At 68.0% G+C, this 57,333-nt stretch carries 53 protein-coding genes and 1 riboswitch (2 of these 54 cut by a window edge); of the genes, 19 read left to right on the top strand and 34 right to left on the bottom strand.

The window, feature by feature from the left end; genetic code table 11:
- Positions 1-1,614, bottom strand: the 5' portion of a protein-coding gene (locus tag ACX80U_RS10425; RefSeq protein ID WP_459268340.1) for a M13 family metallopeptidase. The gene continues 345 nt to the left of window position 1, outside the view; the window shows 1,614 of its 1,959 coding nt (coding positions 1-1,614); the start codon lies at positions 1,612-1,614; its stop codon lies off the left edge, out of view.
- Positions 1,615-1,842: 228 nt separating this feature from the next.
- Between ACX80U_RS10425 and leuA the strand changes: the two genes are divergently transcribed.
- From leuA to ACX80U_RS10410, 3 genes are all read left to right on the top strand, one after another.
- Positions 1,843-3,585: a 2-isopropylmalate synthase gene (gene leuA / locus ACX80U_RS10420; RefSeq protein WP_459268339.1), complete on the top strand. Its 1,743-nt coding sequence runs from the start codon at positions 1,843-1,845 to the stop codon at positions 3,583-3,585.
- Positions 3,586-3,657: 72 nt separating this feature from the next.
- Positions 3,658-4,404 carry a DNA repair protein RecO gene (gene recO, locus ACX80U_RS10415; RefSeq protein ID WP_133080549.1) on the top strand — a complete coding sequence of 249 codons (747 nt, stop codon included), beginning with the start codon at positions 3,658-3,660 and terminating at the stop codon, positions 4,402-4,404.
- Positions 4,401-5,201 carry an isoprenyl transferase gene (locus ACX80U_RS10410; RefSeq protein ID WP_459268338.1) on the top strand — a complete coding sequence of 267 codons (801 nt, stop codon included), beginning with the start codon at positions 4,401-4,403 and terminating at the stop codon, positions 5,199-5,201. Before recO ends, ACX80U_RS10410 begins: the two co-directional genes overlap by 4 nt.
- Here the strand turns inward: ACX80U_RS10410 and ACX80U_RS10405 are convergent.
- Positions 5,198-6,199, bottom strand: a complete 1,002-nt coding sequence (locus ACX80U_RS10405) for an alpha/beta hydrolase (protein WP_459268337.1) — start codon at positions 6,197-6,199, stop codon at positions 5,198-5,200. The genes ACX80U_RS10410 and ACX80U_RS10405 overlap by 4 nt on opposite strands.
- Before the next feature lie 81 nt (positions 6,200-6,280).
- Here ACX80U_RS10405 and ACX80U_RS10400 point away from each other — a divergent pair, with 81 nt between their 5' ends.
- Positions 6,281-7,366: a quinone-dependent dihydroorotate dehydrogenase gene (locus ACX80U_RS10400; RefSeq protein ID WP_459268336.1), complete on the top strand. Its 1,086-nt coding sequence runs from the start codon at positions 6,281-6,283 to the stop codon at positions 7,364-7,366.
- 92 nt (positions 7,367-7,458) lie between these two features.
- Here ACX80U_RS10400 and ACX80U_RS10395 read toward each other — a convergent pair whose 3' ends face one another.
- Positions 7,459-8,049, bottom strand: coding sequence for a DUF3043 domain-containing protein (locus tag ACX80U_RS10395; protein ID WP_133080545.1), 591 nt, complete (start codon positions 8,047-8,049; stop codon positions 7,459-7,461).
- A 116-nt stretch (positions 8,050-8,165) separates the two neighbouring features.
- Here ACX80U_RS10395 and ACX80U_RS10390 point away from each other — a divergent pair, with 116 nt between their 5' ends.
- From ACX80U_RS10390 to ACX80U_RS10365, 6 genes are all read left to right on the top strand, one after another.
- Complete coding sequence (locus tag ACX80U_RS10390) at positions 8,166-9,590, top strand: dipeptidase (protein WP_208741180.1); 1,425 nt, start codon at positions 8,166-8,168, stop codon at positions 9,588-9,590.
- Positions 9,591-9,745: 155 nt separating this feature from the next.
- Positions 9,746-10,126 carry a HesB/IscA family protein gene (locus tag ACX80U_RS10385; RefSeq protein ID WP_133080543.1) on the top strand — a complete coding sequence of 127 codons (381 nt, stop codon included), beginning with the start codon at positions 9,746-9,748 and terminating at the stop codon, positions 10,124-10,126.
- A 171-nt stretch (positions 10,127-10,297) separates the two neighbouring features.
- Positions 10,298-11,170 (top strand): aa3-type cytochrome oxidase subunit II, encoded by an 873-nt coding sequence (gene ctaC, locus ACX80U_RS10380; RefSeq protein ID WP_133080542.1) that lies wholly within the window; start codon positions 10,298-10,300, stop codon positions 11,168-11,170.
- Positions 11,170-12,900, top strand: coding sequence for an aa3-type cytochrome oxidase subunit I (ctaD, locus tag ACX80U_RS10375; RefSeq protein ID WP_133080541.1), 1,731 nt, complete (start codon positions 11,170-11,172; stop codon positions 12,898-12,900). The genes ctaC and ctaD overlap by 1 nt, the downstream gene beginning before the upstream one ends.
- Complete coding sequence (locus ACX80U_RS10370) at positions 12,897-13,298, top strand: cytochrome c oxidase subunit 4 (protein ID WP_133080540.1); 402 nt, start codon at positions 12,897-12,899, stop codon at positions 13,296-13,298. Before ctaD ends, ACX80U_RS10370 begins: the two co-directional genes overlap by 4 nt.
- 119 nt (positions 13,299-13,417) lie before the next feature.
- A complete protein-coding gene (locus ACX80U_RS10365; RefSeq protein WP_459268335.1) occupies positions 13,418-14,209 on the top strand; it encodes a GntR family transcriptional regulator in 792 nt (263 codons plus the stop codon).
- 85 nt (positions 14,210-14,294) lie between these two features.
- Here ACX80U_RS10365 and ACX80U_RS10360 read toward each other — a convergent pair whose 3' ends face one another.
- The 5 genes from ACX80U_RS10360 to ctaE form a co-directional block, all read right to left on the bottom strand.
- Entirely contained in the window at positions 14,295-16,259 is a 1,965-nt protein-coding gene (locus tag ACX80U_RS10360; protein ID WP_459268334.1) for a PKD domain-containing protein, read from the bottom strand.
- A gap of 298 nt (positions 16,260-16,557) precedes the next feature.
- A complete protein-coding gene (qcrB, locus tag ACX80U_RS10355; RefSeq protein WP_133080538.1) occupies positions 16,558-18,243 on the bottom strand; it encodes a cytochrome bc1 complex cytochrome b subunit in 1,686 nt (561 codons plus the stop codon).
- Between the two features lies 1 nt (position 18,244).
- Positions 18,245-19,267 (bottom strand): cytochrome bc1 complex Rieske iron-sulfur subunit, encoded by a 1,023-nt coding sequence (qcrA, locus tag ACX80U_RS10350; RefSeq protein ID WP_133080537.1) that lies wholly within the window; start codon positions 19,265-19,267, stop codon positions 18,245-18,247.
- A gap of 75 nt (positions 19,268-19,342) precedes the next feature.
- The gene (gene qcrC / locus ACX80U_RS10345) at positions 19,343-20,134 is read right to left on the bottom strand and encodes a cytochrome bc1 complex diheme cytochrome c subunit (RefSeq protein ID WP_133080536.1); all 792 of its coding nucleotides are present in this window, start codon (positions 20,132-20,134) and stop codon (positions 19,343-19,345) included.
- Between the two features lie 86 nt (positions 20,135-20,220).
- Positions 20,221-20,859 carry an aa3-type cytochrome oxidase subunit III gene (gene ctaE / locus ACX80U_RS10340; RefSeq protein WP_133080535.1) on the bottom strand — a complete coding sequence of 213 codons (639 nt, stop codon included), beginning with the start codon at positions 20,857-20,859 and terminating at the stop codon, positions 20,221-20,223.
- A gap of 148 nt (positions 20,860-21,007) precedes the next feature.
- Between ctaE and trpD the strand changes: the two genes are divergently transcribed.
- On the top strand, positions 21,008-22,069 hold the full coding sequence (gene trpD, locus ACX80U_RS10335) for an anthranilate phosphoribosyltransferase (protein ID WP_459268333.1): 1,062 nt from the start codon (positions 21,008-21,010) through the stop codon (positions 22,067-22,069).
- A 59-nt stretch (positions 22,070-22,128) separates the two neighbouring features.
- On the opposite strand, the gene ACX80U_RS10330 is transcribed toward trpD, so the two are convergent.
- Both ACX80U_RS10330 and ACX80U_RS10325 read right to left on the bottom strand, forming a co-directional pair.
- A complete protein-coding gene (locus ACX80U_RS10330) occupies positions 22,129-22,410 on the bottom strand; it encodes an Lrp/AsnC family transcriptional regulator (protein ID WP_055771154.1) in 282 nt (93 codons plus the stop codon).
- Positions 22,411-22,444: 34 nt separating this feature from the next.
- Entirely contained in the window at positions 22,445-22,876 is a 432-nt protein-coding gene (locus ACX80U_RS10325) for a DUF3054 domain-containing protein (RefSeq protein WP_459268332.1), read from the bottom strand.
- Positions 22,877-22,968: 92 nt separating this feature from the next.
- Between ACX80U_RS10325 and ACX80U_RS10320 the strand changes: the two genes are divergently transcribed.
- The 3 genes from ACX80U_RS10320 to ACX80U_RS10310 all read left to right on the top strand — a co-directional run bounded on the left by ACX80U_RS10320 (position 22,969) and on the right by ACX80U_RS10310 (position 25,139).
- Positions 22,969-23,433, top strand: a complete 465-nt coding sequence (locus tag ACX80U_RS10320) for a VOC family protein (protein ID WP_459268331.1) — start codon at positions 22,969-22,971, stop codon at positions 23,431-23,433.
- A gap of 388 nt (positions 23,434-23,821) precedes the next feature.
- On the top strand, positions 23,822-24,346 hold the full coding sequence (locus ACX80U_RS10315; protein WP_459268330.1) for a hypothetical protein: 525 nt from the start codon (positions 23,822-23,824) through the stop codon (positions 24,344-24,346).
- 220 nt (positions 24,347-24,566) lie between these two features.
- Entirely contained in the window at positions 24,567-25,139 is a 573-nt protein-coding gene (locus tag ACX80U_RS10310) for an isochorismatase family protein (protein ID WP_133080530.1), read from the top strand.
- A 4-nt stretch (positions 25,140-25,143) separates the two neighbouring features.
- On the opposite strand, the gene ACX80U_RS10305 is transcribed toward ACX80U_RS10310, so the two are convergent.
- From ACX80U_RS10305 to ACX80U_RS10260, 10 genes are all read right to left on the bottom strand, one after another.
- Entirely contained in the window at positions 25,144-25,716 is a 573-nt protein-coding gene (locus ACX80U_RS10305; RefSeq protein WP_133080529.1) for an MOSC domain-containing protein, read from the bottom strand.
- A 60-nt stretch (positions 25,717-25,776) separates the two neighbouring features.
- Positions 25,777-27,081 carry an acyl-CoA dehydrogenase family protein gene (locus ACX80U_RS10300; RefSeq protein WP_459268329.1) on the bottom strand — a complete coding sequence of 435 codons (1,305 nt, stop codon included), beginning with the start codon at positions 27,079-27,081 and terminating at the stop codon, positions 25,777-25,779.
- Positions 27,082-27,089: 8 nt separating this feature from the next.
- Positions 27,090-28,529 carry an LLM class flavin-dependent oxidoreductase gene (locus tag ACX80U_RS10295; RefSeq protein ID WP_459268328.1) on the bottom strand — a complete coding sequence of 480 codons (1,440 nt, stop codon included), beginning with the start codon at positions 28,527-28,529 and terminating at the stop codon, positions 27,090-27,092.
- Positions 28,526-30,265 (bottom strand): dipeptide ABC transporter ATP-binding protein, encoded by a 1,740-nt coding sequence (locus ACX80U_RS10290; protein ID WP_459268327.1) that lies wholly within the window; start codon positions 30,263-30,265, stop codon positions 28,526-28,528. Before ACX80U_RS10290 ends, ACX80U_RS10295 begins: the two co-directional genes overlap by 4 nt.
- Complete coding sequence (locus ACX80U_RS10285; protein WP_459268326.1) at positions 30,262-31,194, bottom strand: ABC transporter permease; 933 nt, start codon at positions 31,192-31,194, stop codon at positions 30,262-30,264. Before ACX80U_RS10285 ends, ACX80U_RS10290 begins: the two co-directional genes overlap by 4 nt.
- Positions 31,191-32,123, bottom strand: a complete 933-nt coding sequence (locus ACX80U_RS10280; RefSeq protein WP_208739420.1) for an ABC transporter permease — start codon at positions 32,121-32,123, stop codon at positions 31,191-31,193. Before ACX80U_RS10280 ends, ACX80U_RS10285 begins: the two co-directional genes overlap by 4 nt.
- Positions 32,124-33,785, bottom strand: a complete 1,662-nt coding sequence (locus tag ACX80U_RS10275) for an ABC transporter substrate-binding protein (protein WP_459268325.1) — start codon at positions 33,783-33,785, stop codon at positions 32,124-32,126.
- Between the two features lie 139 nt (positions 33,786-33,924).
- A riboswitch (SAM riboswitch) is annotated at positions 33,925-34,053 on the bottom strand.
- Positions 34,054-34,202: 149 nt separating this feature from the next.
- Positions 34,203-34,628, bottom strand: a complete 426-nt coding sequence (locus ACX80U_RS10270) for a VOC family protein (protein ID WP_459268324.1) — start codon at positions 34,626-34,628, stop codon at positions 34,203-34,205.
- Between the two features lie 196 nt (positions 34,629-34,824).
- On the bottom strand, positions 34,825-35,706 hold the full coding sequence (locus ACX80U_RS10265; RefSeq protein ID WP_459268323.1) for a DUF427 domain-containing protein: 882 nt from the start codon (positions 35,704-35,706) through the stop codon (positions 34,825-34,827).
- Positions 35,707-35,831: 125 nt separating this feature from the next.
- A complete protein-coding gene (locus ACX80U_RS10260) occupies positions 35,832-36,233 on the bottom strand; it encodes a pyridoxamine 5'-phosphate oxidase family protein (RefSeq protein ID WP_459268322.1) in 402 nt (133 codons plus the stop codon).
- A 238-nt stretch (positions 36,234-36,471) separates the two neighbouring features.
- On the opposite strand from ACX80U_RS10260, the gene ACX80U_RS10255 reads away from it, so the two are divergent.
- On the top strand, positions 36,472-38,154 hold the full coding sequence (locus ACX80U_RS10255; protein ID WP_459268321.1) for a GAF domain-containing sensor histidine kinase: 1,683 nt from the start codon (positions 36,472-36,474) through the stop codon (positions 38,152-38,154).
- On the opposite strand, the gene ACX80U_RS10250 is transcribed toward ACX80U_RS10255, so the two are convergent.
- On the bottom strand, positions 38,120-38,791 hold the full coding sequence (locus ACX80U_RS10250) for a response regulator (protein WP_459268320.1): 672 nt from the start codon (positions 38,789-38,791) through the stop codon (positions 38,120-38,122). The two genes, ACX80U_RS10255 and ACX80U_RS10250, sit on opposite strands and share 35 nt — an antisense overlap.
- 276 nt (positions 38,792-39,067) lie before the next feature.
- Between ACX80U_RS10250 and ACX80U_RS10245 the strand changes: the two genes are divergently transcribed.
- Complete coding sequence (locus ACX80U_RS10245; protein WP_459268319.1) at positions 39,068-39,937, top strand: universal stress protein; 870 nt, start codon at positions 39,068-39,070, stop codon at positions 39,935-39,937.
- A gap of 65 nt (positions 39,938-40,002) precedes the next feature.
- Here ACX80U_RS10245 and ACX80U_RS10240 read toward each other — a convergent pair whose 3' ends face one another.
- Positions 40,003-40,458 (bottom strand): universal stress protein, encoded by a 456-nt coding sequence (locus ACX80U_RS10240; protein ID WP_133080517.1) that lies wholly within the window; start codon positions 40,456-40,458, stop codon positions 40,003-40,005.
- A gap of 427 nt (positions 40,459-40,885) precedes the next feature.
- Between ACX80U_RS10240 and ACX80U_RS10235 the strand changes: the two genes are divergently transcribed.
- The gene (locus ACX80U_RS10235) at positions 40,886-41,251 is read left to right on the top strand and encodes a transposase (RefSeq protein WP_459268318.1); all 366 of its coding nucleotides are present in this window, start codon (positions 40,886-40,888) and stop codon (positions 41,249-41,251) included.
- Between the two features lie 193 nt (positions 41,252-41,444).
- Here the strand turns inward: ACX80U_RS10235 and ACX80U_RS10230 are convergent, their stop codons facing one another.
- Positions 41,445-42,176: a hypothetical protein gene (locus ACX80U_RS10230; RefSeq protein ID WP_459268317.1), complete on the bottom strand. Its 732-nt coding sequence runs from the start codon at positions 42,174-42,176 to the stop codon at positions 41,445-41,447.
- 440 nt (positions 42,177-42,616) lie between these two features.
- Positions 42,617-42,895: a hypothetical protein gene (locus tag ACX80U_RS10225; RefSeq protein ID WP_459268316.1), complete on the bottom strand. Its 279-nt coding sequence runs from the start codon at positions 42,893-42,895 to the stop codon at positions 42,617-42,619.
- 19 nt (positions 42,896-42,914) lie between these two features.
- On the opposite strand from ACX80U_RS10225, the gene ACX80U_RS10220 reads away from it, so the two are divergent.
- Positions 42,915-43,349, top strand: a complete 435-nt coding sequence (locus ACX80U_RS10220; RefSeq protein WP_459268315.1) for a hypothetical protein — start codon at positions 42,915-42,917, stop codon at positions 43,347-43,349.
- Positions 43,350-44,099: 750 nt separating this feature from the next.
- On the opposite strand, the gene ACX80U_RS10215 is transcribed toward ACX80U_RS10220, so the two are convergent.
- The 7 genes from ACX80U_RS10215 to ACX80U_RS10185 form a co-directional block, all read right to left on the bottom strand.
- Entirely contained in the window at positions 44,100-44,669 is a 570-nt protein-coding gene (locus ACX80U_RS10215) for a DapH/DapD/GlmU-related protein (protein ID WP_133080514.1), read from the bottom strand.
- 247 nt (positions 44,670-44,916) lie between these two features.
- Positions 44,917-45,492 (bottom strand): signal peptidase I, encoded by a 576-nt coding sequence (gene lepB, locus ACX80U_RS10210; protein ID WP_459268314.1) that lies wholly within the window; start codon positions 45,490-45,492, stop codon positions 44,917-44,919.
- Positions 45,479-47,089, bottom strand: coding sequence for a multicopper oxidase domain-containing protein (locus ACX80U_RS10205; protein ID WP_133080513.1), 1,611 nt, complete (start codon positions 47,087-47,089; stop codon positions 45,479-45,481). Before ACX80U_RS10205 ends, lepB begins: the two co-directional genes overlap by 14 nt.
- Before the next feature lie 129 nt (positions 47,090-47,218).
- Entirely contained in the window at positions 47,219-47,611 is a 393-nt protein-coding gene (locus ACX80U_RS10200) for a hypothetical protein (protein WP_459268313.1), read from the bottom strand.
- A gap of 92 nt (positions 47,612-47,703) precedes the next feature.
- Complete coding sequence (locus ACX80U_RS10195) at positions 47,704-48,138, bottom strand: cupredoxin domain-containing protein (RefSeq protein ID WP_459268312.1); 435 nt, start codon at positions 48,136-48,138, stop codon at positions 47,704-47,706.
- 191 nt (positions 48,139-48,329) lie between these two features.
- Entirely contained in the window at positions 48,330-48,701 is a 372-nt protein-coding gene (locus tag ACX80U_RS10190) for a hypothetical protein (protein WP_459268311.1), read from the bottom strand.
- Between the two features lie 310 nt (positions 48,702-49,011).
- On the bottom strand, positions 49,012-49,431 hold the full coding sequence (locus tag ACX80U_RS10185; RefSeq protein ID WP_459268310.1) for a hypothetical protein: 420 nt from the start codon (positions 49,429-49,431) through the stop codon (positions 49,012-49,014).
- A 347-nt stretch (positions 49,432-49,778) separates the two neighbouring features.
- Here ACX80U_RS10185 and ACX80U_RS10180 point away from each other — a divergent pair, with 347 nt between their 5' ends.
- A complete protein-coding gene (locus ACX80U_RS10180) occupies positions 49,779-52,067 on the top strand; it encodes a fibronectin type III domain-containing protein (RefSeq protein ID WP_459268309.1) in 2,289 nt (762 codons plus the stop codon).
- 349 nt (positions 52,068-52,416) lie between these two features.
- Here the strand turns inward: ACX80U_RS10180 and ACX80U_RS10175 are convergent, their stop codons facing one another.
- The 3 genes from ACX80U_RS10175 to ACX80U_RS10165 form a co-directional block, all read right to left on the bottom strand.
- Positions 52,417-53,823: a sensor histidine kinase gene (locus ACX80U_RS10175; RefSeq protein ID WP_459268308.1), complete on the bottom strand. Its 1,407-nt coding sequence runs from the start codon at positions 53,821-53,823 to the stop codon at positions 52,417-52,419.
- A 22-nt stretch (positions 53,824-53,845) separates the two neighbouring features.
- Positions 53,846-55,195, bottom strand: coding sequence for a response regulator (locus tag ACX80U_RS10170; RefSeq protein WP_459268307.1), 1,350 nt, complete (start codon positions 55,193-55,195; stop codon positions 53,846-53,848).
- A 207-nt stretch (positions 55,196-55,402) separates the two neighbouring features.
- Positions 55,403-57,333, bottom strand: the 3' portion of a protein-coding gene (locus ACX80U_RS10165; protein WP_133080506.1) for an ATP-binding cassette domain-containing protein. Its footprint extends 466 nt past the window's final position; only the last 1,931 of its 2,397 coding nucleotides appear in the window; its start codon lies off the right edge, out of view; it ends in the stop codon at positions 55,403-55,405.

Below are 57,333 nucleotides of genomic sequence, written 5' to 3'. Positions count from 1 at the left end.
GGGGACCTCGGACGGCTCGAGTGCGGCGTACTGCGCCACCAGGCGGCCGGTCAGGGCGTCGAAGGCCTCCCGGTCCTCCTCGCTCCACCAGTTGTGCAGGCGCCCGGTCCCGTCGAACTGGGATCCCTTGTCGTCGAAGCCGTGGCCGATCTCGTGGCCGATCACGGCTCCGATCGCTCCGTAGTTGACGGCGTCGTCGGCGTCGATGTCGAAGAACGGCGGCTGCAGGATCGCCGCAGGGAAGACGATCTCGTTCATGGTGGGCATGTAGTAGGCGTTGACCGTCTGCGGCGTCATGAGCCATGCGCCGCGGTCGATCGGCCGGCCGAGCTTGCCCAGCTGCCTGCGGTGCTCGAACTCCGACGCGCGCAGGACATTGCCGTAGAGGTCGGAGGGCCGGACGTCGAGCGGGCCGTAGTCGATCCACTCCTCCGGGTAACCGATCTTCGTGGTGAACTGCGAGAGCTTCTCCAGTGCCCTGGCGCGGGTCTCGTCGGTCATCCAGGTGAGCGCCGAGATGCTCGACTCGTAGGCCGCGATGAGGTTGCCGACGAGATCGAGCATCGCCGCCTTGTGCGTGGCGGGGAAGTGCCGCTCCACGTACCGCTGCCCGATGGCCTCGCCCATCGCTCCTTCCACCAGGGCCACGCCGCGCTTCCACCGGTCCTTCAGGCGCGGCGTACCCGCGAGGTGGGTGCCGTAGAAGGCGAAGGACGCGTCGACGAACCGCTCGTCCAGGTAGTCGGACGCGTGCAGCAGGACGCGGCTCACGAGCCACTCGCGCCATGTCCCGAGCTCCACCGAGCCGAGGGCGTCGTCGAGCCCTCGCACGAAATCGGGCTGGTTGACGACGAGCTCCGAGGACTGGTGCGGTTCGTCGACGACGACGCGCAGCCACGGTGCCAGGTGACCGGAGAGCGCGGCGGCGTCGTCGTGCCGGACGAGGTTGTAGGTCTTCTGCGGGTCGCGCCGCTCGACGCTGCCCATCGACGACGCCGCGAGGCGCGTCTCGAGTGCGAGCACGCGATCGGCCGCCCCGGCTGGATCGTCGCCGCCGACGAGCCCGAACAGCGTCGACAGGAGGTTTCGGTACTCGTCCCTCGTCTCCGCGAAGCCCTCCTCACGGTAGTACGACTCGTCGGGGAGCCCCAGGGCGGACTGGTACAGGTGGAGCAGGTACCGCTCGGGATTGCCGGCGTCGTTGCTGACATAGGGTGCGACGAGGCCTTGGATACCCGACCGCGTCAGCTCCGCACTGAGGTCCACCAGCTCCGCGACCGACGACACGGCGGCGACCCGGGCCAGCACCGGCTCGATCGGCTCCGCCCGCCGGGCCTCGACCCGGGCCGTGTCCATGAAGTCCGCGTACAGGGTGCCCAGTTTCGCGTCGATGCCGTCCGCCGGTCCGGTCCCCGCCCGCGAGGCGGCGTCCTCGATGATCGCGCGGACGGCGAGCTCGGACGCGTCCCGGAGGGCGGTGAAGGACCCGGTGAGCGGACGGTCGTCGGGGATCACCGCGTCCTTGAGCCACACTCCGTTGGCATGCCGGAAGAGGTCGTCCTGGGGTCGGACCGTTCCGTCGAGATTGTCCGGATCGAGAGTGCTGATCGTCATTGTCGCTTCCTGTTTCCTCGTGCTGCGGTACCTGGTATCCCGAGGCGAGGCGCCCCGCAAGCCATCCTATGTGCCGTGCTATCGTGGCAACGTGCGCGCACACAGAACTCTTCTTCGGTGCCGCGGCGAGGCCATCTAGGACCTACGAGCTACTGGCCATCCCTCGCCGCGGAGTCCGCGTTGCCCGGCCGCCAGCACCCTCAGTCCCGACAGATAAGGCCGATCCCCATGCGAAACGCACAGAAGTCATCAGGTATGCCGTTCGGCAAGTACCGCCCGTTCCAGGAACAAATCTCCGTGGAGCTCCCCGACCGGACCTGGCCGGACCGCGTCATCACGAAGGCGCCCCGCTGGTGCGCCGTGGACCTGCGCGACGGCAACCAGGCACTCATCGATCCGATGAACGCCGAGCGCAAGCACAAGATGTTCGACCTGCTCGTGGGCATGGGCTACAAGGAGATCGAGGTCGGTTTCCCATCGGCGTCGCAGACGGACTTCGACTTCGTCCGCCAGTTGATCGAGGGCGACCGCATCCCCGACGACGTCACCATCCAGGTGCTGACGCAGTCGCGTGAGCACCTGATCGAACGCACCTACGCATCCCTCGAGGGCGCGGACCGCGCCATCGTCCACCTGTACAACTCGACGTCCGTGCTGCAGCGCCGCGTGGTGTTCAACCAGAACCAGGACGGCATCATCGACATCGCCCTCCAGGGCGCCCGCCTGTGCCGCAAGTTCGAGGAGAACATGGGCGACACCGCGATCACCTACGAGTACTCCCCGGAGTCCTTCACCGGCACCGAACTCGAGTTCGCGGCGCGCATCAGCAACGAGGTCTCGGCCGTGTTCGAGGCCTCCGCGGACCGGCAGATGATCCTGAACCTGCCTGCCACCGTCGAGATGGCCACGCCCAACGTCTACGCGGACTCGATCGAGTGGATGAACCGGAATCTCGCCGACCGCAGCAGCATCATCCTGTCACTGCATCCGCACAACGACCGCGGCACCGGTGTGGCCGCCGCAGAGCTCGGCTACCTCGCCGGTGCCGACCGCATCGAGGGCTGCCTGTTCGGCAACGGTGAGCGGACCGGGAACGTGGACCTGGTGACGCTCGGCATGAACCTCTTCAGCCAGGGGATCGATCCGGAGATCGACTTCTCCGACATGGACTCGATCCGCCGCACGGCCGAGTACTGCAACCAGCTCAGCGTCCCGGAGCGGTCGCCCTACGGCGGCGACCTCGTCTTCACGGCGTTCTCCGGATCGCATCAGGATGCGATCAAGAAGGGCTTCGAGAGCATGGAGCGCGATGCCGCAGAGGCCGGGGTCGGCGTCGACGACCTCCCGTGGGCGGTGCCGTACCTGCCGATCGACCCCAAGGACATCGGCCGTTCCTACGAAGCCGTCATCCGCGTCAACTCCCAGTCGGGCAAGGGCGGCGTGGCCTACCTGCTCAAGAGCGAGCACAGCCTCGACCTGCCGCGCCGCGCCCAGATCGAGTTCTCCGGCGTCGTCCAGCGCCGCACGGAGACGCAGGGCGGCGAGGTCAGTGGTGCCCAGCTGTGGTCGGCGTTCCAGGACGAGTACCTGCCCATGCGTGCCGAGGGCGGCGCGGGGGCCTGGGGCCACTACGAGCTGACCTCGGTGAACACGGACACGGCGGAGGACGGCTCCTTCAAGCTCGTCGCGACCCTCCTCGTCGACGGTGTCCAGCAGCGCAAGACCTCGCAGGGCAACGGACCGATCGATGCCCTGCTGGCCATCCTCAGCCAGGACGGGGTCGACGTCCGCGTCCTCGACTACACCGAGCACGCCCTGTCCTCGGGCGGCAACGCGCGCGCCGCCGCCTACGTGGAGTGCGCCGTGGGCGAGCGGGTGCTGTGGGGCGTCGGGATCGATGCGAACACCACGATGGCAGCCCTCAAGGCGGTCGTCTCGGCCGTGAACCGCGCCATCCGCGACGCCGCCTGACCGAGCCCTCTCCGCCCTGCGACCCCCGCGCGGAACGATTGCCGCGGGGGTGGCAGGTGGAAGAATGAGACTGTGGCCTCCTCCTCAGCATCGCGCACCTACCGCACCGAAGGCGTGGTCCTGCGTACCTACAAGCTCGGTGAGGCCGACCGCATCATCGTGCTCCTGACGAGGGACCACGGCCAGGTCCGTGCCGTCGCCAAGGGCGTACGCCGGACCACCAGCAAGTTCGGCTCCCGCCTGGAACCGTTCATGTCCGTCGACCTCCAGCTCGCACACGGGCGGAATCTCGACGTCGTCACGCAGGCCCAGACGAAGGGCGCCTACGGGCACGGGATCGCCTCCGACTACGGCCGGTACACCGCGGCGACGGCCATCGCCGAGACGGCGGAACGGCTGACCGACATCGGAGAGGCCGGGGGAGCGCAGTACGCCCTCGTCGCGGGTGCCTTCTCCGCCCTCAGCCGCGACCTGCACCCGTCGGAACTCATCCTCGACTCCTACCTGCTCCGGTCACTGGCGACGGCGGGATGGGCCCCGAGTTTCACGGACTGCGCCCGGTGCGCCGCGCCCGGGCCGCACACCGCGTTCTCCGCCCCGCTCGGCGGAGCGGTCTGTCCCGTGTGCCGGCCCCCCGGAGCCGCATCACCCTCGGCCGCGACCATGGACCTGCTCGCGGCGCTGCTGACCGGGGACTGGACCATCGCGGACGCCTCGGAGGGCGGCGCACGCCGTGAGGCCGCCGGACTGGTCGCCGCCTATCTGCAATGGCACCTCGAACGCGGGGTCGCCTCCCTCAAACACGTGGAGCGCATATGAAGAACCCTGTTCGACCCGTGGCGCCGTGGCCCCACCCGAGCGGTGAGCAGGTTCCCCCGATCCCGCGCCAGTTCGTTCCCGAGCACGTGGCGATCGTCATGGACGGCAACGGCCGCTGGGCCAACGAGCGGGGACTGCCCCGGACGGAAGGGCACAGGGCCGGTGAGGCGGCGCTGCTCGACGTCATGGCCGGCGCGATCGAGATCGGCGTCAAGCACGTCTCCGTCTACGCGTTCAGCACCGAGAACTGGAAACGCTCACCCGAGGAGGTCCGCTTCCTCATGGGGTTCAACAAGGACGTGCTCCGGCGCCAGCGCGACCAGCTCGACGAATGGGGCGTCCGCATCCGCTGGTCCGGGCGTCGGCCGAAGCTGTGGCAGTCGGTCATCCGCGAGTTGGAGGACGCGGAGCGCCACACCGCTCTCAACACGACCTGCACCCTCACGATGTGCGTCAACTACGGGGGTCGTGCCGAGATCGCCGACGCCGCCAGGGCCATCGCCGAGGACGTCGCCGCCGGCACCCTGAAGGCCTCGTCGGTCAGCGAGAAGACCATCCAGCGGTACCTCGACGAACCCGACCTGCCCGACGTCGACCTGTTCCTCCGCACGTCGGGCGAGCAGCGGCTGTCGAACTTCATGCTCTGGCAGTCCGCCTACGCGGAGATGGTGTTCATGAACACCCTGTGGCCCGACGTCGACCGACGGACCCTGTGGCGTGCGATCGAGGAGTACGCCGCGCGCGACCGCAGGTACGGCGGCGCGGTGGACCGGGCGTCCGACGGGCCGTCCACCTAGGGCGGGCCCGCGGGTACACACGAGTCCAGCCACCACGCGGTGAAGCTCGCGGCCTGCCGGCGCACGTCCCGGTGGGAGAGGAAGACGTCGTGCAGCGCGCCGTGCAGCCGGCGGATGGTCACGGTGGTACCGAGTTCCGCGGCACGGCGCACCAGGGGCGTGACGTCGAGGATGCTGTCGGTCTCCAGCATCGAGCTGTTCCAGGTCCCACTGATCGTGGATGCCGTCGAACACAGCACGAGCACCGGCACATCGATGCACACCCCTCGGGCGAGGGCCGCATGCCCGGCCAGGACCGCTGCCAGCCAGCCTGCCCTGATCGGGAAGCCGGCCTCCGGACGCCACGCCGGATTGATGGTCCACTCGCCGTCGCGCGTGTCGCTGATGCTCCGGAAGTAGAAGCCCAGGGCAGGAAGCCGCAATCGTGTCTTCGGGCGGCGGCGGGACACCGTGTCGAGGATGCCCTGCGCGGCGGTCCGCAGCAGCGCGCTGCCCTGGGTGTCGAGCCACGGGCTGTTGAGGACCAGGGCCGCGAGGCGGCCGGGGTTGCGGGCGGCCCAGAGGGCGGCGGTGAGGCCGCCGGTCGAATGCGCCATCACCGCGATCTCCACCACCGTCCCCGGGCCGTGCCGTGCCGCGAGCCGGCTCCGGAGCGCGTCGATCGCGGCCTCGAAGTCGGCGTCGTAGTCGTCGAGGGAGGTGACGAACCCCGGGGTCTGGCCCGGCAGCAGGCTCCGGCCGTACTTGTGGAGGTCCAGGGCGAAGAAGTCCCACCCCCGGGCATGCAGGGTCTCCGCCAGCTCCGAGTGGAAGAAGTAGTCGCTGAAACCGTGCACGTAGAGCACGGCCCGCGCGGGCCCCGACCGGAGCCGTGGGACGTCCTCGGGCTCGTGGGCCACCAGGGTCGCGACGCGCGGGCCCTCGTCGTCGGGCGGCAGGGGCAGCGTGAGCGCGCGGAACGGCGCTCCTAGGATGTCCTCCGACCAGCGCCCGTCCATCCTCCGACACTACCTCCGGTGTCCCGAGCCGGGGGGCTTCCTGAGTTGGTGCGCACCCGCTCCGCGTGGAATTCTGGGTGCATGCGCATCTACCCGACCTTCTTCCGGATCGTCTTCTCCGGGATGGACGCCGAAAGGGCCCACAGGATCGGCTTCGCCCTCATCCGCGCCGTGGACCTCACCCCCGCCGGCTGGGCCCTGCGCCGTTTCTGCGCCCCGGACCCCCGCCTCGCCACGACCGCCTTCGGTGTGGACTTCCCGTCCCCGTTCGGCCTCGCGGCTGGTTTCGACAAGGCGGGCAAGGGAGTGCTGCCTCTCACCGCACTGGGCTTCGGACACATCGAGATCGGGACGATCACCGGCCGGGCCCAGCCCGGCAACCCCGCTCCGCGCCTGTTCCGGCTGGTGGAGGACAGGGCCGTCATCAACCGCATGGGCTTCAACAACGACGGCGCCGCCGCCGTCGCTCCACGCCTGCGATCGGCGCGGAACCGGCTTGCACGGCGGTACGGGACACGTCAGCGACCCGTGGTCGGTGTCAACATCGGCAAGACCAAGAAGGTGGACATCGCCGACGCGATCGCCGACTACCTCGTCAGCGCCGATCAGCTGGCACCCGTGGCGGACTACCTCGTGGTGAACGTGTCGTCGCCCAACACCCCGGGCCTCCGTCTGCTCCAGAGTGCGGAGTCCCTGCGGCCACTGCTCGAGGCGGTCCGCCGCACCTCGGACGAGGCGGCGGGCCGGCATGTGCCGCTCCTCGTCAAGATCGCGCCCGACCTGACGGACTCCGACATCGACGACGTCGGAGCCCTCGCGCTGGACCTGGGGCTGGACGGCATCGTGGCCACCAACACCACCATCACGCGCGAGAACCTCACCACCGACGCCGCCACGGTGATGGCCAAGGGGGTGGGCGGCCTGAGCGGCGCACCCCTGAAGGCCCGGTCCCTGGAGGTCCTGAAGCGCCTGCGGGCTGCCGTGGGGGACAAGCTCGCCATCGTCGCCGTCGGCGGGATCGAGACACCCGAGGACGTCGTCGAGCGGTTGGACGCCGGTGCGACACTCGTCCAGGGCTACACCGCGTTCCTCTACGAGGGCCCGTTCTGGGCCCGGCGCATCAACCGCGGCCTCCTGCGGTCACGGTCCTCCCGATCCGCGACCTGAGGTTCCGGGAGGACCACGTCGACGACCGGGAACGACGGAAGCCGGGCCCGAGGGCCCGGCTTCTGTCGTCGTGCTCCCGGTCGTTGGACCGGTCAGGAGGGGTACTGGCCCCGGCGCACCTGGGGCTTCGGCAGGCGCAGACGGCGCAACTGCAGTGCCCGCGTGACGCCGTACCAGAGGTCACCCTGGTTCGGGGCACCGAACTTCTCGGTCAGTTTCCTCTTCAGCTTCCGGCGCAGCAGCACGCAGTCGACGATCACGGCGACGATGAGCACCCAGAACGCCATCAGGACGGCGCTCTGCACGGCGAGGGACTGGAAGAAGCTCAGGATCACGAAGACCAGCGCAGCGATCATGAGGAACTCACCGATGTTCACGCGGGCATCGACGAACTGCCGGATGTAGCGACGGCTGGGGCCCTTGTCCCGCAGCGGGAGGTAACGCTCGTCATCGGTGTCGAGGGCCTGGCGCATCCTTGCGCGGTCGTCGCGGACGCCGGCGCGGCTCTGCTCACGGGCCGCCTTGCGGTCGTTCGGCACGAGGGGACGCTTGCGCGCGGCCTCCTGCACACTGCGCTTGGGCGTCGGGGCGCCCTTGCCCTGTGCGCGTTGCGCCTCAGGGGTACGTGAAGCGCCGTCGACGACTTCCTGGGCAGAGGGGGCTTCTTTATTTCGTCCGAACACCCCTTCAGGATAGCGGTTCGCGGCCGGGAGGCGTCGCTCCGCGCCGAGCGTCGCCGCTGCCGCTCCGGAGTGCGCTGCGACACCACCGGCGCCGTCCGCGTGTGTAGGGTTCTGGCATGACTTCCATGAACACCTCCACCGGGCAACCACAGGGATCCTCGCACGTCGGAGAGCAGCTCCGAGCGAGCATCGATGCCGCGTTCCCGCGCATCGTCGAGCAACTCTCGTCCCTCGTCGCCATCCAGGGCATCGCCTGGGAGGCCTTCGACGCGCACGAGCTCGACCGCAGCGCCGACGCCGTGGCCGAGCTGATCCGGGGCGTCGGCATCGACGACGTCCGCATCCTCCGCGTCGACAACGACGGCGCTCCCGGCGGTCCCGCCGTCGTGGCCCGTCGCGCTGCGGCCGAGGGCAGGCCGACCGTCCTGCTCTACGCCCACCACGACGTCCAGCCGCCGGGCGATCCGGCGCTCTGGGAGACCGAGCCCTTCGTCGCCACGGAGCGGAACGGCAGGCTCTACGGCCGTGGCGCGGCCGACGACAAGGCGGGCATCATGGCCCACGTCGGAGCCTTCGGAGCCCTGACGGAGGTGCTCGGGGACTCGTTCGGGGTCGGCGTCACGCTCTTCATCGAGGGGGAGGAGGAAGCGGGCTCGCCGACCTTCCGCTCGTTCCTCGAGACCTACCGGGACGACCTCGCGGCCGACGTGATCGTCGTCGCCGATTCAAGCAACTGGAAGGTCGGCGTGCCGGCGCTCACCACGAGCCTGCGCGGCCTCGTGGACGGCACCATCGAGGTGCAGGTGCTCGACCACGCGGTGCACTCCGGCATGTTCGGGGGACCGGTGCTCGACGCCCCGACGCTCCTCGCGCGCCTCATCGCGACCCTGCACGACGACGCCGGCGACGTCGCCGTCGCGGGCCTGGAAGGCGGGGACCACGCGTCCGTGGACTACGCCGAGCAGGACTACCGCGCGGACGCGTCGGTGCTCGACGGCGTCGAGCTCGCGGGCACGGGGTCGATCGCCTCGCGGCTGTGGCACAAGCCCGCCCTGTCCATCATCGGCATGGACATCCCGAGCGTTGCTCTGTCCTCCAACACGCTCCTCCCGCGGGCACGGGCGAAGTTCAGCCTCCGGCTCGCTCCCGGCCAGGATCCGCAGGCCGCGATGGAGGCGGTCCGGCGGCACGTCGAATCCCACGCGCCCTTCGGTGCGAAGGTCACGTTCACGCCGGGGGAGACCGGCAGCCCCTTCCGGACGGACACGAGCGAACCGGCATCGCGCCTCGCACTGGAGGCGCTCGAGGAGGCCTGGGGCGTGAAGCCCGTGGAAGCCGGCATGGGCGGATCCATCCCCTTCATCGCCGACCTCACCGAGCTCTTCCCCTCCGCCCAGATCCTCATCACCGGGGTCGAGGACCCGGACTCCCGGGCGCACAGCGCCAACGAATCGCTGCACCTCGACGAATTCAGGAAGGCCGTCCTCGCCGAGGCGATCCTGCTCGCCCGCATCAACGACGGCGGGCTCACCGCCGGCTAGTCACGGACGGGCCGGGAGGGCGGAAATGTTTCCGCCCTCCCGGCCGTTATCCCTGATGCGGGCCCGGCGTACGATTGACCAAAGCCGTGCGCGCTCCACCGCGGACGGCACTGAGAGCGGACACACCTGGTGGAGTCCGAGCTAGGAGAAACACTATGAGCACATCGACCACCGAAACAGGATCCCTGCAGGAGTCCACGGAACTCCCTGTGCACGAGGTCGCCCTGTCCGACGTCGCAGCCGGCAAGGTGCGCAGCCTCCTCGAGCAGGAAGGCCGTACCGACCTCCGCCTGCGCGTGGCGGTCCAGCCCGGCGGCTGCTCGGGCCTCATCTACCAGCTGTACTTCGACGAGCGCGTGCTCGACGGCGATGCCGTCCGCGACTTCGACGGCGTGGAGGTCATCGTGGACAAGATGAGCGTCCCCTACCTGTCGGGTGCCTCCATCGACTTCGAGGACACCATCTCGAAGCAGGGTTTCACCATCGACAACCCGAACGCAGGCGGCTCCTGCGCGTGTGGGGATTCCTTCCACTAACACGCGGAAAGGGCCCGGAACATCACCGCCGAGGTGTGTTCCGGGCCCTTTTGCATGTCACCAGATCGCAGGTCTTACGGGTAAGCTCTACAGTGAGTAGTAAAACTGGATGTGCACCCCGGGCAGCTTCATGGGCGGGTGGCAACGCACGTAGAAAAGGAAGGTCCGTCTGTGAGTTCGCAGGACCGAACCGGTAGCAAGCGCGTCAGGATCGCGAAGATCTCCAGCCTCTCGCTGGCTGGCGCCCTCCTACTGACCGGCTGTTCGGCAGAAGCCCAAAAGGGCTGGCTTCCGGCAGACCGGGACAACACCAATCACACCGGGATCATCACCGATCTCTGGGTCAACTCGTGGATCGCGGCCCTGGCCGTCGGCATCATCACCTGGGGCCTGATCATCTGGTGCATGGTCGCGTACCGCCGCCGGAAGAACGACACCGGCTACCCGCGGCAGATGAGCTACAACCTGCCGCTCGAGATCTTCTACCTGACGATCCCGCTGTTCATGGTGCTCGTCTTCTTCTACTTCACCGAGCGTGACATCGCCACGATCGACGCGCGAGTGGAGGACCCCGACGTGATCGTCGACGTCCGCGGCAAGCAGTGGTCGTGGGACTTCAACTACGTCAAGGAGGACAAGTACTCCACCGGCGTCCAGGGCAGCCTGAACGGCGAGGAGGGCGTTCCGGAGAACCTCCCGACGCTGTACCTGCCCGTGAACCGGTCCGTCGAGCTCCAGCTCAACGCCCGCGACGTGCAGCACTCGTTCTTCGTCCCGGCGTTCCTGCAGAAGCGCGACCTGTACCCGGGCCGTACCAACTACATCAACCTCACTCCTACCAAGGAGGGGACCTTCGCGGGCAAGTGCGCCGAGCTGTGCGGTCAGTACCACTCGGAGATGCTCTTCAACGTCAAGGTCGTCTCGCAGGAGGAATTCGACGCGCAGATGGCGCAGCTGGAAGACGGTCAGCTCGGCGACGAGTACGACCGCGACTCCTACCCCGAGGATGACCCCGATACCGACCCAGCCAGGAGCAGCAGCTGATGTCCACCTTCGAATACACCCTTGAGGAAGCCGGCACCGTAGCCGCTCCCCGCGTGGTCCCGAGGTCCAAGGGACGCATCGTCGTCAGCTGGATCACCTCGACCGACCACAAGACCATCGGGTACATGTACCTGATCGCCTCGTTCGTCTTCTTCTGCTTCGCCGGCGTGATGGCGCTGGTCATCCGCGCCGAGCTCTTCGAACCGGGCATGCAGGTCCTGCAGACCAAGGAGCAGTACAACCAGCTGTTCACGATGCACGGCACCGTGATGCTGCTGATGTTCGCGACTCCGCTGTTCGCAGGCTTCACGAACATCATCATGCCGCTGCAGATCGGCGCGCCCGACGTCGCCTTCCCGCGCCTGAACGCCCTGGCCTTCTGGTTCTTCCTGTTCGGCAGCACCATCGCCGTCTCCGGGTTCATCACCCCGCAGGGTGCCGCCTCGTTCGGCTGGTTCGCCTACGCGCCGCTCTCCAGTACGACGTTCTCGCCGGGCGTCGGCGGTGACCTCTGGGTCTTCGGACTCGCCCTGTCGGGCTTCGGTACCATCCTCGGCGGCGTCAACTTCATCACGACGATCATCTGCATGCGCGCCCCGGGCATGACGATGTGGCGCATGCCCATCTTCACGTGGAACGCGCTGATCACCTCGATCCTCGTCCTGATGGCCTTCCCGCCGCTGGCCGCCGCCCTGTTCGCCCTCGGCGCCGACCGCCGCTTCGGCGCCCACATCTTCGACCCGGAGGCCGGCGGTGCCATCCTGTGGCAGCACCTCTTCTGGTTCTTCGGCCACCCCGAGGTCTACATCATCGCTCTGCCGTTCTTCGGCATCGTCTCGGAGATCTTCCCGGTGTTCAGCCGCAAGCCGATCTTCGGCTACAAGGGCCTGGTGTACGCGACGATCGCCATCGCCGCGCTCTCCGTGACGGTCTGGGCGCACCACATGTACGTCACCGGCGCGGTCCTGCTGCCGTTCTTCGCCTTCATGACGATGCTCATCGCCGTTCCGACGGGCGTGAAGTTCTTCAATTGGATCGGTACGCTCTGGCGCGGGTCGCTGACGTTCGAGACGCCGATGCTCTGGAGCCTCGGCTTCCTCGTGACCTTCCTCTTCGGCGGTCTGACCGGCATCATCCTGGCCTCGCCGCCGCTGGACTTCCACGTCTCGGACACGTACTTCGTGGTCGCCCACTTCCACTACGTGGTCTTCGGCACCGTGGTCTTCGCGATGTTCGCCGGATTCTACTTCTGGTGGCCCAAGTTCACCGGCAAGATGCTCAACGAGCGCCTGGGCAAGATCCACTTCTGGATGCTGTTCCTCGGCTTCCACGCCACGTTCCTCATCCAGCACTGGCTCGGCGTCGAGGGCATGCCCCGCCGCTACGCGGACTACCTGCCGGAGGACGGCTACACCGCGATGAACCAGTTCTCCACGATCGGTTCGTTCGTCCTCGGGGCGTCGCTCATCCCGTTCTTCTGGAACGTGTACATCACCTGGCGGACCGGTAAGAAGGTCGAGGTCGACGATCCGTGGGGCTTCGGTGCCTCGCTGGAGTGGGCGACCTCCTGCCCGCCGCCGCGCCACAACTTCACCTCGCTGCCGCGCATCCGCTCGGAGCGCCCTGCGCTCGACCTGCACCACCCCGAGCTGCAGCAGACCCACACCCCCGATGACAGCGCCGTGGGCCAGGCCCTGGGCTCCGCGGACCGGAAGGACGCCAAAGCATGAGGATCGAAAAGAACCTGTTCCTTTTCGGTGTCCCGATCTTCGTGCCGGTCGCCATCATCTACGGGTGGTTGACGGAATGGTCCGAGTGGGTCGGCCTGCTCGGGATCCTCCTGGTCGGCGGCCTCGCCGGCATGATCGGTTTCTACCTCGCCTTCACCGGCAAGCGCGTCGGTGCACGCCCGGAGGACCGGCTCGACGCCGAGATCCACGAGGGTTCCGGCGAGCAGGGCCACTTCAGCCCGTGGAGCTGGTGGCCGCTGGTCCTCGGCATCTCGGCCGCAACCGGTTTCCTCGGTATCGCGATCGGATTCTGGATCCTGTACATCGGCCTCGGCCTGGCCGTGATCGCCCTGGTCGGCTGGGTCTTCGAGTACAGCCGCGGAGACCACGCGCACTAGGAGAAGTCCACCGGAAGGACCGCGAGGGAGCCCGCCACGTGCGGGCTCCCTTCCGTTTAAGTACAGTCGGTAGTGCCGCCGGACAGGCGGACCCGGGAACGAGGAGGGGGGACGGATCCATGGCGGTGCTGCCGCGGCCCTTCGACGCCGAGCTCCTCGATGAGGGGTCCGCCGTGCCGAAGCATGTCCAGCTCCGGGAGAGCCTGAGGCGATACGTGCTCGAGTCCGGGGACCCGGGAGCGGGCATCCCGTCGGAGCGAAGGCTGAGCGAGTACTACGGTGTGGCCCGCATGACGGTACGACAGGCCATCGACGCCCTTGTCGCGGAGGAGATCCTCGAGCGCATCGTGGGACTCGGTACCTTCGTGGCGCGCAGCAAGATGGACCTCCACATGAAGATGACCTCGTACACCGAGGAGATGATACGGCGCGGCATGGTGCCCGACGCACGGGTGCTGAGCTTCGAACAGCAGGGTGCCACGCCTCTGGTGGCACGGGAACTGCAGATCGAGATCGGCCAGCCCGTGGTCCGTTTCCGTCGACAGCTCCTCGCCGACGGAGAGCCGATGAGCGTCGACGAGAACTTCATCCCGGCACACCGGGTGAAGGGGATCCTGGACGACCCGCCACCGACGTCCCTGTACAACGTGCTCAGCGAGAAGTACGGCCTCGTGATGGAGTGGGGTGAGGACACCATCGAGGCCACGGCGGCGTCGCCGTCCATCGCACGGCTGCTCAACGTCGAGATGAACGCGCCCCTGCTGAAGATCCAGCGCCACGCCTACGTGGCGCGCGCGATGATCGACTACTCGGTGTCCTATTACCGAGCGGACCGCTACAAACTATGGGTTCCCCTGCAGCGGCCAGGCGTGCGGACGCCGCGCGCCTACACCTCGAAGAGACTGGGGTAGCGATGCGACCGATGAGGCCGTAGGACAGCGATCGTGTGCCCGGTTCCTTGCACCGGTTCCGCGCGACCAGGTCCGTGCAGATCGGCTACGGTGTGGGAGTCAGAGCGTTCAGGTCATCGAGAGCCAAGGTCACCGGCGCATTCGTCGCGGTGCTGGAGAGGTACATATTGATGCCGATCCCGCCGGCGGCCTGGAGCCCGGCCGTCGTGTCCGTCACTGATCGTTGCCACGCCGCCGGTTCAGCACTGCCCGACTTCCAGACCTTCGCTCGGAGTGTCGTGGGGTTGGTTCCGGAGGCCTGCACCCGCACCGCGAGGATATCGCCGGCGGCCAGGGTCAGCCCCGGTACGTCGATCGCGGGTTGGAGGACGACCTCGCTGCCACCCGTGGCATTGGCACGCGCCAGCGAGAGACCTACCGCGCCTGTCGAGCGGAGCACGATCTTCGCCTGATAGGAACCCGCCCCGAGGACTCGCCGTGCGATCGGCGATACGTAGATCCCATTGCCGGTGGCCCTCTTGTCGGCCGAGACCGTCATCCTCAAGTCAGTCGCGGTCGACGACACGCCTGCGAGGTAGGCGTTGTTCGTGACACCGGGCGTAGAGAACACGACCCGCCCCGTGTCCGAGACGGAGTACCGCGACGACGTGCCGGTCGTGGTCCACGAACCGCCGACCTCCGCCGTGCCGAAGCCGTTGGTGACTGTACGGGAGAAAGTATCGGTGGCCAGGCCGACGGGCTGGCCGGGAGTCGTCACCGTCAGGGACCGCGTCGTCGCAGCAGTTTGGCCGGCATTGTCGGTGACGGTGAGCCCGATCGTGTACGTGCCGGCCGTCGCATAGGAGTGGGACGCGACAGCACCGGTCGCCGTTGCGCCGTCTCCGAAGGTCCAGGCGTATCCGGCGATCGAACCATCAGGATCGCTGGAAGCCGAGCCGTCCACGGAGCAGGTCAGGTCCGTGCAGGAGGACGTGAAGAAGGCCGTCGGGGGTTCGTCGGTCGACGTACCCGCGGTGATCGTGAACGAGTCCGTGAAGGCGGCTGTATCCGCCGGGCGGAAGTCGGCAGCCAGGGACGTTGCCGTCGCGGATACTTCGAGGTTGCCGAAAGCCGGTTGGGCATTCAGGCCGGAGGAGGCGGCGAAGTACTGTCCCTCCGTGTCGCCCTGGTCGACGTCGCGAAGGGGAGTTCCCCCCGTTCCTACGATGGCGAACACCGTGCCGGCACCCTTGACCAGGCTGTTGTCAGCGTCCCTGACGCAGCCGGCGGTATAGGTGCCCGGCGTGACAGAGGAACAGGATGGTCCGTGTGCGAGCTGCTTGGACCGTGCGTAGAGGTGCTCGTGCCCGCTCAACACCAGATCGACCTTCTTGCTCACCAGGAGATTCATCAGGGCCGAGCCGGGCTCGCAGCTGTACTGGCCCACGGACAAGCACGGCTTGTGCATCCCCACCACAACCCAGGGAACCCCTGCAGCGCGTGCTCCGTCGATCGCGGCGGCAGTCCACTGATAGCGTGCTGAACCGGCACTGTAGGACCAGAGCCCGTCCGGGTAGGTGAGAGCCGGCGAGATCATGACATAACGCACGACCGGGTTCACCTCGGGCACGTCGACGTAGTACTGGCGGCCATAGGTTCCGACAAGGCCGGGCAGCTGATTCGGCAGGCAGGCCGAGAAATCGTTGATGTTGCCGTTGAGGGCGTCCGATTCGTGATTGCCCGACAGCAGCTCGAAGGGGAATCCGGCCCCCACCCGCGACGTGACGAAGTCACACCACGCCTGCTCGGCGCCGGTAGCCCCATAGGACAGGTCGCCGAGGGCGAGGTGCAGATCCGGGTCGATACTCCTGACCTGCGTGAGGACGGTTGCCGCCTGACTACTCGCGGAGATATCGCCGCTCGTGGTGAAGTGCACTGTGCCCGGAGTATCCAGGACGGCCTGAAGTGCCGCGGGCGCCACCACTCGTCCAGTAGCGCCGGAGCTGGCGAAGAAACCGGCGACGAGGAAAGCACAGGCCACACCGGCGACGAAAGACCTACGTGCGCCCATGATCGCGCTCCTTGCACCTTGAATTCTTCCTCCGGAACCCACGACGGGTGGCGCTTTCATCGTTGAGGATGAGGAATCGTCAGGCGTCTCAGGGAGAACGATAAACCCCGTCGCACTCTCGTAACAAGGATTTGCGGGAACCTACGGACAGCCAGCTCGTCCGCGCCTTCGGTGCCCGGCTGATCCACCGGAGCGGGGACCAGAGCTTCCCGCTGAGGGCGCGTTCCGTCCTGAGAACGAGGGAGGGCCCGGACGTCTCCGTCCGGGCCCTTCCTCGTACCCTCGGGGCTGGTGGCCCCTAGTGGCTGGCGATGGACTCCCGGTCCTTCGCGCCCGCGATCTCGTCGTGGTGGTCGCCGTGGGAGGCCGAGAGCTCCTTCGGCGTCACGGGGGCGACGCGGTCCTCGAAGAAGAACCGGGACACGCGTCCATGGACCTTGTCGAGCAGGCCGATCTTCCCGTCAGCGTCGGCCTTGGGAACCGTCACCTCCGGAGAGTCGAAGCTGACGAGCGTGTAGCGCTTGTAGTCGTCGACCGGCTCGTGGACCTCGATGAACTCGCCGTGCGGGAGGCGGACGATGCGTCCGGTCTCGCGACCGTGGAGGGCGATCTCGCGGTCCTTGCGCTGCAGCGCCAGGGCAATGCGGCGCGTCGCCATGAAGGCGAGGATCGGGCCGAAGATCACGAGGAAGCGCAGCCAGTACGTGACGTCGTTCAGCGACACCAGGAAGTGCGTGGCGATGAGGTCCGAGCTGGCAGCTGCCCACAGCACGCAGTAGAACACGATGCCGGCGACGCCGATAGCCGTACGGGTAGGAGCGTTCCGGGGACGGTTGAGCAGGTGGTGCTCACGCCGATCCTTCGTGACCCAGGCCTCGATCCACGGCCACGCGAACATCAGGGCGAAGACGATGGTGGCCGGTACGAGTGCCGGGATCAGGACGTTCAGCGAGAGCGCGTTGACGCCCCAGGGGAACGGGATCATGAACTCGAAGTCGAAGTTGCTGCCGATCGTGCCCGGCATCAGGCGGAGTGCGCCATCGACCCAACCGATGTACCAGTCGGGCTGGGTGCCTGCGGAAACGGGGGAGGGATCGTACGGGCCGTAGTTCCAGATCGGGTTGATGGTGAAGGCTGCGGCGATCGCTGCCAGCACACCGAACACGATGAAGAAGAATCCACCGGCCTTCGCCGCGTAGACGGGGCCGACCGGGTAGCCGACGACATTCGTGTTCGTGCGGCCCGGGCCGGCGAACTGCGTGTGCTTGTGGAGCACCACCATGAACAGGTGGATACCGATCAGCAGCAGGATCACGGCGGGGATCAGCAGGATGTGCAGGACGTACAGGCGACCGATGATCATGGTGCCCGGGAACTCACCACCGAAGAGGAAGAAGCTCAGGTACGTACCGACGACGGGGATGGCTTTCATGACGCCGTCGATGATGCGCAGGCCGTTGCCGGAGAGCAGGTCATCGGGGAGCGAGTAGCCGGTGAAGCCTGCGGCCAGGCTCAGGATGAGGAGGACGCAGCCGACGACCCAGTTGAACTCGCGGGGGCGGCGGAAGGCACCGGTGAAGAACACGCGGAGCATGTGCACGGCCACCGAAGCGGCGAACAGCAGGGCCGCCCAGTGGTGGATCTGCCGCATGAAGAGGCCGCCGCGGATGTCGAACGAGATGTCCAGCGAGGACGCGTAGGCGACCGACATCTCGACACCCCGCAGGGGCAGGTAGCTGCCCTCGTAGTGGGTCTCCGCCATCGACGGATCGTAGAAGAAGGTGAGGAAGGTACCGGAGATCAGCAGGATGACGAAGGTGTACAGCGCCACCTCACCGAACATGAACGTCCAGTGGTCGGGGAAGATCTTCCGCCCGAACTCCTTGACGATCCCGGAGCCGCCGACACGCGAGTCGACGTAGTCGGTGACCTTGCCGACGCGCGTCTTCGGCACGTAGGTTTGCGTCGCAGTTGAGCTGCTCATGTCAGCCTCGCTCCCAGAAACTAGGTCCTACGGGTTCTTGGAAATCGCTTGACGCGACGAGGTAGCCCTCGTCGTCGACTTCGATGGGTAGCTGTGGCAGCGGACGCGCAGCCGGACCGAAGATCACCTTGCACTCTTGTTCGAGGTCGAAGGTGGACTGGTGGCATGGGCACAGCAGGTGGTGGGTCTGCTGTTCGTAGAGCGCTACCGGGCAGCCGACGTGCGTGCAGATTTTGGAATACGCAACAATTCCGTCGTAGCCCCAGTTCTCCCGGCCGGGAGAGGGATTGAGTTCCTCGGGGTCGAGGCGCATCAGCAGGACGACTGCCTTGGCCTTCTCCTCGAGCTTGTTCTCGACCTCGTTGAGGCCTTCGGGGATGACATGGAACGCCGAGCCGACGGTGACGTCGGAGGCGCGGATGGGCGTGCCGCTCGGATCGCGCGTGAGGCGGACACCGGTGTCCCACATCGTCTGCTTCAGCGTGTTGCCCGGCAGGGGACCGAGGTCGCGGAAGATGGCGATGGCCGGCAGGGGAGCCAGGATGGCAGCTCCGAGGAGCGTGTTGCGGATCAACGGACGGCGCTTGATGCCGGACTCGTCGAGGATGTCGTTGACGATCTTCTCGGCGTCCTGGCGATCGCGCTCGGGGCGGATCTCGTGGCGGCTCTCCGTGACCTCGTGGTCCGGCATGAGCGTCTTCGCCCAGTGGACGATGCCGACGCCGATGCCGAGCATCGCGAAGGCCGTGCCGAGACCCAGCATCAGGTTCTGCAGGCGCAGGCGCTCGACGGTCTCGTTGAGCGGGATGGCGAAGTAGCCGACGAAGAAGAGCAGGGTGCCGAGCACCGAGATGAAGAACAGCAGGGCGACCTGGCGTTCGGCACGCTTCTCGGCGCGTCGGTCCCGGTCCGCGAGGCGCGGCCGGTGCGGCGGGAGGCCCGGGTTCTCGAACTCGTCCAGCTCCCGGCCTGGCGTAGCGACGGTCACCGAGGTTCCCGGAGCACCGTGACTAGAGTCGGCCATGATCCCTCTCATCCTTCTTTAGGTACTGCATGCGCAGGTATGTTGTTGATTCGTTGTCGAGGCGGGGGCGGATGGTCAGGACGACCTCGACGTGAGCCACACCGTGAAGGCGATGACGACGCCCAGACCGGCGACCCAGATGAACAGACCTTCGGAGACCGGACCCAGCGACCCGAGCTCTGCTCCGCCCGGTGAACCCTGTTCCTCGATGGTCTTGAGGAACGCGATGATGTCCTGCTTGTCCTCCGGAGCGATGTTCGCGTCGCTGAAGACGGGCATGTTCTGCGGGCCGGTGACCATGGCCTCGTAGATGTGCTGCTCACTGGTGCCGTCGATGGACGGGGCGAACTTCCCGCCGGTCAGGGCGCCGCCGGCGGCTGCCGCGTTGTGGCACATTGCGCAGTTCACGCGGAACAGCTCTCCACCCTTGGAGGCGTCACCGGCGGAAGCATCGAGGATCTCCTCGGAGGGGATGGCCGGGCCGGCACCGAGCGAGGCGACGTACGCCGCCATCTGCCGGATCTGCTCATCGGTGAACTGGACGGGCTTGGCCTGCGCCTGCGGGCCGTCCATCTGCATGGGCATCCGGCCCGTACCGACCTGGAAGTCGACGGAGGCGGCGCCGACCCCGACGAGCGACGGTGCGGCGTCCGAACCGGTCGCACCCATGCCGTGGCAGGATGCGCAGTTCGCCGAGAAGAGCTTGCTGCCCTCTTCGACGTCGTCCGCCGTGAACGTGGTGGTCTGTGCCTGCGCCTCGTTCGCGGTGCTGGCTGCGGCGTAGATCCCGCCGGTGACGAGGAGCGCCATCAGGAGCAGCGCGAATGCTGCTAGTGGGTGACGCCGCCTCTGGGAGAGTGCCTTCACGGAATGCTTCCTGCCTTTTGTGGTACCAGAGCTGCTGGAGGTCCTTCTTGAATTCTACCTCTAGTAGAAGAGATTACAGGAGGTAGTTACTGAAGGAAGTAGATGATGATGAACAGGCCGATCCAGACGACGTCGACGAAGTGCCAGTAGTAGGACGTCACGATGGCCGAAGTGGCTTCGAAGTGGCCGAAGCGCCTCGCGATGAAGGCCCGGCCGATGATGAACAGGAAGGCGATGAGCCCGCCGATCACGTGGATGCCGTGGAACCCGGTGGTGATGTAGAAGGCCGATCCGAAGGCGTTCGACGACAGCGCGACACCCTCGGAGACCAGCTCCGCGTACTCGTAGGCCTGCACGGAGACGAAGATCGCACCCATCAGGAAGGTCAGCAGGAACCACTCGACCATGCCCCAGCGGGCGAAGGCGAAGAGCCCTCCCGTCCGGCGCGGCTGCAGGCGCTCGGCGGCGAAGACGCCGAACTGGCAGCTGAAGGAGCTCGACACCAGGATGACGGTGTTGATCAGCGCGAACGGGACGTTCAGCTTCTCGGTCTCCATGGCCCACAGCTCGCTGGAGGTGGAACGGAGGGTGAAGTACATGGCAAAGAGGCCGGCGAAGAACATCAGCTCGCTGGACAACCACACCACGGTTCCTACGGAGACCATGTTGGGGCGGTTGAGCGCGGGATGCGGGGCGGCGCTGGGGGCTTGGGTCGCAGATGTCACAGACTCATTATGTCCCCAAGATCGTGGCGATCACCAACGCGAAACGGCCGCCCGGAGCCTGCCGTGGCGGGGCGGGGAGCCCCAACGCCCGGAATTCCGCGGAAGTTCCCCGGGATGACTTTCTACAATTCGTAGATAATCTTGGACGGTGAGCCTGACAACGAGCCCTGCAGCGGACCGACCCACCTGGCCGTCGATCTTCTCGTCCCTGCTGGCGGGTACCGATCTGAGCACCGGGCAGAGCCGCTGGGCAATGGACACCATCATGGCGGGAGAGGCGAGCCATACGCAGATCGCCGGGTTCCTGATCGCGCTGCGCGCCAAGGGGGAGTCCGTCGGTGAGCTCCTCGGGCTGGTCGAGGCGATGCTCGGACGGGCCCACCGGATCGAGGTCGCGGGACCCACGCTGGACATCGTGGGGACCGGGGGCGACGGCCTGAACACTCTGAACATCTCGACGATGGCGTCGCTCGTCGCCGTAGGGGCCGGCGCGAAGGTTGTCAAGCACGGAAACCGGGGGTCGTCCTCCGCCTCGGGCGCGGCCGACGTCATCGAGGAACTCGGTGTCCGGCTCGACCTCGCGCCGGCCGATGTCGCGCGGACGGCCGAGCAGGCGGGGATCACCTTCTGCTTCGCGCAGGTCTTCCACCCGTCCATGAAGCACGTCGCGGTGCCGCGGCGTGAACTGGGTATCCCCACGGCGTTCAACTTCCTCGGCCCCCTCAGCAATCCTGCCGGCGTGACCGCGCAGGCCCTCGGGTGCGCCGACGCCCGCATGGCGCCCCTCATGGCGGGTGTCCTCGCCGAGCGGGGCATCCGCGCACTCGTGTTCCGCGGCGACGACGGCCGCGACAAACTGACGACGAGCGGCTCCTCCACGGTCTGGGAGGTCCGGGGCGGGCGCGTCGATGCGCACGAGGTGCATCCCGGTGACTTCGGCCTGGACGTCGTCCCGGTCGACGCGCTGCGGGGTACCGATGCCAGGGGCAATGCCGCTGTGGTGCGTGCAGTGCTGGCCGGCGAGGCGGGACCGGTGCGCGACGCCGTCGTCCTCAACGCGGCGGCGGGCCTGGTCGCGCTCGACGAGAGCTCAGAGGGCGGTCTCGTCGACCGGATCCGTTCGGCGATGGACCGGGCTCGCGCCTCGATCGATTCCGGGGCCGCGGCCGGTGTACTCGAGCGGTGGGTCGAGGTCAGCCGCTCCGCCTGATCGCCCGGCCCCTACGCGGCCCTGATGCGGCGCTCACGCAGCGGACGCGCGGCCGAGCCTCAGCTGTCGAACCCCAGGGAGAACGCGGCGTCGAGGTCGTGCTGGGAGTAGGAGCGGAAGGCGATCTGCGTCGTCGTCGAGCGGATCCCCTCGATCTTCGAGAGGCGGTCGGCGATGACGTCCGCCAGGTCCTCATGCCGGCTCACGCGGGCGATCGCGATGAGGTCCCATTCGCCCGTCACCGAGTAGACCTCGCTGATCCCCTCGATCTCGGAGATGGCCTGGGCGCTCTCGGGGATGCGCGACGCATCGGTCTGGATGAGGACGAAAGCGGTGATCATGGCATGCCTTTCAGGGAGGGGAGGGAACTCGGGCCTACGCTACCGGCCGTACACGGCGTCGTCGGCCCCGGCGGACGCGCGCGAGAACGCGCGGCAGCAGCAGGAACGCACCGAGGACCAGCAGGGTCACGATCTGGAAGCTGACGGCCACTCCGGCGCCCGACAGGGCGCGGAGGGCGAGCCCGCCGGCCACCGTGCCGAGCCACAGGACCAGCCCGGTGGGACGGATCGCCGCGGGGAGGCGCCACGCGTGGATCGCGAGGAAGCAGACGGCGTAGGCGAGGAGGAACGGCCAGGCAGTCTCGAGGACGCCGGCGACGGTCACCCCATGCTCGTGCGTCCTGCGGCCTGAAGCGGCGAAGGCGAGGATCAGGACCCCATCGAGCGCGATCCAGGTGATCGGAGCCGCCGCCGACCGGCCGGGGGACTGCTCGGCCCTGGCGGGCGGGCGGCTGGCTCGGGGCATGCGTCCAGCCTACTGGTTGTCGGTTCCGGTCCCGTGGACTACATTCAGGCGACATCCGCACGCGCAGCGCGGCACGAGCGAAGGACACTCCCATGGGATCCATCACCCCCTGCCTCTGGTTCGACGGCCAGGCCGAGGAAGCGGCGGCTCTCTACACCTCGGTGGTGAGGAACTCGCGGATCGTGAGCCTGTCACGCGCCGGCCAGGAACCGGACGCCCCGGCCCTGACGGTGTCCTTCGAGCTCGACGGCCAGCCGTTCGTCGCCCTGAACGGCGGACCGCTCTACACCTTCACGGAAGCGGTCTCGTTCCAGATCGCCTGCGCCGACCAGTCGGAGGTGGACCACTACTGGACCGCGTTGACGGCCGGCGGGGAGGAGAGCCGCTGCGGCTGGCTCAAGGACCGGTTCGGGCTGTCGTGGCAGATCGTGCCCACCGCGCTGCCGAGCCTGATCGGCGGGGACGACGCCGAGGGTGCGCAGCGCGCGATGGCGGCGATGCTGGGCATGGGCAAGCTGGATATCGCAGCCCTCGAAGCGGCCTACCGCGGCCGATGACCGGTTGACCGGGACGGGCGGGCTCGGGCGAGCGGTTCCAGCAGCGCGGCGCTGGGTGCGGCCCGCTCGTCGATCTCCGAGGCGAGCGCGTGGAGGGCGCCGCTGATGACGTGCGCGCGGCCGCGGCACGGACGATCTGCACGATCTCCTCGTCGCTGAAGCCTTCGCTCCGCGGCACCTGTGGATCGATGGTGCGGAGAATCATGCCGCTGCCTGCCCTTCGGAGTGGTCCTCCGGGACGGGCCGTCGCACGGGCGCGGACGAGGGTCCTGCGTCACAGGTCGTGCACAGCATCGCGAAAGCAGGGTCACAACCGCGATGGCGAAGGTGGGTCAGGGGCCGTAAGGGCCCACCGGAACCGCGACGAGCGGCAGATCGAGGAGACACGATGATTCAGCGGAGAAAGATGGCACTGGGCTTCGGCGCGGCCGCACTGGTGGCGGGGGCCGGCCTCGGCGTCACGGGAATGGCCAGCGCGGCGACGGCGGCGCCCGAGCCGTCGGCGAGCGCATCGGCCACCCCGGGCGAGGAGGGCCGCGGGGGCGGGTTCGGGCGCCACGGGGGGTTCGATGCGGCGAGCCTCGCCGAGAAGCTCGGGGTCGAGGAGTCGGCTGTCAGTGACGCCCTGCAGACCCTCCGGAACGACGCGGGGGCGGGGAAGGACGCAGGAGGCACGCCGGACCGGGACGCCCTGCAGTCCGCGCTCGCAGCATCGCTCGCCGACGCACTGGGACTGGACGAGGCCACGGTGCAGGGTGCGCTCGACGAGCTCCGGGCCGAGCAACAGGAGGAACGATCGGCGGCTGTGCAGGAACGGCTCGACGCGGCGGTCTCGGACGGGTCCCTCACCCAGGAGGAGGCGGACGGCGCGGCGAGAGCTGTGGAGCTCGGCATCCTCGGCGGCCACCGCTAGGTCCGGCCACGGCAGGCATCACCCGCACACGCCGGGTGGTGCCTGCCCGGCGCCTGACGGTTCCTGTCCTGTCCCGGGCCTGTCGGGGGAGCCGACCCGATGCGAAAGGAAGCTGTCCTCGATGCTCCTGTCCCCGCCGGGTGCGCCGTCGTAGTCTTCTCCCAGCCCGAGGACGCGGCAGGTCCGCTCCACGGTCGGCCGATCATTCGAAGGAGCAGCCATGACCACTTTGCAGAACCGCCCCCACACCGCCCTCCTGGTCATCGACGTACAGATCGGCGTCGTCGCCGGTGCCCACCGGCGGGATGAGGTGCTGTCCAACATCAACACCCTGGTGGCGCGGGCGCGCAGCGAAGGCGTTCCGGTGGTCTGGGTGCAGCACTCGGATGCCGAGCTGGAGGTCGGGAGCGATCCCTGGCAGCTCGTGCCGGAGCTGGAGCGGTCCTCCGGCGAACCCCTCGTCCGGAAGACCTACGGTGATTCGTTCGAGGACACCGATCTCGAGGACGTCCTCGCGGCATCTGGCGTGGGCCGGCTCGTGGTGTCGGGCGCCCAGACGGACGCGTGCATCCGCTCGACCATCCACGGTGCGTTCGCGCGGGGATACGACGTCACCCTCGTCGGTGACGCCCATACCACCGAGGATCTGAGCGAATGGGGAGCCCCGACACCGGACAAGGTCATCGGGCACACCAACATGTACTGGCAGTACCAGTCCGCGCCGGGGCGCTCGGCGACCGTCGACGACACCGTCGATGTCTCCTTCGCCCCTGCCGGCGCCGTGCCGGCCTGATCCCTCAGGGCAGCCGGGAGGGCCGCAGCACGGACGGCAGGGAAGCCCTGCCCGGATCCAGGCGGACCGGGCTGACCAGGACGGCCGGGCCGCGCTGGAGGACACCGCTGGACAGGGGTCGGCAGCGCAGGCCGCCCCGCCCACGCATGGCCTTGTGCGCTCCCGGCGCGAGGACGCGGTCCATCCACGCGCAGGGATGGGCGTGTCGTCCGCCGTGGAACCCGACGTGTCCGTCACCCGACTCCAGCACGAAGTCCTGGCCGATGAGCGGCACCAGTTCGGCGCCCCGCAGGATGACATTGCGGCGGGGGAGCAGGGCATCGAAGGGCTCCGCTCCCACCTCGGCTGCGATGGCCTCGAGCGACTCGACGGCCATCAGGGTGACGGCCGCGTCCATGTGCGCGGCCTTGCCGAAGAAGCGGTCGCCGACGATGCCCTTGCCCTCCACCACATCTACGCTGTCGGCGTCGAGGGTGGGGACATCGGCGGCTCCGTCCCGCGCCCGTCCGAAGTAGGCATGCGCCCCGGACACGAGCAGGTGCAGGATCTCCACGTCGTAGCGGAACTCAGGGGTCATGCCTCCACGCTATCCGGTGCCGGCTCGTCCCCGTCCCGGCCTGTCCGCTCCTGCCCCGGATCAGGCGTCCGGGGGCAGCGGCTCGCGCTCGCCGTGCACGGCCCAGTAGCCGAGGAACCGTGCCTTGTAGATGGCGGGATTGTGCGAGGAGATGGTCCTCGCATTGCGCCAGTGCCGATCGAGCGCCCTGCCCGCCGACGTCGCCGAGGCACCGCCGACCTCGAAGAGGTGGGTGGCCGCACGGAGGACCTGGTCGACGGAGACCACCTGTGCCTGGCTCACGGCGACCTCCGCCTCGTCCACGGAAGCCCGGGCGGCGTCCTCCCCCGGATCCTCGCCGGCAGGCTGCGCATCCGCCGTCCCGCCGTCGGGAGACCCGCCCTGGCGCACCTCGGTGACCGCCGTGAAGGCGGTGTCGAGCGCGTCGGCAGCCGCCAGTACGACCGCCCGGGCGGAGAAGGCCAGACTGGAGACCTCACCGAGGACCTGCAGCACCTGCGGGTCCTCGCGCGGCAGGGGGGTCGGTGCGTTCACGTAGGAGCGTGTCCGCGGCCGCACGAAGGCCGCTGCATCACCTGCCGCCGCGTGGGCTATGCCGGCGAGGGACGCCACGAGCACCAGCTGGAAGAAGGCATGGACGTGGCTGGGGGCGTCGGGGGAGTAGGAACGCACGTCGCGTGGGTCCACGCGTACGTCCGTGAAACGGGTGGTGCCGCTGCCGGTCAGTCTCTGCCCGAAACCGTCCCAGTCGTCGATCCGGTCGACTCCCGGAGCCGTGGCCCGGACGGCGTACCCGACGCGCTCGCCGTCGCGCACGGCGCTGCCGGCGATCCAGTCCGCGTAGAGGCTGCCCGTGCTGTAGTACTTCGTCCCCGTCAGGGTCTGCATGTCGCCGGTTGTCGACGGGGTGAGGGACGTCCGGATATCCCGCAGGGACGTGCCGGACAACTCGCTCGAGGCGTTGCCCACCATGGCCCCGGCGGCGATGTCCAGCAACCAGCGGTCGCGGTGCGCCGAACGGGGCTGGATCAGTGTGCCCTCGACGTAGGCGAAGTGCCCCCGCCACAGCTGGGTCAGGTTGGAATCCGCGGCGGCGAGTTCCGTCAGCAGGACGAACAGCTGACGCAGACTCGCCCCCGATCCGCCGTATTCCACCGGCACCCGCAGGGCGCCGAACCCTGCTTCCTTCAGGGCGTCCACTTCCTCGAAGGGCAGTGTCCGGCTCCGCTCACGTTCGGCGGCGCTCCCGGCGATGCGGGCGAAGACGGGGCGGAATCTGTCGAGCAGCACCTCGGTGGCGGGAGCCTGGTGCGGGCCGGACGGGAACCCGCCGTTGCGCGGCTGGGCGTTGATGATCGTGGACACCGGCGCTCCTAGGCGTAGGACGGGGCCGAGGCCCCGGTGGCGGCGGCCGCGATGGTGCCGGCATCGGGACCGAGGTGGGCACCGTTGCGGTACCTCGCCCCTGGGTGCTGGTCGAAGAGCCTCGTGGTACCGCGACCAAACAGGCGCTCGCGGAGGGTCGACTCCTCGTAGGACCTGCGGTAGAGGCCGCGCTTCTGGAGTTCGGGGATCACGAGTTCGATGAAGTTCTCGGCCGTCCCGGGCGTGAGGAACTGCCGCAGGTTGAAGCCGTCGAGGTCGGTGCCTTCGACCCATCGCTCGATCTCGTCCGCGACCTCGCCGGGCGTCCCGATCGCCACGAAGGGGCCACGGTCGAACCTCGTGATGCGTTCGAGGGCCTGACCGACCGTCGTACCCGCCGGGTGCCGCCTGTTGCTCGGCTGCCGGTCCCGGCCGGGCCGGTCCTCACGGGCGAGGATGTCGTCGATCACCTCGTCCGGGCGGTAGGCGGCCAGATCGATGCCCCCACCTCCGGCGTGGGCGAGATAGCCCTCGGCACTCGAGAGGCGCCGGTACTCGTCCGCTTTCCGCTGCGCCTCCTTGTGCGTGCGGCCGACGATGACGACGGCGCCGGCGAAGGCCTTGATGTGGTCCGCCCGGCGGCCGTTCTCCACGGCGAGCCGGCGGAGGTCCTGCACGTTCTCCCGGTAGGCGGCGGCATCACGTCCGCCGACGAAGACCCCCTCGGCGTGCCTGGCGGCGAACGCCTTGCCCGCCGTCGAGCTTCCTGCCTGGAACAGCACGGGTGTGCGCTGGCGCGAGGGCGCGCTGAGGTGCGGCCCGGCGACGGAGAAGTGGGGGCCGCGGTGATTGATGTATCGGACCTTGGTCGGATCCGTGTAGACGCGGTGGTTCCGGTCCTCGACCACGGCGTCGTCGTCCCAGGAACCTTCCCACAGCTTGTAGAGCACCTCGAGGTACTCGTCGGCGATGGCATAGCGCTGGTCGTGCTCGACCTCGTCCGCGAGACCGAAGTTGCGCGCGGCGTTGGGCAGGTACGAGGTCACGATGTTCCAGCCGAACCGCCCCTTCGTGAGGTGGTCGAGTGTCGAGGCGCGGCGCGCGAACGCGAACGGCGGCTCGTAGGTGGTGGAGAACGTCGCCGCGAATCCGAGGTGTTCAGTCACCGCCGCCATGGCGGGGATGATCAGCAGGGGATCGTTGCTCGGGATCTGCACTGCTTCGCGGAGTGCCGTCTCCGGTCCGTTGCGGTAGCCGTCGTAGGTCCCGATCACATCCGCGAGGAAGACGCTGTCGAACAGGCCTGCCTCGAGGAGTTTGGCGGTCTCCACCCAGAAGTCGAGGTCGTTGAAGCGGTGCCTGTTGTTCTCGGGGTGGACCCAGAGTCCGTGGGAGATATGGCCCACGCAATTCATCTCGAACAGGTTGAAGGCGATCTGGCGTGTCATGGGTGGACCTGGTCCTTCCGGAATGCGGGGAGCTGGGGGATGGCGTTGATGAGCTGTCGCGTGTAATCGTGCTGCGGGGCATCGAAGACGTCGTCGACGGGGCCGTGGTCGAGGATGGCGCCGTCCTTGAGGACGAGGACCTTGCTGCTGACGTGCTGGATGACGCCGAGGTCGTGGGAGATGAAGAGGTAACTCAGGGAGAAACGGTCCTGCAGGTCCGTCAGGAGGTCGAGGATGCGGGCCTGGACGGTGACGTCGAGGGCGGACACCGGCTCGTCGCAGATGATGACCTCGGGATCGGCCGCGAGGGCACGGGCGATGGCGACGCGCTGCCGCTGGCCCCCCGAGAGGTCCAGTGGGCGGCTGCGTGCCCTGTCCGCGGGAAGGCCGACGAGGTCCAGGAGTTCGAGGACCCGCGCCGCGAGGGCGCCCCGGGGAGTGCCGGCGGCGGCAGCTGCCTGCCCCACGACCTGCCGGACCGTCTTGCGCGGGTCGAACGACTGCAGCGGATCCTGGTAGATCATCTGGACGGACCGTCGCGCCGTGAGGTCCCGGGAGGCGCGGTGCTCCTGCCAGGTACGGCCGTGCAGTCGCACGGCACCCGTGTCGGGCGCCTCGACGCCCAGCGCAATGCGCGCCACCGTGCTCTTGCCGGAGCCCGACTCGCCCACGATGCCCAGGGTGGTCCCGGCGGGGAGGGCGAAGGACACGTCGTCGACCGCTGTCCGTCGGCGACCGTCGGGCCCGGGGTAGCTCTTGCCGATGCCCTCGACCGTCAGCAGTCCCGGCGGGGACGCGGCTGCGTCGTCCCGGCTGCCGACCTCCGTGGACGTCGTGGCCGGCGTTCCGGGTCCGGGGACGGACCGGGCAGCTCCCGTGAGTCGGGAGCCGCGCGACGTCCTCGACGGGATGGCGGCCAGCAGCCCCTGCGTGTAGGGATGCCGGGGATCCTGCAGGACGGCCTGGACGCTGCCCTCCTCCACGATGACGCCGTTGCGCATCACGGCGACGCGGTCGGCGAGGTCTGCGACGACCGCGAGGTCGTGACTGACGACGAGCATCCCGGTCCGGGCACCCTTCAGCTGTCCGAGCAGCCGCAGGACCTGGGCGGCGATCGTCGCGTCCAGCGCCGTCGTCGGCTCGTCCGCGATGAGGAACCGGGGGCCCGCCGCGATGGCGGAGGCGATCAGTGCCCGCTGGCGGAGGCCGCCCGACAACTGGTGCGGGTACTGGCTCGCGCGGACCTCGGGTTCCGGGACACCGACGGACGCCAGGAGCTCCACGACGCGTTGGCGACGCCCCGTGCGGTCGAGGGTGCTGTGCAGGCGGAGGACCTCGCCCACCTCAGCGCCCACGGTCCGCAGGGAATCGAGTGAGGACAGCGCGTCCTGCAGGATGAAGCCGGCCTCCCTGCCCCGCACGCGGCTCCACTGCCGTTCTCCCCACCCCGACGCGTCCCGGCCGTCGAAGCGCAGGCTGCGGGATCCGACGTGGGCGCCGGGTCCGGTCAGTCCCACCAGGGTCCGGGCTGTCACCGACTTGCCGGATCCGGACTCGCCGACGAGCGCCAGGCATTCACCCGGCCGGATCGCGAGGCTGACGTCCCGGACGACCTCCCGCCGGTGGACGCCACGGCCGAACGAGACCGTCAGTCCGTCGAGTTCGACGACGGGCGGCGCCGCGCCGGCAGGTCCGGCGATGCCGGCGGCGGGTGTGAGGATCGGTGTGGAGCTCATGCGAGCCTTCCTTCGGAGCGGCGCCGGAGTTCACGCCCGACGACGGTGATTGACAGGACGGTGGCGACGAGGAACGCCGCGGGGATCGTGATCATCCAGGGGGCGTTGGAGATGAAGTTGCGCCCCGCCGAGAGCATCGCACCCCACTCGGGGGCCGGGGGAGGCGTGCCGAGTCCGAGGAAGCTGAGGGACGCACCGGCACCGATGGCGGATCCCACCCCGATGGTCGCCAGGACCAGCACCGGCTTGATGACGTTCGGGACGATGTGCGTCACGAGCACCCGCCACGCGGGCAGCCCCAGCGTACGGGCCGCCTCGACATAGCCGGAGCGCCGGACGAGGTGCGTCTGCGCCCGGGTGATCCGGGCGTAGTAGGCGATGCTGCCCGCCCCGATCGCGAGGATCGCATTCTCCGTGCCGCCGCCGATGATGCCGATGACCACCAGAGCGAGCAGGATCTCCGGGATGGCGAGGGTGACGTCGAGGAAGCGCATCACCGATGCCTCGACCAGGCGCCCGTTGAGCCCGGCGAGGAGGCCGATGGCCGTCCCGCCCAGCACGCCGATCGCCGTCGCGCCGAGACCGATGTACAGCGAGGTGGCAGCACCGTGCACGATCCGGGAATAGTTGTCCGCGCCGGAGTCGTCGGTACCGAACCAGGCCGTCCCGTCCGGCGCTTCGAAGCTCCGGGAGGGATCCACCGCGTACGGATCGGCCGGGGAGAGCAGACCCGGTGCCAGGACCGCCGCCGCGAGCCACAGGAGGAAGGCCGAGGCCAGCAGGATGCCGGGCCTGATGCGTCGCGCTCGCCGGGCGCGGACCCCGCGGTGGACGGGGTGGACGGGGTGGACGGGGACCGTAGGAGAAGCCGGAGGCGTCGGCGCCAGGGGAACCGCGTCGGGGGGAGCAGTGCGCGAGGTGATGCTCATGCCGTCACCACTTTCGGGTCGATGAGCGTGTAGAGGAGGTCGATCACCAGGTTGACCACCACGTACACCGCGGCGGAGAGCAGCACGATGCCGATGATGACGGGGAGGTCCTTGTTGTAGACGGAGGCCAGTGTCAGCGAACCGATGCCCTGCCGGCTGAACAGGGTCTCGACGATCACCGATCCGCCGAGGAGCGCGGCGACGACGAATCCTGACATCGTCATCACCGGGATGGCGGCATGCCGGAGTGCGTGCCGCACACGCACCGGGAGGTCGCGCATCCCGCGGGACCTCGCCGTGAGGATGAAGGGTTGCTCCAGGACGTCCTCGAGTTCGTTGCGGAGGACCTGCGAGAGCGTCCCGAAGACGGCGAGGCCCAGCGTGAGCGCCGGCAGGACCAGTGCCGCCACGCCCTGGTTGCCGCCGATCGGGAACCAGCGCAGCGAGAACGAGAAGACGATCAGCAGGGCGAACCCGATGATGAAGGTCGGTGTCGCGGCGAGGACCACTTCGACGCCGGAGACGATCGACCGGATCCAGTTCGCCCGCTGCGCGGACAGGACGGCGACGGCGAGGGTCAGCGGGAGGGCGACGGCGACGGCGGCTGCCGCGAGCGCCGCCGTCGCGCCGATCTGCTGGCCGATGGCATCCGTGACGGGCAGCCGGAGCCGGTAGGACTGGCCCAGGTCACCCTGCAGCAGGTTGCCGAGGTAGCTGCCGTACTGCACGATGAACGGCTGGTCGAGGAGGTAGTCGCTGCGGACCTGGGCGAGGGTCTCGGCCGTGGGCCGCGCGTCCGGACCGCCGAGGATCAGCAGAGCGGTGTCGCCCGGGATCAGGTAGACCGCGAGGAAGGTCAGCGTTGCCGCGCCCCAGAGCACGCCGATGCCGACCAGCAGGCGGGTGAGGATGCGTCGGAGGATCGGCACCTACTCCGCCTTCCACGCGTAGGTCAGGACGGGCACGGGGTGGGACGTGTCGACGGCGACATCATGGACCGTCTTGGCGTACGCGAACTGGCTCGGATTCTCGTAGAGGGGCACGCCGGGCACGATCTCGAGCAGCCGGTGCTGCGCCTTCGAGTACGCTTCCTCAGCCTCGGGTCCGTCGTCGGACCCGCGGGCCGTCAGGAGCAGTTCGTCCAGGGCCGGATCGTCGACGTAGGACGAGTTCTGGCCGATCCGTTCGCCGGTGATCTCCGAGGAGTGGTACCGGATGAACAGGACGTCGGTGGTGTTGGTGTGCCACACGCCGGCCAGCGCGTCGTAGTCACCGGCGTAGCGCAATTCGCTGAGCTGCGCCTGCGGCAGCTGGATGATCTGGAGGTCGAAGCCGACCTTACGGGCCTCGCCCTGCAGTTGGACCAGCAGGGGACTCGGCGTCGAGCTCTCCACCGTCGGTACCTCGACGACCAGCCGTCGGCCGTCCTTCGTGCGGAAGCCCTCGCCGTCGCGCTCGGACCAGCCGGCGTCGTCGAGCAGCTGGTTCGCGCGCTCGGGATCGTGGGTGAGCGTCCCCTCGACGGTCGGGTCGTAGTACTTGCTCTCCTTCGAGAGGAACCCGTCGATCGGCGTGTAGGTGCCGAAGCCCAGGCTCTCGGTGACCGCAGCGGTGTCCACGGCGGCGGCGAAGGCCTGGCGGACGGCGAGGTCGTCGAACGGTGCACGGCTGAGGTTGAAGCTCAGCACGTAGGGGCTGCCGGTGCGGGGGAGGTTCTCGTAGGTGAAGTTCGGGTCGGCCTGGACAGCCGCCGCGTTCTGGGGCGCGAGGTTCTCGGTCAGGTCGTACTGCCCGGAGACGAGGGACTGGTGCCGGATCACCGGCTCGCCGACGAGGGTCACCTCGACGCCGTCGAGATATGCCTCGCCGTCACCCTCGAGCCACTCCGGCGCCCAGTCGTAGCCCTCGCGCTTGGTGTAGGTGATGCTCTGGCCCGGCTGGTAGTCCGCGACGGTGAAGGGGCCGGTCCCGATCGGCTGCTGGCACAGGGTCTCGGGAGCCTCCGCGATGGCCTTGCCCGAGTTCATCCCGAGCCAGGACTGCGTGAGGGTGTAGAGGAACGGGGTGTAGGGGTATTCGAGGTGGGCCTCGAAGGTGTACTCGTCCAGGACCGTGCCGTCCACGTAGGGGGCGATGTACGCGGCGGCGAGCGGTGACTTCGTCGCGGGGTCCCGCATGTGCTCGAAGTTCTGGCCGAGGACCTCCGCGTTCCACGGCGAGCCGTCGCTGAAGGTGACGCCCTCCTTGAGGTGGAAGGTGTAGGTCCTGCCGTCCTCCGAGATGTCCCATGATTCCGCGAGGTAGGGCGCGATGTCCCCGTTCTCGTCCAGCGTCACCACGTTGTCGTAGATCAGGCGTCCCAGGAACTGCTGCTGGGTCGCCGAGATGCCGTGGCCGTCGAGGCACCCCGGTTCGGCCGAGATCGACACGTCCAGGACCCCTCCGGACACGGGCTCACCGGCCGTCTCCGAGGTGGAGGCCGCCGGTCCGGCGCAGCCACTGACAAGGGCCACCAGGGCGATGGCCGATAACGTGGTGAGCCGGCGGACCGGCCGGTGATTCCGGGCAGGGGGAATTACGGATGCATTCATGGAGAATTCCTCTGAGGGGTCCGGTGCCGCGCACGGCGGAATTCACCGGAAAAGGGGAGAAAGGAGCAACAGGATGCGCTGGACGCGCAGGGCCTGCTAGGGGAGGGGGAGGGCGTTACAGCTCACGGGAGTGCCTTTCGGTGTGCTCTTGCCCGCGCCGGACGGGCACTCACGTGCCATGGCGAAGGCCGCTTCGTCATCCGAACCACCCAGGAACATGGGGTTGGTGTGCGGTCCAGTCGGAGCTTTCCGACCGCATCTCTTGAAGCTGAATTCAATATAGGCAGGGAGACGGGCGGTCCTGCGAATAAGAAGAAATATGACCGGGACGTGCGATACCCGCGCATTGTCCCGTCGAATACCTGGCGGACAGGGGATACGACAGCAGGGGAGCCGGTGCCGCACCTGATTCCGGCATCAGCCGATGACGACGGCCCCGTCGTCGTCGATCCGCCAGCCGGGGTTGAAGGCGATCTCCCAGACGACGTCGTTCGGATCCCGGACCAGGGCGTGGAAGATGCCCCCGAAGGAGCCGTCGCGGGGCTCCTTGAGGATGGTCCCGCCGGCGTCCGCCATCCTGGCCACCAGCCGGCGGACCTCGTCGGGGCTGCCGACATTGTGCGACAGCGTCATCCCGGACGGTCCGGGCGCCGCATCGAGCCCGACGTCCTGCGCGAACTTGTCGGATCGGAACAGCCCCAGGAGCAGACCGGGCGCCACCTGGTAGAAGATGATCTCCTCCGGGACGTCGAGCGCAGGGGACCAGCCCAATCCGCTGTAGAACGATCGCGCGGCGTCGAGGTCGCGGGTGGCGACCGTGACGAAGTGCAGTTGCTGGTCCATGGCGCGAGCATAGTCGGCACGGCCGGTGCCCTGGGCTTTTTCGGACAGGACCGGGGGGTGCGGAGACCCTTGACGCCGCGGCAGGCCTGAGACCGCGACGGTTCTCGGCGGGGAAGCCCACGTCACCCCGGGTGCTCAGGTCACCGCCGACGCGACGTGCCGGCGTCGATCACCGCCCGTGACACGACCACCGATGTCACGACCACGGGGTGAGGGCACGTTCCTGCTGCTCGCCGTCGATGACGAGATCGAGCCGCTCGTCGAGGAACGCGACGTAGTCCTGCACCTCGGCCGCGTCACTCAGGGGGTGTTCGTACTGCCACGCGATGTCATCCACCCTCTTGTCTCCCACCAGGGCGGAGTACCAGGTCGCGTAGCCCTTGTACGAGCACATGGACCGTGTCGAGCTGGGCTCGAGCGGCGCCACGACGTCCTCGACCGGAAGGTAGTACCGGGCGGGCAGGGTCGTCTCGAACAGCATCCGCGCCCGGGTGGTGTCGGCGAGGATGTGTCCGTCGAGCATAAGCTGCACGTGTCGGGAGGTGCCTCGGACGTCGATGCGGCCGTACGGGTCGTGCGGATGGCTGATGATCTCGTCGTCCTCCTCGAACCAGCTGTCGAAGTCGGCGAATGCGAGGATCACGTAGTCGTCGAGGCCGGGGTCGCGTGCGCGGAATCCGGACGCGACGGCCTCCGTTCCAGCGACGCGTATCCCGACTGGCTCGCCCGCGGTCGTGCGCACGTCGAAGGGGATACGCGGGTCCAACACGGGAATCGTCGACAGGTCGGGCAGCATGAATCCGACCGGACCGTTCTCGGGTGGCGGTGGGGTGCGGGGCGAGATCTCGGCGCGGATGTCCTGGTACGGGACGGCGTACCCGGGCACGACCCTGCGCGGCTCCCACACGAGCATCGCGTGCGTCGTGTCCACGACGGTCTGTCCGCCGAGCGTGGCGCGGACGCGCTTCGCGGTCGGCTCGTATCTCAGCTTCTGGAGCAGTTGCCCCATCACGTCCCGCATGAGCACGCCGGTCGCATCGGTGTCGTGGTTGGCCGGGGGTACGGGAGGGCTCGACATGCACTCACGGTAGACCTGCGTCGCCGCTGCGGATAGAGGCCGATGGCGGCGTCCGCAGCAGGCGCACCGGGACGAGCACGGCGGATCGGGTGAGCGTCGGACAGGCTGCCCGTACCCGACAGCGACTAGTGGGTGGTGTGCGGGCGGCGCCCGCGCACATGGGCGGGCGTCAGCGCGAAGAACAGGTCGCGCAGGCCGGACGCCCACGGCTCCTCGGCTGTTGTACCCCACAACCTGGTGAGGAGTTCAGGATCTTCGACGCGGGCCGCCGGACCGTTCACCAGGACGGTCCAACCGCTCTGCGTGGTCCTGTCCGTGGAATCGGTCTGGACTGCAGCGTGCTCAAGATGGCTGGTGGCGATGATGCCGTCGGCCCTGGTCCTGACGTACACGCGCTCATCGAGCACGAAGTAGTTGACGGGGAAGATCTCCAGCAGCCCCTCCCGGAAGAATCCCAGCCGCCCCGTCGACTGCGTGGTCACCAACGCCCAGCATTGCGACGGCGTGAGTGCGTCCGAGGCATGCATCAGGGCCGGAAGACCCTGATGTGCCCTCCATCAGTCGGACCGGCGGCGGCATCCGCCCAGCACCCGACGGGCGCACCTCGGAGCAGATCCCAGCATTCGTGAGCAGCACGAGCTTCCGTCCGTGCAGGTCCTGCGTCCATGGACCGGGAGTACGAAGCGGGCGCCACGCCGACCGGGGCCCGCCGACCCTGTTATCGTCCAACGATGAGGTCTCGTCCTGATCGACGGAGCGTGCGGCATGGTTACCTACCCTGAGGAGCCGCCCCTGGGTGCGGTTGTGCAACCGCCGGCTCCGGCGGGGGTGGAGAACCTCCTGGCTGCCTTCGCTGCCATCGCGGACGACCTGGGGCTCGACACCGTCCTGGAACGTGTCATCGAAGCGGCGTGCCAGCTGGTCGATGCACGCTTCGGTGCCCTCGGCGTCGTCGGTCCGGACCGGATGCTCAGCCACTTCATCACCGTCGGTCTCGAGGAGGAGGACATTCGGCGCATCGGTCCGCTCCCGACGGGGCACGGCGTCCTGGGATTGCTGATCACCGAGCCGCACCCCGTCCGTCTCTCGGATCTGCGCGAGCACCCCCTCGCCTATGGATTCCCGGCTCATCACCCTCAGATGACCTCGTTCCTGGGCGTGCCGATCCGCATCCATGACCGGGTGTTCGGCAACCTGTACCTGACGGAGAAGAACGGGGGGACGGATTTCTCCGCCGCAGATGAGCAGCTCGTGGTCTCGCTCGCCTCCGCCGCGGGCGTCGCGATAGAGAACTCGCGCCTCTTCGAGGAATCGAACCGGCGGACACGATGGCTGGAAGGCGGGCTCAACGCGGTGAGGGAACTCCTCGGGGAGCACGACGGATCCAGAAATGACCTCGAGATCATCGCTACCCATGCACTCGACGCCTCGCACAGTATCCTCGCCGCCGTCCTCAGGACGTTCGGCAACGAACGGGAGATGATCTGCGAAGCCGTCGACGGCGTCGAGGCCGCGGCCCTCCTGGGACGACGAAGCCACGATGCCCGACTGATGGACCGGCTGCCGACCACCCTGTTACCGGTCCTGCTGGATGCTGAGGACGTCGCGGCGGTACTCCCCGGGGCTGCGGCAGGCACCATCGGGACGGCACTGTTCTGCAGGCTCGCAGGCGCGGGGGACCGGCGTTTCCTCGTCATCGGCCGCCCGCCCGGCGCGACGCCCTTCTCGGATGTCGATCACGAGATGATGCGCACCTTCGCCTCCCATGTGTCCCTGGCCCTCGAACTGCTGCGGATCCACCGGCAGCGGGAACAGGAAGCTGTCTTCGGCGACCGGGACCGGATCGCCCGGGACCTGCACGACCTGGTCATCCAGCGGCTCTTCGCGGCCGGCCTGAGCATCCAGAGCCTGCGGAAGTACACTCCGGATGCGGAAGCGCTGAACCGCATCTCGGCAGTGACGAAGGAACTGGATGCGACGATCAGGGAGCTGCGCGACACCATCTACTCCCTCCGCTCCGTCCCGCAGGTCGCCCCGACCTTCACCTCCACGGTGTTCTCCCTCGTCGCCGATGCCTTCGACGGCCACGACCTCGACCCGGTCCTGCAACTCTCCGGCCCCCTGGATACGTCAGTGGACGACGAGCGAGCCGACCATGTGCGGGCCGTGCTGCTCGAGGGGCTGGCCAATGCGCTGCGTCATGCCGAGGCGCGCACGATCACCGTGATCCTGCGTGCACGGGGCGGACGCCTCGAGTTGAGGATCACCGACGACGGCCGTGGGTTCGAGAACCCCGGCCGGACGAGCGGACTGGCCAACATGAAGCGTCGCGCCGAACTGTGCGAGGGCACGGTGTCCATCACCAGCACCGTGGGTGGAGGGACCGACGTCCACCTCGAGATCCCCCTGGCTGCTAGCGGTATCTCGGTTCCGCCGGCCTCGAGATGAACACCGCCGCCTGCGTGCGGCGCTGGAAGCCGAGCTTCGACAGCAGCGACGACACGTAGTTCTTCACGGTCTTCTCGGCCAGGAACAGTTCTGCGCCGATCTCCCGGTTGGTCAGGCCGGCGCCGATGAGAGCCAGGACCTTCTTCTCCTGGCTCGTCAGTCCCGCCAGCCGCGGATCCTCGACCGGAGCATCACGAAGCCCGGCGATGATCCGTTCCTTCACGCCTGCTGCGAACAGGGATTCACCCGACGCTGCGCGACGGATCTTCTCGATCAGGTCCGAGCCCAGGATCTCCTTCAGGATGTAGCCGGACGCCCCCGCCAACACGGCGCCGCGCACCGCCTGATCGTCGTCGTAGCTCGTCAGGATCACGCACGACAGCGAGGGATCGATCGAGCGCACGTCCCGGCACACCTCGATCCCCGTACCGTCGGGCAGCCTCGCGTCGAGGATCGCGACGTCCGGTGACAGGGCGGGGATCCTCCGGGCAGCCTCCTCTGCGGAGCCCGATTCACCGACCACGGTGAAGCCCTCGTCCTCGAGCAACTCCCTCAATCCCCGTCGCACGAGTTCGTGATCGTCGAGGAGGAACACCGTGATCCGTCGGTCCTGTATGTCACCTTCGGCCTTGTCCATGTCCGACTCCTCTGAAAGGCCGGGCTCCGACCGGCTGAGCGCGTCCTGCACCCGCACCATCATCACCTGCCGCCCCCTGTCGCAGCAGGGTCCAAGGACCCGGAAGAGGAGATGGGACTTTCGGCCCTACCTCTGCGCACCGGCCCGGCCGACAATGAACGCCTAGGAGATTGCCGCACCCAGGGAGCAGGACACCACCATGGACACGCCCACTTCACCCCGTCTGCCTCGAGTCGACGGTGAGCCCTCCGCTTCGCGACCCCTCATGGTGCCGGCATGATCCCGGGCACCGAGGATGCCGACACCAGCGCGGGTCAGGTCCAGCGCAAACCCGTGGTCGTCGGGTACGACGGCTCGGACGGCGCGAAGCGCGCGGTCCTCTGGGCGGCCCGCTACGCCTCGGCGGCACAGCTTCGGCTAGTCGTCGTGCACTGCTGGGTGTGGCCCCTCTTCACCCATGACCTCGGGCCCGTGACGGGCGTTCAGGACAGCGGCCTGCGCCGGGAGGCGGAGAAGCTCGCCGACGAAGGCCGCGATCTCGCCGCGGAGGCGGAACCACACCTGGATGTGCGGAGGCGCCTGATCGTCGGACTACCGGCAGGGAACCTCACCGCGCTCTCTCAGCAAGCCTCGCTCCTGGTCACCGGAACCCGCGGACTCGGCGGTTTCGCGGGCCTGTTGGTCGGATCGGTGAGCTTCCATCTCGCCTCCAGCGCGTCCTGCCCCGTCGTCGTCGTCCGCGAGGCCCGCGCCGACCACGACGCCGTCCTGGTCGCCGTCGACGGATCGCCGGAGAGTGAGAGAGCCGTGGCCGTGGCGGCCGATCTCGCGGCAAGCCTGCGGACGTCGGTGCGGCTCCTGCACGTCCAGCAGCACCGCAGGCATGCACCCTCCGGCCCGGTGTCCGCGGTGGGGGACGAGGCCTTGGAGCGGGCCTCCGCCCTGCTCAGCGAGCATACGGGTATCGCCGTGACCCGGGACCTCGTCGTGGCGCGTTCCGTGCCGGGACTCATCCTCGAGGAGGCACGCAACGCCGCCGTCGTCGTCCTCGGCGCAAAGGGCACCAATACCCTGGGAGTACGGCTCGGTTCCACCGTCCATGCCGTCCTGCACCATGCGCGAGGCAACGTCGTCGTCGTCCGGTGACGCGCCTGCACGCTTCGCACTCGGCCGTGCCGGACGTACTGCGGTCGACAGCCGGAGGAAGCACATCACGCCTCGGACGCTGCGTGATGCGCGTCCTCGCGGATGACGAGGACAGGGCAGTGCGCATGGGATACGCAGGCACTGCTGACGGACCCGAGCAGAAGGCCGCGGAAGGTGCCGTGGCCCCTACGGCCGACGATGAGCAGCACTGCGGACTCGGAGGCCTTGACGAGGGCCTTGGCCGGGTGGGCGAACACCACCGTGCTCTCGAAGCCTGCCGGCCGGTCCTCGCCATACGCAGCGGAGAGGGCCTTCTCCAGGTCGCTGCGTGCGGACTCCGAGAACTCGCTGCTGCCGAGCGGCATGAACCCCGGATCCGCTGCCGGGTAGTCCCAGGCCGCGACTGCGAAGATCGTCGCGCCGAAGGTGGGGGCGAGCTTCTCGGCATACCGCAGCGCTTCGACGGACTGCTCGGATCCGTCGACTCCGACAACGATCTGAGGAACATCCCTTCTGGTCACGGCAACTTCTCCTTTTCCGATGCGATGATTCCGGTGAATCGCGCTGTCCTAGAACGATGCCTCCTGGTTCACGTCCCGGATAGGGTCATTCGTCCCGACCCGGCGCAGCACGACAGATCTCCGGAAGACCGGGAGATGCGGTCGGGGCGCGTCGTCCGGGTCCGGTCCCTACCGGCGCCTCGGGCGACGGACGGCGGGGGAGGAGGATCACCGCACGTCCGGCTGTGAGCCGTCGGAGGACGATCCCCGCCGTGAACGGCTTGGTTCCCAGGTGGAGGGAACGAGACGAGCCAATCGAGTTGTTGATCCCGCGCGAGGAAGCAGTTCGGTCGGCGCGCCGCGTCCACGAAGTAGCCACACAGCTGACTGCTAACCAGAAGCGTATGACGGAGCTGATCCAGCAAAGCCCGCGGCGCCGCTGCTGGAAATGAGGGGCACCGGGGCCGTTACTGTCGCTACGATCCTGACAGCGTGGTCGCATCCAGGAGGGGTTCGCAGCGAAGCTGCCTTCGCCGCATTAGCAGGGATGAACCCTTTGCCTGCTTCAAGCGGTGCCACTGTCCGGCACCGACTCGATCGGGGCGGTGACAGGCGGCTCAACCGTGCTCTGCACACCATCATCATGACTCGGATGGTTCACCACCCTGGAACACGGGAGTACGTCGCCAAACGCACCCAGGAAGGCCGTACCTACCGGGACATTCGCAGAACCCTCAAGCACTACATCGCCCGGACTCTTCACCGCCAGCTCAACACCTCTACACCACCGCGGAACCGGTGCTATCCCAGGTAGCAGGGGCAGTCCCCTTCCGGGGATAGAAGCACACCGTCAGTCCTCGGCGCCCGCAATTCTGGTTCTCAAGGTGGTTGCTCGAGGTCGCCCCTTCCGACAGGCTGCAACACGACTACCGAATTGGGTCGCGCATCACGCCTGCTGGCTCAGGTAGCAGACATTTCTCACGGACCGGGGCGTTCGACCCACGACGTCAGGGTCCAGCCATGCTGATGATCAAGGTCTCTGGATTCCAGAAGACGCTGTGTTTCTCTGAGCGAGCGAGAACGCCCTTCTCGGCGAAGGCGGCCGGAGTGGTGCAGGACGCCCCGCTGCCTGCGGTGTTGGAATCGATAATCGCGCAGTAGCTACCATCGACAGCCCTGGCGATCCATACAGTGCCGTCGGTGCCAACTTGTCTGACCAACCGTGACTCCGACACGTTCAGGGTGTTCATCTCGACAGGAAGAGCATCCCGCTCGGTTTGCCGAACACCGAACCAGCGGTCCACCTCCGCTCCATCGACGCTTTTTTCCAGAGCCGGCAGTTCGAACAGCTCGCGGCTCCCGTCCCGGTTGGTGACCACTGTCCCTTGGCTCGTGGTCTTCGTGCCGAAAGCCGCACCCTCGATGGACCTGTCGTCGGATAAGGCGAGATATACGGCGGTCCACCACACACCGAGACCGAAGGCGATGATTGCAATCACGGCGGGACGCAGATGACCGTCGTGCATTCTCTGTTCGGCTACCTGAACTACATTTTTCGGGGCCGGCGTCGGCTTCTCATCCCGTCCTTGAATCTCACCACTCGTTCGCTCCGCAGTGTCGCTGACATCGTGAGCGGCACGCCTCCACAGCTCGTCCATCGCGGCTTGTGCCTGTGCTGGCGAAGATCGTCGCCCGAAGGCGGTCTCACGGAGTGTCTCTTCGGACGCATCAGTGTTCATGCTGCACCCCATGGGCGCCGTGCGGCGTGAAGGCCGAAGCATCAAGCAGCGAGGGGAGCGTAGGGTCTCTCCGTTCCGCGGAGGGATCTTCATGAGGAAGAGAGCGACCACCGCTCCCGACTGCGGCCGACACGGAGAAGGACATCCTCGTGTCCGGTTCCCTGGCGTTTTCCCTGTTACCCATAACGGTCTCACCATCGTGATGACAGTAATCTCGGCTGGTCCCGAGGATGCACCCGGTCAGTCGGGCACGTATGGGAGACCACTACCGGTGCCATCGCGCAGCGATCGCTTCAGGTTACGAGAATACGCCTGATCTCAGGGCATGCAAAGGTGAGCAGGAGTTTCCCGTCCTGTAGTCAGGGGAGCGAAACCAGCCGGGACGGAACTTGCCCAGCCAGGGGTGCAAAGTCCCAGTGAGGAATGGTGAGTGCAGTCGGTCACTCGTCGGACGTGAACACGATTGAGTCGAAGACGGCGGGTGCCTCGTTCGTCAGTTCCGGATTGATCGGTTCGTCGGATCGGACCACCCAGATGACAGCGCACTGGCCGTTCAGGTTGACCACTCGGTAGGTTTCGCGTCCATTCTGAGTCGAGTACCAGCGTGAGCATTCGTTCGAGAATTCTGAGTGGATGCAGAAATCGTCGCGGTCGCAGGCTGTGATGTCCACGTCGCCCTCGATGGAGTGGTCGAATTCGAAGCCGGAGTGATCGCTCACCACGACCTCGACGGGAGTAGTGCTCGCCGTGAACGTCTGTGCCGTCCTTACGTCGACGAAGGCCCAGCGGACGGACCGACATTACGGAGTCTGCCCTGCCACGCGCATGCGTCGATCGTCACATAATCTGCGCGCTAGAAAGCACGACGACCGCCCATTCATCCGGGTGGTCCGGATCGTCCCTGAACAGGACGGCGTCTTCGGCGCCCCAGCCGTTGGGGAGGTGATCTCGAAAGGCTTCGTGAAGCTGGTGACGACCGTGCCGGCGTCGATGTCGCCAATCTCGGGCAGCGGTGGAATCGTGCGAGCCTCCGTAGGCGATGCCGTGGGAGCCTCCGTGGGTGATGTGGGGGACGGCTCCTCGGCGGTGCACGCCGAGAGGCCGACGGACCCGAGTAGTCCGACCGACCAGATCGATGTCGAGGCTGTTGTGCGGCGTAGCACCATGACATGAACGCCTCCCAGGTCTGACTCTGTGATGGGCAAGTTTTACCCATGCGTCAACGGTCACAAGGGCACCAAGGCCACAAACCCGCTCTAGGGTGAAACGGGAACGGACCGGAATTCTCGCTAGCCCCGGGCAAGACCACGACGAGGGGCGCAACCAGTGGGTCAGCGCACGAAGCCCGCCTCCTGCCGGTTGATAGACATAGAAGCGTCGGGGGAGAGGGGACGCTGGTCGGCTACCTAAGCCGCCCCACCATCGGCAGGCAACTCGGTCCCCACTCGCACCCATTTCCAGCCGCTTGAAAGACATGGAAGCGTCTGTGGTGTCCTCGACGCCGGAGCACGACCGATCGCGCTGCCCGGGGCCACACATCCTCGGATGACCCTGTAACCGGCAGCTGCGCATCGGGATGGGCGATGCTGCCCAGCGGGCGACCGGAATGCCTGACCCCGGGATGGACTGTGTGCACCTCCAGGTCGGACAGCCTGCAGATCGACGAGCATCGTTCCCGGCCGGCAGTGCCCATGGACGTGAATGTTTCGGGGAGCGGCGGGGAGGGGTTCTGCCCCTTCCCGGACCGCTACCTGACATAATGTAGATTATCGGCGAACTTGGTATACCGGCGAGAGGGGCTGTTAAGACGCAGTTCCTCGAGGTCATGTCCGGGCGTGGATGCCTCCTCGCGAACGGATACGGGTGGTCCGCGTCGGGGACTGCTTCCGGGCTCATTCGGCGGGTCGGATGTCCACGGCTGCGTCAGTCCGAGACGTATCGGACGACTTTCGCCGGTGACCCGACGACGATCGCGTTGTCGGGCACGTCCTTCGTCACGACCGCGGCAGCCGCCACGACGGCGTTCCGTCCGATGGTCACCCCTGGCAGGATCGTCGCATTCGCTCCGATCCACACATTGGCCCCGAGGACGATCGGCGCCGGAAGCAGGTCGGTACGGCGGCTCGGAGCGAGATCGTGGTTGAGCGTCGCGAAGACCGCATTATGTCCGATGAGGCAGTCGTCCCCGATGGTGATCCCGCCCTGGTCCTGGAGCATGCACCCGGCATTGATGAAGACCCGACGTCCGATGGTGATGTTCCTGCCGAAGTCGGCGTGGATCGGAGGGAAGACAGTCACCGACTCGTCGACCGGTGTGCCGATCAGCCGGGACAGGAGCCGACGGACCTCTGCCGGGTCCTTCCACCCGCTGTTCAACTCCCCCGTGATGCGCAGGGCCTCCTGACTGGTCCTGTGCATGACCGCGTGGAGAGGTGAATCTCCCGGAATGGTTCTGCCGGCGTTCAGTTCGATCAGCAGGTCATCCAGTGTCACGTCGTCCTCTTCCGTACCGATTATGGGATGGCCACGGTAACAGGCCACCTTGCGACCTCGCAGTCCCGTCTGCCCGCAGATCCGGCAGAAGCATGAAGTCGTCCGCGGTGGTACGGCGCCAGTGCCACTCCCCTGCCGACGTGTGGACGGTGTCGCCGGGGTGGAGTTCGGTGAGGTCCTCGCCGCAGGCGTGCGGCGGATGCCGGACCGATGCGGGAATCGAGTTGCTCCCCCTGCGGGAGCGCGCCTATTTCCGGCCGGTGAGCAGAGTGCCCCGGATCGATGTGAGAGGCACGGCTCCGAAATCCCGGGAATCGATGGAGACGCCGCGGTTGTCGCCCAGCACGAAGACACTCCCGCTCGGCACCGTCACAGGGCCGAAATAGGTCGCGTCGATGCGGCTGTGATCGACGAACGGCTCCGCTATCGCGACGTCGTCGACGTACAGTTCAGCATCACGGATGGCGACGGTCTGCCCCTCCCCTGCGATGACCCGCTTGATGGCGGTCCGGCCGTCGACTGGGTTGGTGAAAGCGACGACGACGCCGGGCCGGATCGAGTCCGCACCGGCGGAGGGTTTGTAGAGGAGCACCACGGCACCGGATGCGATGGTCGGTTCCATGCTGTCGGAGGACACGGTGACCGGTTCCAGGACCCATGCCCGCAGGGCAAGGACGAGGAGCAGGGGAATCAGTGCCACCACCAGGACGCGGGGTCGGCGTCTCTCCACCGCTTCCGCCCCCGGCGACAGCTCCGGCGAACGCACCAGGATGGGGCGTCCCCTGTCCTGGGGCATTCCGTCGCCCGGCTCAGTCGTCGTCATCGTCCCACTCGGCTCGTGCCGCCGTCATGGGATCGTTGGGGTCGTAGTCGGTCTCCTTCAGGCCCACGCGGAACTGGGCCATCATGTCGTGGTCCTCGTGCGGCAGGTTGTGGCAGTGCATCATGTAGACGCCGGCGTGGGGGGAGAATTTCATCAGGAGCCGGACGGTCTCGCCTTCACCCACGTACACGACGTCCTTCGGGCCACGCTCGTAGGAGAACGCTGCGCTCCCGTTGCGGCTGAGGATCTGGAAGTCGACCAGGTGGATGTGGAGGGGGTGGAACCACCCGCCCGAGCTGTTCTCGACCTCCCAGATCTCCACGGAGTCGACCGCCGGATCGGCGACGACCTTCTTGTACCCGCTGGCGATGACGTCCTGCCAACTGTCATCGTTGATGGTCCACATATTGGTGACGTCGTTGCGCTTGACCCGGAACCTGCGGGTCCTCACCGACTGCGCGGCCGTCAGTGACATGGCTTCACTGCCGACCAGGGTCGTGGGGATGCGGTTCCACGTCGGGTCGGTGGTGTCGACGGCTTCGTCGGTCACGTCGAACGCCATGATCTTCCCCGTGTAGTCGTAATCCACGTTGTTCTTGTTCGAGAGGTTGCGGAGCTCGATGCGCTGCCCCGTCCTGTACTTGCGGAAATCGATGAGGACCTCGTACCGCTCCGCGCCGGCATGACGGTAGTTCGCCACGCTCTGTGCCTTCGGGATCAGGCCACCATCGGTCCCGACGATCACGAGGGGGTCCCCCGTGCTGAGCGTTGGTCGTAGGGAGCGTGAGATGGAGCAGTTGAGGATCCTGAAGCGGTACACGCGCTTCTGTACCTTCATGACGGGCCATGGCTTCCCGTTGACCAGGATCACGTCCCCCCACAGCCCCGAGTGGGTGTTGTCGTCGTAGCCCAGGGAACCGTTCTCGGCGAACATCGCGTCGCTGACGGTCAGGGCAACGTCGTACCGGCCCTGCGGCAGCAACTGGCGTTCGAGGGGATCGTGCATGTGGTACTGCGCGGCGAGGCCGGAGTACGCGTTCTGGGCGGTGAAGTGGACGCCGTGGTCGTGGTACCAGAGCGTGCGGGCCGGCTGGAAGTTGGGATACCGGTAGTCCTTGTAGAATCCCGGATTCGTGATGTCGCTGGCATAGCCGTCGTACTGCGGGAGCGACGCGGACCCGTGCAGGTGGGTGGACGTGGACAGGGCGTGACCGTCCAGGGGGTGCTGGGCCGGCAGCTGGTTGCGGACCCTCACGACCGCCTTCGTGCCCTGGTCCAGGCTGATGGTCGGGCCCGGGAATATTCCGTTGTACCCGAGGATGGGCGTCGTCAGCCGCGGCAGGATCTGGGCCGTCGCGGCCTTCTCCGTCACCTGGTAGTAGTTGACGGGCAACCCGTCGGCCGGGTCGATCCCTGTCGTGTACGGCTGGAGGAACGGGGCCTGGACGAAGGGCACCTGGAACGGTCGCGGCATCTGGCTGTCGCTCAGCCGGCTCGCCGACTTGGCGTCCACCGACCCGGTCGGAAGTGTGGCGGCGCCCGCCCCGAGGACTCCGAGTCCCCCCAGCAGCAGAACCTGACGGCGTGTGGTTGACATTGCGTTCCCTTCGTTCAGTACGACGACTGTCCCGCAGCCACGTTGGAGATACCTCGCGCCGGGCCTCCGATTACTTGGAGAAACCCTTGAATCTGCTGCGATGTCCCAAGGAACGGCACCTGCCGTGTCTCACAGGGTCCGGTGTCGGTGCAGGAGGACGAACCCGAGAACCGCTGAAGCGCCCGCGATGGTTTCTGCTCCTGCAATCAGGCTCTTCTTCGCATACCACACGGGTTCGTACATCGACGGGATGAATCCGATGTCCGGGACCTGCACATACCGGTAGAGGACGACCGCGCCCAGCGCGGAGAGTGCCACCACTGCCGCGAGCGCGAACGCTGCTCGGCTGCCCCTCATGAGCACGTACAGTGCGGCGAGCATCGCGACGACGGCCTGGATCCGGAAGAGGGTGCCCCCGCCGATTCCTGCCGGTGCAGCCTGCTGGAACCCTGGTGCGAGTTGGAAGTGGATGACGGCGCTGACGATCAGACCGGCACCGGCCAGGGTGCGTAGGGCGATCATCGGCAGGCGACGTCGCGCCGATCCCCCGGTGGTGGACCCCTGCCGCCTGGAGCGTGCACCTCGCCTGTTGGCGGACGGAGCTCCTGTCCCGCTCATCCGACGACCAGGGTTCCGGACATCGCGGGGTGGTAGACACAGATGACCGCGTACTCGCCGGCTTCGTCGGGTGCGGTGAACGTCGCCGTCTCACCGGCGGCGACATCGACGTCGAACCCGCCGTCGTCCTTCGCCGTGACCGTGTGCGGGGCGTCGTCCTCATTGACGACGGTCACCGTGGTGCCGGGGGCGATGGTCTCGGGCACCACGTATTCGAAGTCCGCGATGGTGATCGTCGCTCCTTCGGTGGGCACAGTGTCCGCCGAGCCGGCGGGCGTCGGACCTGTGGCGGCCGGTGGTGCGGGCGCTGCGGCCTCGCTCGATGCGCCGGCCGCCGCCGTGGCGCGGGGCTCGGCGTCGGAGCCGCAGGCGGTGACGCCGATGAGCGCAGCGGCGACCATCAGGACCGACAGTCGGTGACGTGCTTTCATGGCATTTCTCCCAGTCCAAGGGGTGGTGGGTTGTCCAGGCAGAGGGGACGCGGTCGTGGCGGGAGGGACAGAAGTCGCCGGCAGCTCCGGGCCGGTTCTGCGAAGGAGAACCCGCAGCGGATGAGCTGCCCGACGACTTCCGGCACCCGGCGGCCCCGCTGTCACGAGGTGCCGCCGTCACCGCGGAGGATCTACTTGATCATCGTCCCGTCGGGAGCGACGACATACCAGACGTCTCCGACAGCCTGTCCATTGGTGTCACCAGCGGCCAGGTCCTTGGTGAAGTAGTAGACCGACATGCCGTCGGCGTCGACCACGATCTCACCCAGGTCACTCGTGGCCACGCCCAGCGTCGTCGGACCGGTCGCCGCAGGAGCGCTGGCCGTTGCCTCGGTCGTCTTCGGCGCCTCCGTGGTCTCCGCCGCCTCGGAGGTCTCTGCCGGCGCCTCCGTGACTTCTGCCGCCACTGATTCGGTGGCTTCCTGGGCGGACCCGGAGCAACCGGTGAGAGCCAGCATGGTCAGTGCAACCCCGGCCACTGAAGTGGAAAATTTCCTACCCATGAGTTCGATCCTCCTGATCATCCCGGCGGGGCCGGGCCCGATGGAGATGTCCTACTGCCACCCCCACTCGGGAGAACACTGCAACTCCATTCTTGGATAAACCTTTGGACGCCTCTGTCAAGCGGAAGCCCGATGAGCGTCGAGCTCCCAGCATGCATTTCGCCGTGCCAGGGATTCCGATGCTGGGATGTCTCTTCTTGTCGGGCGGATGAGCGAGTGCGGATCGATCGCGACCGCATTCCAAGGTTCTTGCACGACGAGGACCGCGCAGCCCTCCACGTCCCGTGCCGGTCGGGATGACGACTGCCTGCTACTCGCCCCGGTGGTGGCCCTCTCCCAGGGACAGTCCGGGTCCGCCCGGCACCTGCAGGGTCAGATCGATGGCTCGATCCGGCAGCTCGAACACGAGGACGGCGTCGATGGTCTCGCCCTGTCGAGCCGTCGAAGGAGCGGGAGAGGACCAGACCGCTTCCCAGGTCTCCGCGCCGAGCGCAGAGACGGTGTACCGGGACGGGTCGAAGGACAGCCCGTCCTCCTCCATCGCCGTCAGCTCCAGCAGGATCCGGACACGATGACTCCCGTCAGTGGCCGGCTCAGCGAGCGCAGCGGACGGTGACGGAGGTGACCAGCCGTCGACCTCGGTCGGTAGGACTCCCTGGATGCGCCCCAGACCACCATCAACGGTGGCCGATGCGCCCAACAGGGCCGGAGGCGTCCGCGGAGCAGCCATCAGAACGCTCCCGACCACCGCCCCCACAAGCAGGAGCAGGGCGACCGGGATGAGAAACCTGGTGCGCCGGCGCGATGACGGGGAACGGGGTGGTGAGGCAGGACCGTGCAGCGGCGCGGGGCGGGACCGGGTTGTGGATACCATGCCCGCCAGTCTCCATCGGGCTCCTAGGGAATCCCTAGGAATCGGCATTCCCCCTATCCGTCGGCGAGGACAGGCGACCCACCCGGGGTCCGACCTCGGCACGAATCGGGATGGGGGCCAGCAGTATTTCCCCAAGGTGGTCGACCTAGCTTGTGTCCACGAGTGAACCCCTTACTCACGCAACGAGGATCAGTGAGGCCGTCATGAAATCTGCATTCCACGAAAAGGGACAGCCGAAGTCCCGCGTCCAGCATTACGGGCGGACCGCGGTTGTCGCGACGGTTTCCGCCGTCCTCGGCACCACGTCCCTTCTCGCGATTCCCGCCGCCAACGCGGCCGTCCCGACCTTCCCGGACAACGTCGTGGTCTTCCCCGACCGTGACTTCGTCACCATCGAGGGCTACCAGGACTACGTAGGACAGACCGCCACGGTGGAGGTCCGCCGGCCCGGCGTCGGCATCGTAGGCTCCGCGAAGAGCGTCGTCGCCGCCGGTGACGTGGCTTTCGAGATCAACCACCCCGGCGGGGTGTGCTGGGGCGCGGGGACCGGACTCAATGTCACCCCTGACATCCTGCCCGGCGACAACGTCTCCATCACGTTCGCCGACACCGAGGCAGGAACCACCACGGTCCAGGACGCCTTCGTCACGTCCGACTCCACCCTGGAAGGCAACACCCTGACCGTTCGGGGCCACGTCGGGTCGGGCGTCAACACGAGCCAGATGGAACAGCGGATCGTCGAGCCCGCGCTGAAGGACACCCCGGTCGGGCGCCGCGATGTCCGTGCGGCCCCGGGAGAACTCGCCCAGGAGGACGGCTACCAGTCCCGCCTCCAGTTCGGCCTGGACGGCCCGGACACCTTCACCGCCACCTACATCTTCGCCGACCGGGCGACGGCCGAGATCGCGGGAGACGCCGGCGGCGAGCGCGCGATGTCCTGGCAGGTGGAGGACGCCGACGCCAACCGGCAGGGCCTGACCATCGCCGAATTCGGCGAGCTCGGCGGCCCCGGGATGGGCGGCTGCCCGAACGGACCCCTGCAGTCGGGCCCTGCAGGACCCACCAGCATCATCGCTGCGAAGGTCAGTGGCGACGTCAAGGTGAACTGGACCCCCGCTCAGGCCGTCCCCGGCACGCCGGCCATCACCGGTTACCGCGTCACAGCGGTCGCCAAGACCGTGTCCGGGAGCGAGCAGGTCGAATCCGGTGTGCGCATCAGCAACCCGAAGGCCTCCAGCACGACCATCCGGGGCCTGAAGGCCGATGAGGAGTACGACGTCTACGTGGCGTCCGTCAGCAGCGTCGGCGAGACATTCCCGGCCAGCCACGCCATCCCGGCAGAGGACACCGACGTTCCGACCGTGACGGCCACGCCCAATGGTGGGACCTTCCCGACCGCGCAGAAGGTCACCCTGACAGCCAGTGAAGCAGCCAGCGACATCTACTACACCCTGGACGGCACGGACCCCGTCTCCGGCGGCGTGAGCGCCCCCCACGCGCTCCTGTACACCGACCCGATCGACGTCGCCCGCACCAGCACCGTCACGTTCGCCGCGATCGATCCCTCCGGGAACGTCTCCGAGAACGGGAACGTCACCTTCACCATCACCGACGATCCCGTACCGGCCGCTCCGGTCTTCACCGCAGCACCGAAGGCAGGGCAGGGAACAGCGGAAGTGTCCTGGGCAGCACCCGACGCCGGGGCACCGGGACTCACCATCGACGGCTACTCGGTCCAGGCCTACACCGCCGACGGTGTAGCCTTCGGCGCTCCCAGGACGGTCGCCGGGACGGTCACCACACTGGTCTACGACGGGCTGAACGGCGACACCGCCTACCAGTTCACCGTCAGGGCCACGAACATCAACGGCACCGGACCGGAATCGGCCAAGAGTGACCCGGTCACCGTGCAGGGCGCCCTGGTCGCCAACGCCGGACCGGATCAGACCGTCGCACGAGGCACCAGCGCCACGGCCGTCACCCTGGACGGCACCGGCTCCACCACCACCGGCGCGACCTACCTCTGGGAGCAGGTCCTCACCGGACCCACCGATCCGGACAAGGTCACCCTGGACGCCGGCACGACCCTGAAGCCGACGTTCAGCCTGCCGGTCTACCGGACGCCGATGACCAACAAGCCGCTCACGTTCAAGCTGACGGTCACGGCGGGCGGAAGCACCAGGACCGACGAGGTCAAGGTGACCCCCGTTCCGGACAGGGTCACCATCGGCCTGGCCCAATGGAAGACGGGCGACCTGCGCATCGGAGGCACGAGCAACGTCGTCGGCGGGACGATCACCGTCCGGGTCGGCGGCCCCACCGGCCGGATCCTGGGGACAGCCCCTGTCACCGCTGCAGTCGCTCCGGAGACCGGTGGCGTCTACACCCTGCGGCTGCGCAATGCCGCTGCAGGCACCACGAACCCGGGCAGCGTGTGGATCGAGTCCACGGTGGGAGGTAGCGCCGGTCCGACGACCGTCGCGAACAGGTAGACCGGTGGGATAGACCATCGACCGTCCACCACCGGGGTCCGGTTGCTCCCGCAGTCTGCGGGCAGCAGCCGGACCCCGGTGCGTCGTCCTCGAGGTGGCGCCCGAGGGTTCCCGCACTGCGAGCGCGGAGCGGACTGGCACGACCTCCGCCACGAAGGTCGGAGGACCCTTGCCGCCGGCCCCCACTGCAACCGACCGTCCGGGGCGGGTGCACCGTGAGGAGGCCTGGATCCTGCAACGGGCCGGACGATCACGGGAGGCACCGGGGCGCCCGGCCGGGAGACCACCCGCCCGGCACAGAGGCACGGGCGGGACAGGCACCTCTGGGTCGAACGATCGGGAGCGGGAGTCAGGTGGCCGGCAGCCGGGCCGTTCCCTGGCTCGGGGATCTGACGGGACGCCTGCGCGCGCGGCGGACTCCAGGCGCCGTTCCACCGAATGCCGCGGTGACGCAGGTTCCGACCCCGAGCGTCGAGGTGATGTCGAGGGAGCCGCCCGCCTGCCGGATGGTGTCGCCGAGGATCCTCAGGCCGAAGTGGCCCTCCGGGCGTGCCTCGTCCGTATCGAAGCCGACTCCGTCGTCCGACACCGTGATCTCTGTCCGCTGGCTGGACTGCCGGATCCGGATCTCCACCGATTGTGCCGAGGAATGCCTGGTCGCGTTGACCAGGGCTTCGCGCGCGACCCGGTAGACCAGGACCGTCTGATCCCGGTCCAGCACCAGCTCGTCCGGGATCTCGACCAGAAAGGCGATCCCGCGCTCCACCAGGGGCGTCTCCAGCCTCATGAGGGAGGCCTTCAGCCCCAGTTCTTCGAGGTCCGGCGGGTAGAGTTCCGTGGTCATGGCACGTAGGAGACGGACGTCGTTCTGCAGCATGGTGCGGGCGTTCGTGAAGACGGGGCCCATCGACGGCGGGCCCCGGCGTTCCTCCGATTCCAGGGCGTACGCGAGTCCGGACAGGTCCTGGATCACTTCGTCGTGGAGTTCGCTGGCGATCTGCCGGCGCTCCTGGTCGGAGGCCTCTATCGCGCAGCGCAGCAACGCGGTGCGCGTCGCCTGGTGGTCCTGGATCCTGCGGGCCAGGCGCACGGCCGGGATGAGTTGCGCCAGTTGCAGGACCGCCAGGGACAGCAGGGTCGGCGGGATCATCCCCATGAGCACTGCGTACTGCTCACGGCGCACCGCCTCACCGGAGGAGTAGGTCTCGAAGATCATCGGGTCACCGGTCTGCGAGGTCGAGCGCACGTAGACCTCCACGAGTTCACCCGAAGCGTCCTCGAACTCGTTCTCCTCCCCGGTCTGGGATTCCAGCGTGGCAGTCGCCGGCCCGCCGTCGAGCAGCAGGCGTGCCCATTCCTCCTGCTCGAAATCCCGTCCGATGAGCGATTCGGCGTCCGAGTAGACCACCCTGCCCTGCTCGTCCCACACCTTGATCCTCGTCACATTGCCGTTGGCAAGCCAGGGCGCCAGTCGCCGGTCGAGCCGTTCCAGCGCGACGGGATCCCGGGCGAGGAGCTCACGGGTGATCAGGGGCCCGACCACGTTGTCGGCCAGACGCTGGGTCATGTCCCGGGCATTCATGAGAGCGTGGCGTTCCGCCTCGGCACGGATCCAGAAGGCCACGGGGGTCGCGACGAGGACGAGCGCCAGGAAGCCGACCGTGAGGAAGCGCGCGACGGCGGACTGCACCTCGCGTCGTTCGACGACGCCAGGGGCTCTCGTCCCGTCGTCGTCGGCCCTGCCGGGGCGGAGCACGCGCACGGCTTCGGGTGCCCGGCTATTTACCGGCGGGATCCGGGGCGGAGCCCGTCATGCTGCCGAGCCGCGCAACCAGCGACGGGTGCACGATCATGTTGCCCGGGCGGGCATGCCGCAGGGTGTCGAGCATGACTCCCAGGGCGCCGTCCTTCGGCAGGAACCCGCAGATTCCCATGCGGGCGGCTTCGCGCAGCGCTTCCTGTGACGGGTTGCCCGTCAGCATGACGATCCGTGCCTCCGGTGTTTCGGCGAGGATGCGCTCGGCTGCGTTGAGTCCGGAGCCGTCGGCGAGGTACAGGTCCATGACGACGACGTCGGGCCGCAGTTCCCGGAACATCGACGCAGCCGAATCCACCGATGTCGCAGCCCCCACGCTCATGAGGTCGGGTTCGCGGTCCAACGCACCCGCCAGCAGGTCCGAGAAGGTCGTGTGATCGTCGACGATGAGGATCCGCAGGCGTGCCGTCTCCTGCCGGGTGGCCGGCGGTGCGTCGGGGTGGTTCTCCGTCGTCGGATGGACGGGTGCGGGGCGTGCCGGCGGCCCGCTGGACGGCGCAGTGCTCGTCAGCAGCCTGGCGTGTGCCTCCTTGAGGAGTCCCGTGGGTGCGCAGCCCAGTTCCTCGTCCATGATCCGGCGGCATCGATCGAAGGCCCGCAACGCTTCCGTGTTCTCCCCGTTCTGCTCCAGAGCCAGGACCAGCGTGGTCCATGCCCGTTCGTTGAGGGAGTCCTCCCGTGCGGCGGCACCGCTCCAGGCGATCGCCTTGCCCACCTCGCCCACGAGGAGCGCCGACTCCGCGGCCAGCACGCGGGCACGGCCCACCCGCTCCGCATGCAGGGCCCGCTCCTCTTCGGCCCAGCCCGGCAGCAGCTCGTCCCCGAGCAGCGGAGAGGCTGCCAGTTCGAGGGCTTCGGTGAGCAGTTCCAGCGCTGCATGGGGCGCTGCCACGGCGGCCTGCTCGGTCAGCGTCGTGAAGCGCTCCAGATCGAGGTCCACCATCGTCCGGTCGATCACGTAGCCGCCCGTGACCGTCCGCAGGGGTCCCGTCCGGCCGGCTCCTGGCTGCAGGCGCCGTCGGAGGACGCTGACATAGCTCTCGAGGGTCGGCAGGGCGACGGCCGGATGATTGCCGTTCCACAGCAGATCGATGATGCGGGTCTTCGACACCGCCGATCCGAAGTTGAGCAGGAGGATCTCGAGCACTTGACGGGGCTTGGGGCCACCGAGATCGCCTGCCGTGAGCTCTACGTCTCCGCGGCGGATGGTCAGGGGGCCCAGCACCGAGATCTCGAGCGTGGGCGACTCTGCGGCGGCCTCCGGAACGTGATTGGAAACGCCTGGTTCCTTCGCCAGCTCCAAGGTGATCACAATGTCCTCCCCCAGCTCGATGAGTACTATGCCTCCATTGAAGGGGAGGGAGAACCGGGCCGACACGAGTGGTGGCTACGCATTACGCGGGTCCGGCTACCCGCATTCGGAGTGCTCGCCGGCGGTCGCACGTCCCGGCGTCGCCCTGCCCCGCCGTGCTCGCTACCCGCCCGGAACTCCGTCCGGCCACCTCGGGCGCGACCTCGTTCACCCGGCCGGACGGCCCACGTACTCGGCGAGGTGCCGTCCGGTGAGCGTCGCCCGGGAAGCGACGAGTTCTGCCGGCGTTCCTTCGAAGACCACCTTCCCGCCGTCGTGCCCCGCTCCGGGGCCGATGTCGATGATCCAGTCCGCGTGCGCCATCACCGCCTGATGGTGCTCGATGACGAGAACGGACTTGCCGGCGTCGACCAGGCGGTCCAGCAGGCCCAGCAGATTCTCGACGTCGGCCAGGTGCAGGCCTGCCGTGGGTTCGTCGAGGACCAGGATGCCGCCCTTCTCCCCCATGTGGGTGGCGAGCTTGAGGCGCTGGCGCTCGCCGCCGGACAGCGTGGTCAGGGGCTGGCCGAGGCTCAGGTACCCGAGCCCGACGTCGGAGAGACGGCTGAGGATGGCATGGGCGGCGGGCACCCTGGCCTCGCCGGCCCGGAAGAACTCGGTGGCCTCGGTGACGGGCATCGCCAGGACCTCGCTGATGTCCTTCCCGCCGAGCGTGTACTCGAGCACCTCGGCCAGGAACCGCTTGCCGCCGCAGACCTCGCAGGTGGTCGCGACGCCGGCCATCATGGCGAGGTCCGTGAAGATGACGCCCGCGCCGTTGCAGGTGGGGCAGGCGCCCTCGGAGTTCGCGCTGAACAGGGCCGGCTTGACGCCGTTTGCCTTCGCGAACGCCTTCCGGATGGGCTCCAGCATGCCGGTGTACGTGGCGGGGTTGCTGCGGCGTGAGCCCTTGATGGCCGTCTGGTCCACCGCTACGACGCCGTCCCTGCCGGACACGGAGCCGTGGATCAGTGAGCTCTTGCCCGAGCCCGCCACGCCCGTGACCACGCACAGCACGCCCAGGGGTATGTCGACGTCGACGTCCTGCACGTTGTGCGACGTCGCTCCCCTGATCTCCAGTGCGCCGTTGCGGGCGCGCACGCTCTCCTTGAGCGAGGCGCGGTCGTCGAGGTGCCGGCCCGTGAGCGTCCCGCTGTGGCGCAGGCCCTCGACGGAACCCTCGAAGCAGACCGTGCCGCCGGCGGTCCCGGCGCCCGGACCGAGGTCGACGACGTGGTCGGCGATCTCGATCATCTCCGGCTTGTGCTCGACGACCAGCACGGTGTTGCCCTTGTCCCGCAGGCGCAGGAGCAGGTCGTTCATGCGCTGGATGTCGTGCGGATGCAGGCCGATCGTGGGCTCGTCGAAGACGTAGGTGATGTCGGTGAGCGACGAACCGAGGTGGCGGATCATCTTGGTGCGCTGGGACTCGCCGCCGGACAGCGTCCCGGACGGGCGGTCGAGACTGAGGTAGCCGAGCCCGATCTCGACGAACGAGTCGAGGGTCTCCCCCAGCGCCGTCAGGAGTGGCGCCACCGAGGGTTCGTGGAGGTCCCGTACCCAGGCGGCGAGATCGCTGATCTGCAGGGCGCACGCGTCGGCGATGCTGAGCCCGGCGATCTTCGAGGAGCGCGCGGCCTCGCTCAGTCGGGTGCCGTCGCACTCGGGGCAGGTGGTGAACGTGACGGCCCGGTCGACGAAGGCGCGGATGTGCGGCTGCATCGCCTCGCGATCCTTGGACAGCATCGACTTCTGGATCTTGGGTACCAGGCCCTCGTACGTGATGTTGATGCCGTCGACCTTGATCTTGGTCGGTTCCTTGTGGAGCAGGTCCTGCAGTTCACGCTTCGTGAAGTCGCGGATGGGCTTGTCGGCATCGAAGAAGCCGCAGCCGCCGAAGATCCGGCCGTACCACCCGTCCATGCTGTAGCCGGGGATGGTCAGCGCGCCCCCGTTCAGGGACTTCGTGTCGTCATAGAGCTGGGTGAGGTCCATGTCCGTCACCGAGCCCATGCCTTCGCACCGTGGGCACATGCCGCCGGTGATGGTGAAGCTGCGCCGCTCCTTCACCGTGGTGCCGCCACGCTCGAGGGTCACCG

Source organism: Arthrobacter sp. TmT3-37 (assembly GCF_054510835.1).
The sequence above is the reverse complement of the archived record's forward strand: the minus strand, read 5'-3'. Positions and strand labels throughout refer to the sequence as shown.

Bases quoted from the DNA above. Each gene is read 5' to 3' on its own strand.
- leuA (WP_459268339.1), top strand. From the start codon at position 1,843: ATGCGAAACGCACAGAAGTCATCAGGTATGCCGTTCGGCAAGTACCGC.
- ACX80U_RS10410 (WP_459268338.1), top strand. From the start codon at position 4,401: ATGAAGAACCCTGTTCGACCCGTGGCGCCGTGGCCCCACCCGAGCGGT.
- ACX80U_RS10405 (WP_459268337.1), bottom strand. From the start codon at position 6,199: ATGGACGGGCGCTGGTCGGAGGACATCCTAGGAGCGCCGTTCCGCGCG.
- ACX80U_RS10400 (WP_459268336.1), top strand. From the start codon at position 6,281: ATGCGCATCTACCCGACCTTCTTCCGGATCGTCTTCTCCGGGATGGAC.
- ACX80U_RS10390 (WP_208741180.1), top strand. From the start codon at position 8,166: ATGACTTCCATGAACACCTCCACCGGGCAACCACAGGGATCCTCGCAC.
- ACX80U_RS10385 (WP_133080543.1), top strand. From the start codon at position 9,746: ATGAGCACATCGACCACCGAAACAGGATCCCTGCAGGAGTCCACGGAA.
- ctaD (WP_133080541.1), top strand. From the start codon at position 11,170: ATGTCCACCTTCGAATACACCCTTGAGGAAGCCGGCACCGTAGCCGCT.
- ACX80U_RS10370 (WP_133080540.1), top strand. From the start codon at position 12,897: ATGAGGATCGAAAAGAACCTGTTCCTTTTCGGTGTCCCGATCTTCGTG.
- ACX80U_RS10365 (WP_459268335.1), top strand. From the start codon at position 13,418: ATGGCGGTGCTGCCGCGGCCCTTCGACGCCGAGCTCCTCGATGAGGGG.
- ACX80U_RS10360 (WP_459268334.1), bottom strand. From the start codon at position 16,259: ATGGGCGCACGTAGGTCTTTCGTCGCCGGTGTGGCCTGTGCTTTCCTC.
- qcrB (WP_133080538.1), bottom strand. From the start codon at position 18,243: ATGAGCAGCTCAACTGCGACGCAAACCTACGTGCCGAAGACGCGCGTC.
- qcrA (WP_133080537.1), bottom strand. From the start codon at position 19,267: ATGGCCGACTCTAGTCACGGTGCTCCGGGAACCTCGGTGACCGTCGCT.
- ACX80U_RS10330 (WP_055771154.1), bottom strand. From the start codon at position 22,410: ATGATCACCGCTTTCGTCCTCATCCAGACCGATGCGTCGCGCATCCCC.
- ACX80U_RS10325 (WP_459268332.1), bottom strand. From the start codon at position 22,876: ATGCCCCGAGCCAGCCGCCCGCCCGCCAGGGCCGAGCAGTCCCCCGGC.
- ACX80U_RS10320 (WP_459268331.1), top strand. From the start codon at position 22,969: ATGGGATCCATCACCCCCTGCCTCTGGTTCGACGGCCAGGCCGAGGAA.
- ACX80U_RS10315 (WP_459268330.1), top strand. From the start codon at position 23,822: ATGATTCAGCGGAGAAAGATGGCACTGGGCTTCGGCGCGGCCGCACTG.
- ACX80U_RS10310 (WP_133080530.1), top strand. From the start codon at position 24,567: ATGACCACTTTGCAGAACCGCCCCCACACCGCCCTCCTGGTCATCGAC.
- ACX80U_RS10305 (WP_133080529.1), bottom strand. From the start codon at position 25,716: ATGACCCCTGAGTTCCGCTACGACGTGGAGATCCTGCACCTGCTCGTG.
- ACX80U_RS10295 (WP_459268328.1), bottom strand. From the start codon at position 28,529: ATGACACGCCAGATCGCCTTCAACCTGTTCGAGATGAATTGCGTGGGC.
- ACX80U_RS10290 (WP_459268327.1), bottom strand. From the start codon at position 30,265: ATGAGCTCCACACCGATCCTCACACCCGCCGCCGGCATCGCCGGACCT.
- ACX80U_RS10285 (WP_459268326.1), bottom strand. From the start codon at position 31,194: ATGAGCATCACCTCGCGCACTGCTCCCCCCGACGCGGTTCCCCTGGCG.
- ACX80U_RS10275 (WP_459268325.1), bottom strand. From the start codon at position 33,785: ATGAATGCATCCGTAATTCCCCCTGCCCGGAATCACCGGCCGGTCCGC.
- ACX80U_RS10270 (WP_459268324.1), bottom strand. From the start codon at position 34,628: ATGGACCAGCAACTGCACTTCGTCACGGTCGCCACCCGCGACCTCGAC.
- ACX80U_RS10265 (WP_459268323.1), bottom strand. From the start codon at position 35,706: ATGTCGAGCCCTCCCGTACCCCCGGCCAACCACGACACCGATGCGACC.
- ACX80U_RS10260 (WP_459268322.1), bottom strand. From the start codon at position 36,233: ATGCATGCCTCGGACGCACTCACGCCGTCGCAATGCTGGGCGTTGGTG.
- ACX80U_RS10255 (WP_459268321.1), top strand. From the start codon at position 36,472: ATGGTTACCTACCCTGAGGAGCCGCCCCTGGGTGCGGTTGTGCAACCG.
- ACX80U_RS10250 (WP_459268320.1), bottom strand. From the start codon at position 38,791: ATGGACAAGGCCGAAGGTGACATACAGGACCGACGGATCACGGTGTTC.
- ACX80U_RS10245 (WP_459268319.1), top strand. From the start codon at position 39,068: ATGATCCCGGGCACCGAGGATGCCGACACCAGCGCGGGTCAGGTCCAG.
- ACX80U_RS10235 (WP_459268318.1), top strand. From the start codon at position 40,886: ATGAGGGGCACCGGGGCCGTTACTGTCGCTACGATCCTGACAGCGTGG.
- ACX80U_RS10230 (WP_459268317.1), bottom strand. From the start codon at position 42,176: ATGAACACTGATGCGTCCGAAGAGACACTCCGTGAGACCGCCTTCGGG.
- lepB (WP_459268314.1), bottom strand. From the start codon at position 45,492: ATGACGACGACTGAGCCGGGCGACGGAATGCCCCAGGACAGGGGACGC.
- ACX80U_RS10205 (WP_133080513.1), bottom strand. From the start codon at position 47,089: ATGTCAACCACACGCCGTCAGGTTCTGCTGCTGGGGGGACTCGGAGTC.
- ACX80U_RS10200 (WP_459268313.1), bottom strand. From the start codon at position 47,611: ATGATCGCCCTACGCACCCTGGCCGGTGCCGGTCTGATCGTCAGCGCC.
- ACX80U_RS10195 (WP_459268312.1), bottom strand. From the start codon at position 48,138: ATGAAAGCACGTCACCGACTGTCGGTCCTGATGGTCGCCGCTGCGCTC.
- ACX80U_RS10190 (WP_459268311.1), bottom strand. From the start codon at position 48,701: ATGGGTAGGAAATTTTCCACTTCAGTGGCCGGGGTTGCACTGACCATG.
- ACX80U_RS10185 (WP_459268310.1), bottom strand. From the start codon at position 49,431: ATGGCTGCTCCGCGGACGCCTCCGGCCCTGTTGGGCGCATCGGCCACC.
- ACX80U_RS10180 (WP_459268309.1), top strand. From the start codon at position 49,779: ATGAAATCTGCATTCCACGAAAAGGGACAGCCGAAGTCCCGCGTCCAG.